We start from the raw sequence: 57,671 nt of genomic DNA on the forward strand, positions 1-57,671 counted from the left end.
GTGTTCAGAAAATCCATGACTTCCTTTTGTTTGGGTGTATATGCCACAGCGCTTTCGTGAAAATTGGCAACCGTCCATGAAATCGTTTGCCATGCGAAACTAATGATGCCACCTACAATAGCACCGATGATCCATTTTTTCATATTGCAGTTATTAATGATGAGAAGTTAACAAATTAACAGGTACGATAAATGAGATTTGATTATCAACTTCAAATCTTCTTATCATTGCGAAAATTTTTTTATGGCTTTAATTGCAGGAGTAAAGGATAAATTTCTGAGATACGTGCAGATCGATACGCAGTCTGATCCTCACAGCAGTTCCTATCCTTCCACTGAAAAACAAAAAGACCTCGGTCGCGTACTGGTTGATGAGTTACAGCAGATGGGTCTTTCCGATGCGCATATGGACAATTGGGGTTATGTATTCGCTACGATTCCTTCTACTACAAATAAATCTGTGCCGGTGATCTGTTTCTGTGCACATATGGATACATCTCCTGATTGCAGCGGGACTGATGTCCGGCCGATTGTGCATGAACGTTGGGACGGTTCTGATATCATTCTTCCTGACGATCGAAGACAAGTGGTATCCATAAAAGATCATCCTTACCTGCAGGAAAAAATCGGCGAGGACATTATCACTGCCAGCGGGACCACGCTGCTTGGCGCTGACGATAAAGCTGGTGTTGCTATCGTTATGCAGGCTGCGGAAATACTTGCCACGGACAATTCAATTGAACATGGAGCCATCAAAATTTTATTTACGCCTGACGAAGAAGTAGGTCGCGGAGTGGAGCACCTGGATCTTCAGAAACTGGGAGCGCAGTATGCGTACACACTGGATGGCAGTGAGCGCGGCTCTCTGGAAGATGAAACTTTTTCGGCAGATGCTTTGATACTGACGGTATACGGCATCAGTGCTCATCCGGGGTTTGCAAAGGGCAAACTGGTGAATGCAGTAAAAATAATCGGGGAGATCATTCATGAATTGCCAAAGACTGGCCTTTCTCCTGAGACTACGGAATTGCGTGAAGGATTTATACATCCCGTCCACATGGAAGGAACTGCTGAAGAAGCATCGCTTCATTTCATTATCCGTGATTTTTCCGCATCTCAACTGAAAGTATATGAGAATCTCATTGAGACGATTGCATCTCATGTGGTGGAAAAATATCCGGGCGCGAGTTTCAGAGTTGTGGTGAAAGAACAATACCGGAATATGAAGGATGTTATTGAACAGCATCCCAACGTTACTGCTTTCGCAATGGAAGCTATCGCCCGGGCAGGTATGCCTGTACGTAAGCTGAGCGTCCGTGGTGGTACTGACGGGTCAAGACTATCCTTTATGGGTCTTCCATGTCCGAATATCTTCACTGGTGAAATGGCGTTTCATTCCTTGCAGGAATACGTTTCCGTGCAGGACATGGAAAAAGCCGTGGAAACAGTAATTGAATTATCAAAAATCTGGGCAGAAAAAAGCTAGCATTCTCAGGCTGTGGCCATCGTAAGATTTTCATGTCTTTTCCAGATGCGAAGGTACCAGTACACCGGAAATGCAACGATATTGATCAGAACGAAAGCGACTACCCACATCAGCTTCTCATTCGTTTCCATTTCCATATTATTCAATGCATGGATGATGTAATACACCAGGAGACCCACGCTCAGCAGGCCCAATGCCAATGCCGTTATCACCACACTCAACACATCTCCGACGACAGGGAATTCGTCACCCCTGATATCGGAAATAATTGCATCTCTCACCATCAGTACCACACTCAGAAAATAAAAACAAATGAAGATGAACGGGAGAAATGTAAAGATCCCAAGGATGATTTTATTGCCTTTGGTCATAACATCAGATTTTGAGATGATAAAATGAAATTTCCCGAAAGGCTACAGATTGCGAAGATATTTTAAGATAAAACTTTTTTTCGGATTGATCAAATGGTTTCCCATATAAAAATAACGGAAACCCTATCTTGGGGAAAACTTGTGATATGGAATTTATCAATGTCCAATTGATTGTCATCATCCTTATTGTACTCACTGTTCTTTCAGGTCTCAGAACTGTAAAACAGGGCTATGTCGATGTCGTAACTATGTTTGGAAAATACCGCCGTATACTCCGGCCAGGTTTGAATTTCAAAATTCCTTTTCTGGAGAAAATTGCCAGAAGCGTAAGTATTCAGAATAAATCTGTGGAACTGGAATTTCAGGCTGTCACCCAGGACCAGGCCAATGTTTATTTTAAAAGTATGTTACTATTCTCCGTGCAGAATGAGGACGAAGAGACGATCAAAAAAGTGGCTTTTAAATTTTTCAGTGAGAAGGACCTGATGCAGGCGCTTGTCAGAACCATCGAAGGAACAATACGTGCGTACGTTGCTACAAAAAGGCAATCTGAAATCCTTAGTTTGCGGAGGGAGATTGTAAATTTCGTTAAGGACGAAATCGATGCTTCACTGGAGGGTTGGGGTTACCACCTGATTGATCTGCAGATCAACGATATTACTTTCGATAAAGTTATTCTGGATAGTATGAGTCGCGTGGTGGCTTCGCATAACTTAAAAGCGGCAGCAGAAAATGAAGGTCAGGCTTTGCTGATTACAAAAACAAAAGGAGCGGAAGCAGAAGGTAATGCGATAAAAATTTCTGCGGAAGCAGAACGCGAGGCTGCAAGACTTCGTGGGCAGGGTGTGGCATTGTTCCGCCAGGAAGTTGCGAAGGGTATGACCGAAGCAGCGGAACAATTGAAACAGGCAAATCTCGATACCAATGTGATCCTGTTTTCTATGTGGACAGAAGCGATTAAAAATTTTGCAGAAGTTGGAAAAGGCAATGTGATTTTTCTCGATGGTAGCAGCAGTGGAATGCAGCAAACAATGAAACAGATCATCGGATTGATGCGGGCGGAGCAGTTGAATGATAAATAGACAATAGTAAGGAGGCAACAGGAACAGCCAGTAAGTTGTAAGAAGTAAGTAGCTGTCTGCCGGCAGCCAGGTAAGCGGAACAGCCGGCTGTTGGTGGAACAGGAAGCTTTCTGTCATAACGAACAACGAACAACGAACAACGATCAACGAACAACGATCAACGAACAACGATCAACGATCAACTGACAATTCTTAACAACTTTTTTACATAATTACCGCCGTTGCTCAACTGTATGCTTAAAACGGAAAACCTTCCTACCCGCAAGCAGGCTGGCTGTTCAAACTATGAACTATCAACTATGAACTATCAACTATGAACTATGAACTATGAACTATGAACTCTATATAAATTGTTAATCCATACTGCTTCGCAAGTAATTTTGAATCATCTTTGCGCAACTTTAGCGTTAAGGACGAGTCAGTAGTTCATCAATTCATTGTATCCGGATAAAAATTTTTTATTATGCCAGGATGGTTCTTGCAGGTGATCAGTACAGCCAACAAGGCAACCGATAGTTTAGTCAATGCTGCGCAGGCGGTAACTCCTCCGAAAGAAATGCATTTGTGGGATATCCTGAAATCAGGTGGCCCTTTAATGATTCCTCTTGGGCTGATGCTGGTTGCGGTTATCTATTTCTTTTTCGAACGTAACATCGCGATCAGGAAAGCAGGTAAGATCGATCAGAATTTTATGATGATCATCAGGGATCATATCGTAAATGGAAATATATCTGCTGCGCGTGGGATAACACGAAATACCAATCACCCTGTTGCCAGGATTATTGATAAAGGTATTCAGCGTATCGGCAAACCGATAGATGCAATTGAACGCAGTATGGAAAACGTGGCCCAGCTGGAAATGTACAACCTGGAGCGCAACCTGAGTGTGCTCTCGGTGATCGCACGTGCCGCACCGATATTTGGTTTTATCGGTACTCTCGCGGGACTTATGCAACTTTTCTTCGATATCAATACTACAGGAGAATTTGTATTGAATACAATCGCGGGTGGTTTGTATGTAAAACTGGTGACTTCTATTTCCGGTCTGTTGATAGGTTTGCTGGCATTTCTTGCACACAGCTATCTCCATACGCAGATCGACAAGACAGCCAATAAAATGGAAGTAGCTGCAGCAGATTTTCTGGATATTTTACAGGAACCAACACGATAATTCACTATGAGGATAAGAAAAAAACATCGGGGAGAAACAGAGGTATTTACAGATGCGTTGAACGATATTCTGTTCATCCTCCTCATGTTTTTCCTGATCGTGTCCACCCTGGCCAATCCGAATGTGATTAAATTGTCACAACCTAAAAGTAAAAGCGATACCAAGGCCAAGCAGAACGTTGTTGTATCTGTTGCGCAGAACCAGCAGTATTTTGTTGGCACCACGCGCGTGTCACTTGACTCATTGAGATCTGCATTATTGCCTGCGATTCAAAAAGAAAAAACGGATATTCCTACGGTTGTTATCAATGCGGATAAAACTGTACCTCTTGATGATGTGGTAGCCGTCATGCGCGTCGCACGCGAGCTGGGAGCGAGGACGGTTTTGTCGGTAGATAACAATTAGGCAGGAGTAAGCGGTAAAGAGGCAGGAGAGAAAAGAGGATACTGAACACGGAATGCAGAATACAGGGATAGAAACAGACACGGGATAGTGAATTGAAAACTGAAAACCGCAAACTGGTTGTTCGTAACAACAGGAAGTTGAAATATGGCAACCTCTGTGAACTGTGAACAGTGAACTTCTTCGGCTGTTCAAACGAACAACGAACAACGAACAACGAACAACGAACAACGGGCTGTTCAACTGACAACTCACTCATGACGATCATCTCCGCTTCTCAACTGCTAAAAAAAAATCTTCAGACAATTTACGATCAAAGAGAAGCTTTCGCCATTTCATCATTGGTGATGGAGAAAATTACGGGTAAGAAAAAATCTGAACAGGTGCTGAATCCCTATATCGAATTTGATCCCCGGCAACAGCTGTTGTTTGATAAATACATTAATGAGCTTTTGCAGAAACGGCCTTTGCAGTATGTATTGAATGAAGCATGGTTTTGCGGAATGAAATTGTATGTGAACGAAAATGTATTGATCCCGAGGCCGGAGACGGAAGAGCTTGTCCAGTGGAGTGTGGACAGTTTGAAGTTGCAATCAAAGCAGCATCCCAGGGTACTCGATGTCGGTACCGGAAGCGGTTGCATTGCTCTCGGAATAAAAAAGAATTTTCCATCTGCTGAGGTTTTTGCCATTGATATCAGTGAATCAGCACTAAAGGTTGCCTCACGAAATGCAGAAGAAAATAATCTTTCAGTTCAGTTGCAGCAAATGGATATAACTGGTGCCAGCAGCATATATACAGGTGAAATTTTTGATCTTGTCGTTAGCAATCCTCCCTATATTCCGTTGTCAGATAAACCAGCGATGGAGGATCACGTCGTTGAGTACGAGCCGCATCTTGCTCTTTTTGTTGATGATGATAATCCGTTGAAATTTTATGATGCCATTGCGGGCTTTTTTCTTTTACATGCGGTACCCGGCTCCCTACTCTTTTTTGAAACACACTGGCAATACGCTCCTGAAATAAAAAAACTTCTTGAGAAGAAAGGACTGACTGACGTTGAGATCAGAAAAGATCTCCAGGGTCATGAACGAATGATCCGCGCGAAATACCCATAGCTTCTTTGCATTTAGCCGCCTAAGTCGTTCCTTTGCATCCCGTGAATGATGTTGAGAAATACATGAGCCGATGTCTGCAACTCGCCGTTGCAGGTGCAGGTTCCGTGGCACCAAACCCAATGGTAGGTGCTGTACTCGTGTATAATGACATTATCCTTGGGGAGGGTTATCATCAGAATTATGGCGGTCCGCATGCGGAGGTCAATTGTTTTGAATCTGTAGGTTCGGAAAACAGGAAATACATTCCGGATTCAACTTTATATGTATCGCTGGAACCCTGTTCGCATTATGGAAAAACGCCACCATGCGCAGATCTGATCATCAGGGAAGGAGTGAAAAGGGTAGTGATCGGCATGCGTGACCCTTTTGAGTCAGTTGATGGGCGCGGAATCGAAAAGCTAAAAAATGCGGGAATCGAAGTTGTATTTCCTGTGCTTGAATCTGAGGCGGGATTTCTGAATCGTCGCTTTGTTTCATTTCAGAAGAAACATCGTCCTTACATTATACTGAAATGGGCACAGACTGCGGACGGATTTATCGGAAGTGCTGAAAAGCGTTTGCATATTTCGGGAATGGCATCGAACAGGCTGGTGCACAAATGGCGTTCCGAAGAAGCGGCTATACTTGTTGGTGTTGAAACCGTTTTACATGATGATCCGCAACTGACAACGCGTTTGTGGCCGGGAAAAAATCCTGTGCGTATGATCATCGATCCGAAAAAAAGGCTTCCGGACCATCTTCGTGTATTCGATGGAGAATGTGATACGATCGTTTTTACAAATGGTTCATCAAATAAGAATTTTCGTGCGGAATGGATAGAAGTTGGTATTGGAGATTCTTTTGTTGATGCCGTGTGCAGAACAGCTTTTGAGAGAAAGCTGCAAAGTATTCTTGTGGAAGGCGGATCGAAAACTATTCAGCATTTTCTCGATACAGATCTTTGGGATGAGATCCGCATGATCACCAACACTGGTTTATTTATTGGAGAAGGAATAGCAGCACCTTTTGGTGCCAATGGGAAACATATACTTAGTGAACAATTCGGTGAAGACCGGGTTGACTATTTTCTGAATCCGGGTAATCCGTTGGCAGCAGCCGGATCTCTAAAACATTTTGAATTTTAGTGACGAATGAACATGGCCGTTCTTACCCATTATTTTACAATAGAATCCACCGGATCCGCTGTATTTGAAGATCGCGGGAGCAAGTTTATCGGTTATACGTTTCCGGTAAAAACGGTTATTGATTTCAAAGAGGCACTGGCAAGATTAAAAAAAGAGCATCCGAAGGCATCGCATTTCTGTTTTGCCTATCGACTTGGCCTCGATGGAAACAATTACCGGGTCAGCGATGATGGCGAACCTTCGGGTTCTGCAGGCCGACCGATTTTAGGCCAGATCGATAGCAAAGAATTAAAAGATACACTCGTGGTGGTTGTGCGTTATTTCGGAGGCACTTTGCTTGGCGTTCCTGGTCTCATCAATGCATACAAAACCGCAGCTTCTCTCGCCATCCAGGTAACCCCCTCGGTAAGGAAATCCGTTGAGATCAATTACACTCTTCAATTCGATTACACACGAATGAATGAAGTAATGATTATTTTAAAAAGATTTGGCTGCACTATTCATCAACAGGAAATGCAATTGTTCTGTTCATTCAAAGTCGGTATTGCCGTTCAAAGCGAAAAGGACTTTCTGAAGCAAATGAAGGAAATACCAGGATTAACGTTAAACGCGGAACGTTAAACGTTGAACCTCATTCCGCTCTCAGACTATCCACCGGCTTTGCTCTTGCTGCCCTGATTGTATTCAAGCTCACAACAACTAATGTCAGCAATAGTACCATCACACCAACCAGTCCAAAAAGCCATACGCTGATATTAATTCTGAAAGTATATTTCTGCAACCAGTTGCTCATCAGCCACCAGGTAAGCGGTACTGCAATTACAAAAGCAATCATCACCAGTTTCAGGAACTCTTTTGAAATTAACATCAGCAGCTGCGGAACAGTTGCGCCGATGACTTTGCGAATACCAATTTCACGAATGCGTTTTTCGATGGTGAATGACGCGAGGCCTGCGAGACCAAGGCAACAGATGAAAATGGCCAGGCCGGCAAAAATATTGATGAGCTTACTGATCAGTTCTTCTGAAGAAAATTTCTTAGCGAATTCCTCGTCTACGAATCGATATTCAAAGGGTTCTGCCGGGTTGAATTTTTTGAAGATGGCTTCTACGGCAGGTAATGCTTTCTGCAGTTGCGCATTATCTCTCAGACGAAGCGTAATTGTGTTTCCCCAGTTGGGATTGTAAAAAACCATCATCGGATCAACTGGTTCAAATGGTGAACCCATGACATAGTTTTCAGTTACTCCTATTACTGTATATACTCTGTCCCCACCGTAGCGTAACTGCGTACCCACGGGATTTTTTATACCCATTACGTCGACAGCGGCTTTGTTTAATAACATCGATGCTGAGTCCACAGGTGTTCCTGAAAAATCTTTTCCATCGATAATTTTTATTCCCATCGTCTTTGTGAAATCAACATCGCTGCTTTCCCCGGCGAAAATGATATTGGCATTCTCAGGTTTGCCGTCCCAATCGGGTGATGGACTGCGCATCCAGATATCTGTAATGGGGGATAATGATCTTGTCGCAGCTTCAACCATTCCAGTACCCAGCAATTCACGTTTGATTGCAGGGAAATTTCTGCTGATATCATCACTTGAAGGAATCATGATCAGGTTGTTCGGATTGTAACCAATATCACGATTGCGAATATGTTGTATCTGCTGGTAGATAACAATAGTTGCGGATATCAGTAGTATTGAAATTACAAACTGACCAACCACCAGAATTCTCCTGGGTAGTACAGCTGCTTTGCCAGGTAGAAATGTCCCTTTCAGCACTTTCACCGGGTTAAATGAGGAAAGATATAACGATGGATAACTTCCTGCAACCAGACCCGTAAATAATACAATTATCGTTGATGCCATCCAGAAGGAAGGCGCAGTAAAATCAAGTTGAAGTCTTTTATTCACGAGCGTATTGAAAGCCGGAAGAAGAAGATAAACAACAAGCACAGAAAAAACAAACGCTATTAAAGTAAGAATGAGTGATTCTGTAAAAAACTGAAGCACTAATTGTTTTCTCGGTGACCCCAGGGTCTTTCGAACACCCACTTCGCGGGCTCTTTTTTCAGAGCGGGAAGTGGAAAGGTTCATGAAATTGATACAGGCAATCAGTAAGATGATGCAGGCAATGATGGTGAACATGCGCACATATTCAATCATTCCCCCTGCATTCTTTCCATCTTTAAATTCATTTTCCAGACGCCACTGCCTTATCGGGAACGCGAAGTACTTGCTGACTTTTTCGTCATTCGGACTATGTTTGTATTTGATCTCATTGATCTTTTTTTCAAGCGCGGCTATGTTGGCGCCAGGTTCAGCCTGGATGAATACCGTCCAGGACGAACTTCCCCATTCGTTCATTGCTCCGCGCAGGTAATCTCCATCATAATTAAATGTGTTGATATAATCAAACTGGAAAGTTGAGTTGCCGGGAACATCGGCCACAACAGCAGTTACCCTGGCATCGTAATCGTTATCAATTCTTACAATCTTGTTTATAGGATCTGTATTCCCAAACAGCGATTTCGCAGTTGATTCAGTAAGTATCAATGAGTATGCATCCTGTATCGCTGTTTGCGGATTACCTGTAATAAACTTCCACGAAAACATATCAAAGAAGCCATCACTTACTGTATGGCCTTCTTTTTTTAGATGTTTGTCTCCATATGAAAGTAAATGCGATTGCCTGTGTGTGGTGACCACTGCATTTTTCAGCTGTGGGATTTCCTTTTTTATGGTTGACGCCAACGGCAACACCATATTTTCATCTGTAAAAATCTGGTTGTTGAAATTCCGATGCGCCATCACCTGGAAGATATCGTTGTAATTTTTATGAAATTTATTAAACGACAACTCATCTTTCACCCAAAGAAAAATCAGTATTGTACACGTGATACCCATGGTAAGACCAAGGATATTTGTTACAGAAAATCCTTTGTTGCGGAAGAGACTTCTCCAGGCAATCTTCAAATAGTTACTCAGCATATAGCATTTTTTTCATTGAACGTAAAACGTATACCGTTAAACGTAAGAGTTTGTTTAATATATCAGTATTATAAATTCGCCAGATACTTTTTCTAATGTTTTTTCTATAATCGCATAGGATAACTTTAAACGTTATGCGTTTTACGTTTAACCTGCAACGTTATTCTGACCGCAAACTTCTCACCGGATTGGCTAGTGCTGCTTTAACCGCCTGGAAACTTACAGTCAGCAACGCAATTACAATTGCCAGTACTCCTGCAAGTACAAAAACCCACCATTCAATACTGATGCGATAGGAATATCCCTGCAGCCATTTATTCATTGCGTACCAGGTAACAGGTGATGCAATAACAAAAGAAATCAGTACCAGTTTCAGAAAATCTTTCGACAATAAGTTGGTTACACTGAAAACCGATGCACCGAGTACTTTTCTTACGCCGACTTCTTTTGTTCTGCTTTCAGCCATGTATGCTGCGAGACCGAATAGTCCAAGACAAGAGATGAATATCGTAAGACCGGCAAACAGCGCAGCGAGTTTACTTGTTTGCTGCTGATCACGGAATTTACGTGCATAAGATTCGTCTGTGAATATTGCTTCAAACGGGTATTGCGGATTGTATTTGGTAAAAATGGCTTCCATACTTTTTAAATTCGTCGCAGTCCCTCGTGCAGGATTCAGTTTCGCATGTATCACCTGCCCGTAGTCCATTCCAGGTCCGAACACCATTACAGGATTAATTTTTTCCTGGAAAGGTGACTCAAGAACAAAATCTTTGATTACGCCAATCACATGGTAATAATTTGTGTCGCCTACATAATGAATGTTGGTACCAATGGGTTTTTTCAGACGCATAGCTTTCACTGCTGACTCATTAAGCAGTACAGCAGTACTGTCCGTTTTGAAATTGTATACATCAATGTCGCGTCCATCAAGCAATTGCACACCTGTTGTTTTTGTGAATTCAGCATCTGAGCCAAGCCGGATAAAATCAATTTTTTCATCAGCCTTTGTACTTCCTTCCCAGGCAAATCCCCAGCTATCGCTCCAACGCTGTGTAATGGGGTTTGAGGACCTGGTGACTGAAACGGCGGTGCCACTCGAAAGCAATTCATTCCTGATGGCCTGGTAGTGTTTGTCCACTTCACCTTGCGTAAACGTATACACGAGATTATTTCGATCATATCCGCTCTGCCGGTTTAATCCATATTGCAACTGGCGCACAACAATCATGGTAGAAATGATCAGGATAATGGCGAAAGTAAATTGTACTGCAACAAGTATTTTACGCGGAGCAATTAATGCGTTCGCTTTTTTGAATGTTCCTTTGAGTACAGCCACCGGTCTGAATGAAGAGAGATAGAACGCCGGATAGCTTCCTGCAACAATTCCGGTAAATACAATAAAACATACAACGGTAAACCAGAAAACCGGGTTTGTGAATGGAATGAAAAGTTGTTTATTGACAAGTTGATTGAAACCTTTTAAGCTTAACGTAACAATCAGCAGCGCCAACAGAAAGGAAATGAAACTCAGAATAATACTTTCGGTAAGGAATTGCAGAATCAGCGATTTCTTTCCTACCCCAACAACTTTCCTGATGCCTACTTCTTTCGCACGTTTTTCACTGCGCGCCGTACTCAGGTTCATAAAATTGATACAGGCGATCAATAATATAAATGCAGCTATTATTCCAAACAGGCGTACAGTTTCTATCTGCCCGCCAGTGAGTCTGCCGTCTTCAGATCGTCCATACAGATAATACCTATTCAAAGGTTGTGTGAATACTTCTGTTGTCACCTGGTCAGCTGAGCCTTTTGAATGATCAATAGTGATTGTCCTGATTTTCTTATCAAAATTAGCTTGCGAAGCACCTGGCTTGAGAAGTGTATAAGTTCTTACTGAATTATTTCCCCAATGCTTGTCATCCCAATCGAGTTTACGCATGTATGACCAGGGTAAAAGATATTCGAATTCAAATAATGTATTGTTGGGAAGATCTTTCAACACTGCCGTTACCGTACAGTTGTTTACACTATCAATGCGAATCGTTTTTCCCAGTGCCTTTTCATTCCCAAACAGTGCTTTAGCAAATTTTTCTGTCAGCACAATGCTGTAGCTGTTTTGCAAACTGGTAGCAACTGTACCTTCAAGTAAGGGGAAACTGAAAATGTTAAGAAAGCTGCTATCGGCGAAAGCTCCTCTTTTATTCATCCGTTTCTCACCTGAAGTGAGCAGAAATGTGATATTGTTGAAGCGCGTGAAATCTTCTACTTCCGGATAATCCGCTTTTAGTGTTGGTCCGAGAATTTTAGGCGTGCTGTTCCATGCCCACTTGTTTCCCTCCGGATCTGTGTCGCGATTGTACATTACATAAATCCTATCACCTTTTTCATGAAAACGTTCCATACTCAACTGGTTCTGGATCCATAAAAGGATGAGCATCGCTGCTGCCATTCCCACAGCCAGACCAGTGATGTTGAGAAATGAATAACCTTTGTTACGTGCAAGGTTTCTGAAGAGGGTTTTGAAATAGTTATTTATCATGTTAGTTGTCGGTTGTTAGTTAGTTCATAGTTCATAGTTCATAGTTCTTAGTTCTTAGGAGGGAACAGGCAGTCACACTATTGGCACGACGCTAATGTCGTTGTCCAAAATGACTTGAAAATTTACATGCACGATTTTCAACGGCAAATTTTCAAGTGTATAGTAACAGATAATTTTAGCCACGCTGTATTTTTTCGTTGAGTTTCTTAAAAATCAGAGGGTTTGGACGAACCCCGAGTACAAATGATGCTCCATTTAAACCCATTATACTTTATCGGAATTAAGATTTTTGTCAATTATAAAAGTGATTGTACTGATCTGTTGCATGCTGCCTCAATCAAGTGCCACGAAAACAAAAAGACTTTACCACTTTCAACAGTCGGCTGTTACGTTCTACGTTCAACGTTTTACGTTTAACGTTCAACGTTACTCACTTCTCAGGCTCTTCACCGGATTCGCCAATGCTGCTTTGATCGCCTGGAAACTCACTGTCGCTAATGTGATCATCAATGCTGCAATCCCTGCCATTACAAATACCTGCCAGCCAATAGAAATCCGGTAATCGTAATTTTTCAGCCAGCTGTTGAGATAATAAAATGCTACCGGTGTTGCTATAACACAAGAGATGATTACAAGGACGATAAATTCGGTGGAAAGCAATCGCCAGACGTTTCCAACACTGGCTCCAAGTACTTTTCGGATACCAATTTCTTTGGTTCTCTGTTCAGCAACAAAGCTTGCCATCCCAAATAAACCAAGGCATGAAATGAAAATGGCCAGTACTGCAAAATAGGATGAGAGTTTTCCGATCCTTTCTTCTGCAAGAAATTTTCCGCCAAATTCTTCATCAACAAATTTGTACACAAAGGGTACATCAGGAGTATACTTTTTCCATACCTGTTCAATCGCTTTTAAAGATTGACCTGCGTTGCGTTGCGGGTTTAACTTCAGAACGACGTGGTACAGGTTGTCATAATCCCCGATATGGTACAAGGTAGGTCGAACAGGAAAGAATGGAGATTCCTGCATGATGTCTTTCACAATACCGATGATGGTAAACGATTGGTCGTTCCATTTCAATGTTTTGCCTACGGGATTCCCGAATCCTAAAAATTTTGCAGCAGATTCATTAATAACAAACGCTGCCGAATCAGTCGCGAAATCTCTTGAAAAATCACGACCATCTTTAATCTGCCATTCGACAGTTTTTCCAAAATCATATGATATCCTGTTATTCGGAAAATCAACAGCGAGATTAGGATCTTTTCCCTCCCAGTCGAATCCTCCATTGGTGTTCCAGACCTGTGTGAGCGGACTATTTGAGCCTGCCATTTCTTCTATTGCGCCTGCAGTTTTCAATTCAGTTTTTATTGCGTCAAAATGTTTCCTGATCTCCGGTTCTAATCCCATTGCAACCAGCCCATTGCGCGAGTAACCGATAGGTCTTTCTTTCGCATACTGTATCTGCTGATAAATGATGATTGTTCCGATGATCAGCATTACCGATACCGTGAACTGCGCGACGACCAGTATTTTTCTTGGAACTGAGGCCATTTTACCTACACGGAAAGTTCCTTTCAGCACTTTCAATGGCTGGAATGAAGAAAGGTATAAAGCCGGATAACTGCCTGCCAGTAATCCTGTAAAGATGATGAATGCCAGGCTGAAAATCCAGAACCATGGATTCTGCCACGGCACTTCGATTTTTTTACCTGCGATATCGTTGAAGACGGGAATGAAAAGCAAAACGAGAATAAAAGAAAAGATAAATGCAATAAAAACGACCAGAAAAGATTCTGCAAAAAATTGTTTGATCAGTTGCCAGCGCATCGAACCTATTGCTTTTCGTATGCCCACTTCTTTGGCTCTTTTCTCACTTCTCGCTGTAGCGAGGTTCATAAAATTGATACATGCCAATAGTAAAACAAAAATGCCAATGATGCCAAACAGCCAAACATATTGAATGTTCCCACCGGTATTGATGCCTTCTTTAAACTCATTGTACAGGTTCCACCTGCTCATCGGCTGGAGAAAAGCTTCCCACTTATATCTCTTTTCTTCGTCGCTGATATTATTGAGTTTTACGTTTTTGATTTTTGCGGAAACTTTCTGCATCTCGGCATTGTCCGCAATCTGAACAAATGTCTGGGAGAAATTGCTTCCCCACGGATTTTCCATATCCTTCGCCCATGGGTTTTTAATCATCCACAGTTCCCATGGCAACATCATTTTTATTTCACGGAAAGATGTATTGTCCGGAAGATCTTCATATACGCCGGTTACTTTTACATCATTTTGCCTGTCCAGTTTTAAGATCTTGTTGATAGGATCATCTGTTCCGAAAAGAGATTTTGCGGCAGAGGCTGACAACAAAACAGAGTAGGGATCTTTCAAACCGCTACGCGATCCGCTGATCATTTTTAATGAAAACATTTCAGGAGCATCAGCATCAAAAAAGTTACCTGTTATCGGCAGGTGCTTGTTGCCGATAGAAAATAATTGTGATCCTGTCCAGGAAGATTGCACCACGTACTTGAAATCACTTCCGTACTTCGCACGCAACTCCGGACCCATTACCGCCGGGTTTGCGGTTTGTGTTCCGATCCTGCCATTGAAATTGGCATGCTGCATCACCTGCGCAATGCGATCATAGTTCTGGTGATATTTATTAAAGCTCAGCTCATCATGTACCCAAAGGCCGATAAGAATGGCTACCGCCATTCCGACGGCAAGTCCACCAATATTTATAGTACTGTAACCTTTGCTTTTTACCAGGTTTCGCCAGGCGATCTTGAAATAACTTTTTATCATTAGTTGTCAGTTGTCAGGTTATAGTTTACAGGAGGCAACAGGCAGCGGATATAATTTATACCAACTACAGGAACAGTCGGCTGTTCCCCTACTTACTATCTACTACTCACTGGCTGTTACGTTCAACGTTTAACGTTAAACGTTACTCCGTCCTTAAGCTCTTTACCGGGTTCGCCATTGCAGCTTTGATCGCTTGTATACTGATTGTAATCACAGCGACAGCAACCGAAGCCAAACCTGCAATTATAAAAACCCACCAGCTGATGTTGATGCGATATGCAAAATCCTGCAGCCAGTTATACATCAGCCACCAGGTGACAGGTACTGCAATTACAAATGCAATTATTACCAGCTTCAAAAAATCTTTTGACAGAATGAATAAGAGATTTTGGATCGATGCACCCATCACTTTTCTTATGCCAATCTCTTTTGTGCGTTGTAAAATATTATAAGCTGAAAGTCCCAACAATCCGAAGCATGCAATCAGTATCGCCAACGAGGCGAAAAGTCCGAAAGCAGTTCCAAACCTTTTATCTTCCTTGTATTGCTGATCAAATGATTCATCCAGAAAATAAAAATTAAAAGGGTCGTTAGGGAAATATTTAACCCAGGTTTTTTCAATTGCCGCAATCGACGAACCCATTCCGGCAGTTTCCATTTTCAATGCATATGAATTTCTTGAATTTGGCCTCAGGCGGAAGATCATGGGATCGATTGCTTTTTGCAATCCCTCGTGATGATAATCCGCCAGCACACCAACCACCTGTACAGTATCACCAGCAGAAAATATTTTTTCAGTGAGTACTTGTTTCATATCGTTGAAGCCAAGTTGCCTCACTGCTTCTTCATTGAGAATGATCGCATGTTCATCAGTACCAAATTCTTTGGAAAAATTTCTACCGGCTTTTAACTCAAGTCCGAAGGAGGGTATGAAATCGTAATCGACACCCATATTGTAAAGTGTCATTGCGCCCTTATTGGCAGTGCCAAGGCGGTGTGCACCATTTGTCCAGTAAATTTCTTTACCCATGATGCCGGAAGAAGCACTTACAGTTTTTACCCCTTTTATTTTCAGCAGATCGTTTCGGAATGGTTGGAAGATATTCTGGTAAATAGAATCTGTAATTGATCCGGCTCCACTCAGAACCAATGTCTGGTTGATATCAGCGCCAATTTTTTGTTTGCGCATAAAACTAACCTGCTGGTAAACGATCATCGTTCCTGCTATGAGTACAACTGAAGTCGCGAACTGAGTAATGATAAGCCCCTTGCGAAGCACAAGTCCGCCGGTACTGTTTTTAAATAGTCCTTTCAAAACTTGTACAGGGCGGAATGCAGATAAAACGAAAGCGGGATAAATTCCGGCAAGAAGACTTCCACCAATAAACATTGCAGCAAAGCCAAGCCAGTAATTTGCAGGCAGAGAGAATCCGATCAATTCTTCTTTTCCGGTCAGCCTGTTAAACCATGGAGTCAGCAGGTATGCGGCAACGATAGCCAATGTCAGCGCAATCAGGTTTAGGATAATACTTTCGATCAGGAATTGAATCACCAGGTTTTTTCTTGCAGCACCCATAACTTTTCGAACACCCACTTCTTTTGCTCTTTCGAGTGAGCGTGCCGTTGCAAGATTGATGTAATTGATCCAGGCAATACAGATGATAAAAAAAGCGATAAGAAACAAAAATGAAACTGATTGACCGTTTCCGTTTACTTCCGCTTCCTGGTTATAATTTGAATAGAGATGAATGTCTTTTAATGGCAATGCAGAAATAACCGTCTTGATATTATTCTTCTTTGCCCATTCCAGTCCGTCTATATATTTCGCACAAAAAGCTGGAAATTTTGCTTCGAATTTTCGAAGATCAGTTCCGGGACGAAGTTGCAGATAGGTGTAGAAGTCGTACCATCCCCATGCTGTTTCAGTTGCGTTGGATGTATCGCCGTAAAATCGAAGCTGTTTTCCAAGACTCGAATATGATGCAAGATGATTGATGATGAGGTGAGAGTTCTTTGGAAAATCTTTGAAAACACCTGTTACTTCAAAGGTTGGAGTATAGTTCCCGTCGCGATTGACCAGTCGTTTGCCAATGGGATCTTCATTACCAAAATATTTCCTGGCCATTGTTTCAGAGAGTATCAGTTTGTCAGGATCGGAGAGAGCGGTGCCAGGATTTCCTTTGATCAGTTGTATACCAAACATTGACAAAGCCGATGTGTCTGCATAATATCCTTTTTCTTCAAAGAATTTTACATTTTTTTCTTCATTGGAAAGCAGAAGGTTAGCATCGATCAGGCGACAAAAATTTTCCACTTCCGGAAAATCTTTTTTCATCGTGGGCCCGAAAGCGGGATAAGATGTTGCCGATTTCCATGCCAGCTGACCTTGCCGATAAGAGTCAAGACGTAATCTCACAATCTGTCGCGATTTCTTCGAAAAAGAATCGTAGCTCCTTTCAAATGCGACATATTGAAAAATCAACAGGCAACAGGTGATGCCAATGGACAAACCGAGAATATTCAGGAAAGAATACCCTTTTCGCTTCAGCAGGTTACGAAAAGCGAGTTTGAAATAATTAGCTATCATGGAATGGTTGTTTACATCTGTCTTTGCCGCAAACCTATTTTTCCGGTAATCGGATTCTGATACAGGCCGGATTGATTTACCACTGGCCATCCGGTTCTTATCTTACTAAGGATATCTTTTATTGGAAAATGTTGCGGATGCGCCGGGAACCCTTACACCGGACAGAAAATGTACCATCCGTATCAGGTGTTGAATATCAATGTTTTAGGAATACAAGAATGGGGGGAAATGTACGGTTTCGGTACAATTTATGTCCGTAAATAAATTTTGTTCAGCTATAATTTCATACCAGATACCCTAACCATTCAGAAAGAAGGTAAGTCCTGTTATAAACGTTCGCATCCGGTACGGGTCAATTCAGCGTCGTTATGTTCAGCGGATCCTTCCTCCCATTCTGATTTCAGTCCCCGTCTTTCGAATCCTTCTTTTCCGAGGAAAAGGTAGCTTGAATACCACCATCTTCAAATAAGTCTTCGCCGTCATAGAAATACAAACGATGGTCTTTGTATTGCGGAAGTTTTGCATCAAATTCAGTATCCAATATCCGGTGTTTTTTAAAACTCTCCGTTAGTTCGGTTGCTGGTTTTTCAACATCAGGTTCATCGGCATAACGGAAATAGCCCAGGGCTTCAAGTTCACTGACGAAATCTGGAAGTGAGGGATCTTTTTTCTTTCCAAAAAATAATGAAAAGAATGACATAGAAATTACCTGGAAAAAGTTGATGAAGGGACTGCGTCTTTTGACCCCGGCGTATAAAAATAAAAGCCTTCTCCGGATTTTACGCCCAGTTTGCCCGCAGTCACCATATTCACGAGCAATGGACAGGGGGCGTATTTCGGTTGTGCGAATCCGTCATGCAAAACCCGCATGATGGCCAGGCACACATCGAGACCGATAAAATCCGCGAGTTGCAACGGGCCCATGGGATGAGCCATTCCGAGTTTCATAACTGTATCAATCTCTGAAACACCCGCAACACTTTCATACAAACTATAAATGGCTTCATTGATCATCGGCATCAGAATCCTGTTGGCGATAAAGCCGGGATAGTCATTAACAGCGCAGGGAGTTTTACCGAGTGATTGCGTGTAGTCAATTATTTTTTCAGTTACCCATTTTTCCGTACCATAACCATTAATGATCTCTACCAGTTTCATCACAGGTACCGGATTCATGAAATGCATGCCGATCACTTTACCCGGCTTTTTTGTAACTGCTGCAATTTTTGTTATCGAAATGGAAGAAGTATTTGTTGCGAGTATGCAGTCAGAGGAAGTATGGGCATCCAGCTGTCTGAAAATGTCCAGCTTGAGTTGAGTGTTTTCTGTAGCGGCTTCGACAACTAACTCAGCATCAGCGACCCCTTTTGTAAGGTCCGTTTCCGTTTTGATACGGGAAAGGGATTCGGTTTTTACTGCGTCCGTTATAGTCCCTTTACCCACCTGGCGTTCAAGATTTTTACTGATTACCTCGATTGCTTTTTCCAATTGCGATGCAGAAACATCTACCAGCGTTACCGGATAACCGTTTTGAGCAAAGACATGAGCGATGCCGTTGCCCATGGTTCCCGCTCCAATCACTGCAATTTTTTCCATGGCCAAATATATGACGTTTGTCATTCAACGTTTAACGTTCAACGTTGAACGTTGGAAAATACAAACTGAATACAGCGCCTGCGTCCGCAGATCCTTCAGCCGTAATAAAACCCTGATGTGTATTCATGATTTTACGACAAAGCGCAAGACCGATTCCGGAACCTTCGTATTCTGAATGTGAATGCAGCCTCGAGAAGACTTTAAATATGGATTCACCGTATTCAGAATCGAAACCAATACCGTTATCGGAAACGAGTATCAGGTGATAAAGTTCCTTGTTTGGACTCAGTGGAAATTCGGTTAGTCCTTTATATGTAATATTAATTTTCAATGCTCTTGTACCTGCAGCAAACTTGATTGAATTATTCAGAAGATTGACAAAAACCTGCTTTACCAGGAATGGAATTCCTGGAATTTCGGGCATAGCCGAAATCGTGATATCAAATAATTTCCCATCCTGGGAGTCCTGTATTTCCTTTTTGATTTCAAACAGTAATTTTTCCAGATCTATTCTCTCAGGCGGCGTATCTGAATATTTAACGCGAGTATATTTCAGTATATCCTTTAGTTGATTCTGCATTCGTGCTGCAGCAGAACTGATCTTTTCTATCACAGGTGTTGACTCATTCAAGTCCTTGTTCTTGTACAGAAGATGAGAAGCAAAAAGTTGTATTTTTCTCAAAGGTTCCTGCAAATCATGGGCACTGATCCAGTTGATATTTTCCAGTTCAGCATTTGTCTGTAACAGCAACTCGGAAAGCTCACGATACTTTTTTTCTTCTTCAGTAATAATTAAAAGATTCACCTGTTTCTGCAAGCTTTGTGCATAGCGTGCAGCAGCATTCCGTTCCGGTTGCAACCAGGGTTTCGACTTGCAACGCACCACTTCTTTCCAGAGTTTAAAAGAATTGCGTGGTGACAATCCTTTTTCATCTTTTATAATTGCTTTTGCAGGATCGCCAGCCCAATGTACTTCACTGAGCGTTTGAGGACGGAACCAGATGATACAATTGGAATAATCCGCTGATAATGCATGGAAAATTATTCCGGCAGAATGCTCGCAGATATGTTCAAATTCGGGATAGAATTTATTCAGTTCTGAGCTGAAAAATTCAGCATACTTGGCTTCATCTGAAAATCTGCGGAATATTTTTCTTATCTGCGATTCATCGGGTGTTTTACCCCCCATGTATAAAAAACCGTTGACCAGCAACGCAACGCCGGTGGCGTTGCAAAGTTTCAGCAGTTCAGGATTTGCTGCTATACTTCTGAAAGAATCATATGCAGAAATATTGGTTGCTGCTATTGATTTCTCCAGCGCTTCATTGCATTTTCTTGCCAGTTCATATTCCTCGTTTTGTTTGCGTGTGTCAATTTGCGAAGTGATAAAATGCCCCTGCAACTGTGCTGCGATCTTTACTTCAAAACTGATATTTTTCGGTGAATAATGATGGCATGCAATCAATCCCCAAAGTTTTTGGTTGTGTACCAGCGAAATGGTAAGCGTAGCGCCGACACCCATATTTTGCAGGTATTGCACATGGATAGGAGATACACTACGAAGTATAGAGTAACTGAGATCGAGATTTTTGTCAGGTGAATCGTCAATCGTATAGATCGGTACCGGTGAATAATTCATATCCGTGATGATGCGAACCAGGTTTTTAAGATACAACTCCCTGGCCTGAGCCGGTATATCCGTATGCGGATAATGCAATCCAAGGAAGGGTTCGAGATCATCGCGACGGCTTTCAGCGTATACTTCCCCGTTATATTCAGCATCAAAGCGATAGATCATCACTCTGTCATAGCCAGTGATGTTCCTGATATTGGCTGCCACTTTTGCGCAGAGTTCCTGCAAAGTATTGGACGCTTCCATATACGACAGGAAGAGGCGTGTTTGTGAATATACGTCCGAAAACTGCTTTGATGGTTCATTGACGGGTTGCGCCTCAAGAAATATATATCCGTTAAATTGATGAATATTGCAACTGAAAAACTGTTCATTATAATAGAGTTCCCATAGTTCAGCCGATTTCAAATGTTTTGTAAGAAAATCAGACAATGAAACAGACGATGGCTCTCCAAATAATTCAGAGAATCTTTTACCCAATGCCTGGGAGTAAGTGATACCTGTAAATTTTTCGAGATTGCCGCTGCAAAATTCTACAATCTGTTCATCGGTTTTCAAAGCTAACAGGAATCCATGCTCCTGGATGGTACCAGGGATATGTATGGGTTCCTGTTCGCAGTTGGTAAGGTTAACAATGCTACGATTAACTATATCTTTTATCTGCATCTTCAGGAGTAATTGCCAGGGTTTGAAAAATGTTCCTGGGTTTTGTTGAATGCAAACACTGCACCCGAAATAATTTCGTCTTCACAGTTCTGATCAACAGCATAGGCTGAAAGTTGTTCCATGAATTTTTTCCATTGTGGGCCAGTCTGTTCACCGTATCCGCAGAAATATGCGGTGTAATCTTTATTTAACCGAAGTGCGTTCTGAATATTTTTCAGAATGTATCTTCCGCCTAACGTGGAGCCCTCAGTTACATACAATATACCGAGCGCGAGCGGTTTCGTGATGATCTTTCCATCAGAAGTAAAAGGTCTTACAGAAGGTACAATATCAGATTCACCAAGCATTTCAAGATCAGTGATAATGGTTTTTGATTTTACTCTTTTATCCAGATCCGGAATAATATCGGACACCAATGGGAAAATATTTTCTTCCACATCCCAATTCACATCCAGCATTAACTTCAGGTAGGTCTTATAGGTGGAAAGATTGAGATCAGACGCAACCAGCGCTTTGGAGATCGAAGTATCTTCCAGTGCCTGGTGAGCATCTGCAGTAGTTTCTTTCAGCCGTTCATGAAAAAGCTTCCGCAATATATCGGAACGGCTTTCATCAATGTGAGCGTCCATATCAGTTGTACCTGTAAATAAAGTTTTCGTTACCGGGAATAAAGTTCTGCCAATCAATATCCAAAACGTATTCGATGGATTTCCGAAGCGCAGAATAATCGCCGGATTTTGGCAGGTAAAAATTTGCTCCCAGGTTTTTGCTTTTTCTTATGCTTTCAGGGTCAGTCGCAGTAGAAAAAACAACAATAGGAAGATCCTTGTGTTGTTCTGATTTTCGCAGGTCTTCCACCAGTTCAAAACCGTTGGTCCCCGGCATATTCAAATCCACGAAAACCACATGCGGTTTCGGAGGCGGATTATGCAACGCATGCATCAGATCGTTTGCGGAGTTGTGTGTAAATAATTCCACACCCTTATTGATATCATTGATAACAATGGAAAGATAATCCAGGTCATCCTGGTCATCATCGACGTAAAAAATTGTAATTCCTTTATTCATCAACAGATTAAATATACATTAAAAGATTTCTCTCTGCACCTGGTCCAAACGCATGCGTAAATAAATACCAGAATCACGCCAAAGAGAGAAACAGAATACAGAATACTGGATACAGGAAGAAAACTGAAAACCGGAAAATACAGGATATAAAATTACAAAAAACAGAGGTATTGCAGAGGCAGCGCATGCGTTGTCCGGCAAGAAAATCCGGCAACTAAAAAGGGACAACGGAAATCCGGAAATTTGAAAAGAGGAAATAAAACCAGAGACAGCCGGACAGTTGTTTCGCGATCAAAGAAATTTAAAGAAAGCAAAAACCAATCTGAAAAATGGAATTGAAACAGGTGACGTCGAAAAGAAAAAATGACCATTCAATCCAGCATCCGGCGAACGCCGAGCTGATAAATCAACGCATCTCTTAAGTCTTAAAACTGGCAACAGACAACGGGCAGCTCAACTGGTATCAAGGAGAGGTACAATAGTATGTCTGATACTAACAACTATTCACTAATTCTTCTGCCTCCTTACTTCTGCTATATAACTACCTTTTGCCGGGAAGTCTCCATGACTCGAAGGTTGCTCAAAGATTTGCTTTGAACTGCCTTACAGTCTTTGAGTCTTAGAGGCTATAACCCAGACGATCTATGTTATTTTTTAAAGTAACATCAGCGTCGCGCTAATAGTGAGACTGCCTTAATTTTTCTTTTTAAAATCTCCCCGTTTCCAGGCCTTGATAAACTCCGACCAGGCCACGGGGTTGAAGATATTCATTGGCGGGGTCTGACCTGCGTAGTAATATTTCTGCGCATTTTGTACCAGGGCAAAATTGGAAGCTTCTCGTCCGTCGCGAGGCATGGTAGAACCGATCGCCCGGAGTTTTTCCGGATCGGTATTTTGTCGCGCAACTTCGATATCGTCAGTGGGTACATCCGTTCGCACAAAATCTCTTTCAAACTGTTCCCGCGTCGGTCGTGCTTTGATGATCGTCGCAGGCATGAACACGGTATCGGTAACCATCAGTTGAATCAGGCTATACTGATTGCCCTGGATTTCGCGCGGAATGGAATAAAGTTTCGTTTTAAAACCGATGGAAGAAAATTCTATTTCATCACCTTTCAGAACGACTATGGAGAACACGCCTTCAGGATTGGTTACGGTTCCGCGACCAGTACCTTTCACTACCACGCTCACAAATGGCAATCCACGTAAACTGTCGGCAGTCATTACTACTCCATACAGCTGTACAACAGAATCCTTGAACGTCTCAAATTGTGCTTTTGCTGCAAACGGCAGAAAAGAAAATAGTACAAGCAGGTATCGTAAAGATTTCTTCATCAAGGTTTTGATAATGACCACAAATTAACTCCATCTGCGGAAAAAACAAAGTAAGGGTCTTAATAGTTAAATTTGCACTTTGGCCCTTTTTTTAACAATACATGAACATGCAGCAGCAGGAAATAATAAAAGCATTAGGAACAGTACAGGAACCGGATCTGGGTAAAGACCTGGTGACACTGAACATGATTAAGGATGTGATGATCACTGGGAACCGCGTCAACTTCACAATTGTATTAACCACACCAGCCTGTCCTTTAAAAGAAATGATGCGAAGGGATTGTGAAAAAGCGATCCATGATCTCGTGGACAAAACTGCAATCGTTGATATAAAATTTACTGCCAATACGACAAGCAGCAGGCTGGATGGCAAACAACTGCTTCCCGGTGTAAAAAATATTATTGCTGTGGTCAGTGGTAAAGGTGGTGTTGGCAAGTCCACAGTAGCTGCTAATCTCGCCTTGGCACTCGCTGAAAATGGCGCGAAGGTGGGTCTGATGGATGCTGATATTTATGGCCCAAGTGTACCTATTATGTTTGGTGTTCGTGGAGAGCGGCCACTCATGATGCAGGTGGAAGGAAAAGATAAAATAGTTCCGCTGGAACAGTATGGTATTAAACTGATCAGTATCGGGCTATTGGTGGATGAAAAGAGTGCTGTGGTATGGCGCGGGCCGATGGTCAGCAGTGCAATCCGACAGTTTGTGAGTGATGTTTATTGGGGGGAACTCGATTATCTTATTATTGATATGCCGCCGGGCACAGGTGATATCCACCTGACACTGGTGCAGACGGTACCGGTAACCGGTGCAGTTATAGTGACTACTCCGCAGGATGTTGCACTTGCTGATGCCCGGAAAGCTATTGCAATGTTCAGCCAGACACAGATCCGCGTGCCTATCATCGGATTGGTGGAAAATATGTCGTGGTTTACGCCTGCAGAATTACCCGGCAACCGGTATTATATCTTCGGGAAAGATGGTGGAAAAAAACTTGCAGATCAGCTGGATATTCCATTGCTTGGTCAGGTACCGCTGGTTCAGTCGATTCGTGAAGGCGGTGATACCGGCGTTCCGATTATGCGGAGCCAGGATGAAATTACACGCGATGCATTTATCCATTTTGCAGACAATACAGTTCGAAGTATAGCCATGCGCAACGCGCATGTAGATCCTACAAAAGTTGTTGAGATTGTAGTGTAATAATTAACTGGACCGACCTGACAGGTCTTTCTGAAAATCTTCTCATCGTATGTATTCACTTCCTTATTTCAAAGAGCAGGATGCAGAAAAGGTACTTGCTTTTATGCGGGCGAACCCTTTTGCGATGCTGATTGGTGTTGGCGAGAATAATGTTCCTGCAGCTACACAGGTGCCATTGTTCATTGAAGAAAAAGATGGTAAGCTGTGGCTCTCAGGACATATCATGAAGCAGACGGATCATCATAAAGTTTTACTCAAAAATCCTCAAGCATTAGTGGTGTTCACGGGTGCACATACCTATGTGAGTGCCAGCTGGTATACTAATCCACAGCAGGCATCCACCTGGAACTATATCTCTGTTCATGTGCGCGGAAAACTTTATTTCCGTGATCATGATTTTTTATTAACGATGCTGAAGAAGACGACGGATCATTTTGAAAATAATCCGCATTCGCCTGCAGGATTTGATCAACTTCCGAAGGAATATGTTGAGAGACTAAGTAAAGCGATAGAGGCATTTGAAATTGAAGTGGAATCTATTGAAAATATATTCAAGCTGAGCCAGAACAGGGATGAGAAATCATATCATAATATTATCAATAAACTGGAAGATCAAGGCGGAGAAGCCGCTGTTGTTGCGGAAGAGATGAAGAAGAGGTCGGTGGCGGGAAATACATTATAGGCTGTGGGCAGAGGAAATAAAGTCAGTAAAATTTAATTAAAAATGTCCTGTAAAGCAGTTTTCAATAACATTCAAAACACAGAGTTCACCGAGGAACTTCACACAGAGAGGAAAGACAGAGCGTTCGATAACTACTATACATTTAATCAGGCTTGTTACTACTCATTCTACTGTCTTTTCCTAAAATGATTCCCTGAAACTGTTATCCGGCGCCGTCAACCTGTTACTCTTTCTGTTCCCGTTCACAATCACATGAAAAAGATTGATCTGTTCTTTTTTGACTTCATATAAAAGATCTGCGGTTACATCAACGATTTTTACTTCAGGTATTTTTTCAGCAGCGTAATAACACCAGGTAGCTTCCTGGTCGATCTCATAGCCGAGGAATTGAAAATCGATTGTATTATTATTTATTTTGATCTGCAGATGTTTTTTGAGGTAGGATTCAATCCATTTTTTATTGGTATTTACATCGCCATTCTTCAGATCAACCTTTGAATTTGAAAATTTTTTCAATGTTTCTTCCAGGTCATCAGTGAAGAATTTTGTAGATACCCCGAGTTCGGTTGAGTTCGATTTATATTCTATTTCAGTAACACTTACATAAAAAGGGTGCATTAATAAAAGCATAACCCTGCACAAAATCATAACCATCGCAACAGTATTTTTTGACAAGACAAAACTCTGTTTTATTTTTCAACCTTATTGTTAAGGCATGAAGGATTTTTCCCTGTTTTTTAAGCTGGGCTGGGATCATATCATCAGTTTTGATGCGCTCGATCATATTCTTTTTATTGCTGCTTTGAGTGTTGTATACGTCCTGAACCAATGGAAACAGGTACTTTGGCTGGTAACGGCTTTTACGATCGGTCATGCGATCACGCTGGTCTTATCGGTGTTTAATATCATCCGGTTCGAATCGGGATGGGTTGAGTTTGCTATACCATGTACCATTGTAGCTACATCAGTTTTTAACCTGATCCGATCGGGTCAGCAAAGCGGTTCCATCCGACTCAATTATATTCTCGCATTAGGTTTTGGATTAATACATGGTATGGGTTATGCCAATGCAATCCGCTTTATGCTGGCTGATCAGCAGCAGATCGGATGGCCTCTTTTCAGTTTCAACCTGGGTCTTGAAATTGGGCAGATTGTTGTAGTTTTACTGATCCTGTTGCTGACTTATGTATTAACCAATTGGTTTGCCATTAAGCGAAGAGACTGGGTGATTTTTCTATCTTCGGCAATCTTCGCACTTGCACTGGAAATGGCAATTACGAGATTCCCACATTCAGAATAGAATTTTAAAACATGAGAAAACAGATTTTTCTTCTTGCCTTGCTTAGCATTATTGGTGCGGCATCACATGCGCAAATGGATCACAATCCTGGCTCCAATCATGGCAATCGTTTTGAACAATTGGATTTTTTGCTTCCCGGCCCTAATGAGTATAGAACAGCCAGCGGTGCCCCAGGCCCAAAGTACTGGCAGCAGCGTGCTGACTATGATATCAAAGTGAGCATCGACGAAGAAAAAAATATTCTCACCGGTTCTGAGACGGTGACTTACTACAACAACTCTCCGGATATCCTTACCTATCTATGGATACAGCTGGATGAAAATTTTCACAGCGCAAAAGCGAACAGCAATTGGGATCGTCCGGGAAAAATGCCAGCGGAAATGACTGATCGCCAGCTGAAACAAATGGATATCGATAAATACCTCGAAGGTTACGGCGTCAATATTCGTTTACTCACAGATGCTGCCGGAAAAAATCTGACCTATACCATCAACCAGACCATGATGCGTATTGATCTGCCTGTACCGTTGAAACCAGGGCAGAAATTTGTTTTCAAAGCCAACTGGGATTATAAGATCAATGAAAAATCTGTTGTTCCCGGAAGAGGTGGATATGAAAATTTCCCGGAAGACGATAACAACCTGTACTCCATCGCACAGTGGTTTCCACGCATGGCGGTATATAGCGATTTTACAGGATGGCAGAACTTGCAGTTCACCGGAGGATCAGAGTTTGCACTCACTTTCGGAAATTATAAAGTAGCGATCGATGTTCCTTCCGATCATATTGTTGCAGCGACCGGAGTTTGCCAGAATTACAAATCATTACTTACTCCTGCGCAGTTTCAACGCTGGCAGCAAGCACAGAATGCCAAAGAGCCGCTGGAAGTTGTAACGCTTGATGAGGCAATTGAAGCATCAAAACAAAAATCAAAAACAAGAGAAACCTGGATTTTTGAAGCAGAGAATGTTCGTGATTTCGCTTTCAATAGCAGCCGACGATTTGTGTGGGATGCGATGCCTGTATACATTGAAGGAAAGAAAGTGATGTGTATGAGCTATTATGGAAAAGAAGCGTATCCTATCTATAAGAAATATTCAACAAAGGCTACAGCACATACGCTGAAGGTTTATTCCAAACACACGATCCCATATCCTTATCCGGTGGCACAATCAGTGGAAGCCGCCAACGGGATGGAGTATCCGATGATTGCGATGAACTATGGACGTGCGGAAGCTGATGGAACTTACAGTGAAGCGATCAAATATGGCGCAATTGGTGTGATCATTCACGAAGTTGGTCATAACTTTTTCCCGATGATCGTAAATAGTGATGAGCGCCAGTGGTGGTGGATGGATGAAGGGCTGAATACGTTCTGCCAGTTTCTTGCGGAACAGGAATTTGATAACAAATACCCATCACGTCGCGGGCCGGCACACCTGATTACGGATTATATGAAACTTCCGAAAGAACAACTGGAGCCAATCATGACCAAAGGTGATAATGTTGCTCAGGTTGGTTCAAATGCATATGCAAAAGCAGCAACTGGGTTGAATATCCTCCGCGAGACTGTAATGGGTCGTGAGCTGTTTGATTTTTCATTCAGGGAATACGCGCGTCGCTGGGCTTTCAAGCATCCGACGCCGGCTGATCTTTTCCGAACCATGGAAGATGCGAGTGCAGTTGACCTTGACTGGTATTGGCGCGGATGGTATTTCGGAACTGATGCTGTTGATATCGCTCTTGATAGTGTGAAATGGTTCAAGCCATCAGCAGATGTCAACGCTGGCAAAACAGAAGATTTCGAAACGCTGGGAATGAAGCGCAACAAAGAAGATAAGACCATTCAATTTTATACAGACACGGATACCACTCTTCGCGATTTCTACTATCACAACAGAAATGCTGATGCGCAGATGGTGGAAGGGTTGAAACAGAAAGCAACAGAACCAAGGATTGATAAAGAAGGTACAGCCGCAATTTCAAGTAAAAATTTGTATGAACTCACTTTCTCTAACCGGGGCGGAATGCTGATGCCGGTAATTGTTGAGTTTACTTTCAAAGATGGTTCAAAAGAAGTTAGTCGTGTTCCCGTTACTGCATGGCGTTTCAATGAAAACAAGTTTGTAAAGGTGTTTGCATTCGATAAAGAAGTAGCGGCTATTAAACTCGATCCTTATCGCGAAACTGCTGACATCAATCCTGAAAATGGAATGTGGCCGGTGAAAGAAATGCCTACGCGTTTTCAGTTATATAAGTCTGGACAAGGTGCTGCACGTGGCGCTGGTGGAGGAAGGAATGCAATGCAAGGCAGTCGGTAGTCGGGAGGTGACAGCGAGGCACCAGGCAGGAAGCAAGAAGCAATATAAACAGCCAGTGAATAGTAAGTAGCGAGTATAAACAACCGGCTTTCGACAGGGTGTGACTGCAGATTGTCTGACTCAACGAAGAACGAAGAACGAACAACGAATAACGAACAACGAAGAACGAACAACTGGTTCTTCAAAACAAAAAAGCCACTTTTTACAAAGTGGCTTGTTCGAAAAGGGCTAGGGTGGGTTGGAATCAATTCAGAATATGTTTTCAGCCTTTATCAGGCATTTTACCAGGAGTACCCGCTAAAGCTAAGGATTAATCGATTATAAAAATTAATTCAACTAATAAGAACGGCATTATAATGTGCCGTTTTTTTATTTTCGTTGATGCCTGGGCTATAAGACATGGTTGGCTGTTTACATTATTTACTCTTCAAAATATTTCGAAGCTTTGAATCACCTGAAATACCTGGCTCTTGGTGACTCATACACGATTGGTGAGTCAGTTGATTATGATCTTAATTTTCCATCGCAGACGACAGCTTTGCTCAGAAGATCCGGTTTTAGTATTGATGATCCGACGATTATTGCACAAACAGGTTGGACCACGGATGAACTAATGAATGCGATTACTTCTGCGAATACTCCGTCTCGGTTTGATGTGGTTTCATTATTAATTGGAGTTAACAATCAGTACCGCGCCTATCCGATCGATAAATACAAACAGGAATTTGAATCCTTGCTGAAGACTGCGATCTTATTTGCAGGAGGTCAGCATTCGTGTGTATTTGTTTTGAGTATTCCGGATTGGGGCGTTACACCTTATGCTGCTGGTCGCGATAAAAATAAAATTTCGGCAGAAATAGATGCTTACAATGCGATCAATAGATCGATAGCTGAAAATTACAAAGTGAGATATATCGATATAACGCCGGAAACCCGCAACGCCTCTTCAAATATTTTTCTCCTCGCTTCCGATGGCTTGCATCCAAGCGCCATTGCTTATACCGAATGGGCAATTAAATTATCGCAGGAAATAATGCCAGTGTTACTACAGCGTCAGAAAGGTTGATGAAAGTCGACCAGCTTTTTGTCGATAAACTGCGACATCTGGTGCTGATAACTTTTTGCAACTTCTGTGGCTTTTTCTGCAAAGTCTCTTCCGCTCGAAGCATAAATCACTGCGCGACTAAGATTAACCAGTATTCCGCATTCGTTATTCATCGCTTTTGAAGATATCTCATCAAGACTTCCACCCTGGGCTCCAACACCAGGTACAAGAAAGAAATGGCCGGGAAGTATTTTACGGATGCTTATGAATTCGTCCGGTTGTGTTGCTCCAACGACAAACATCAGGTTTTCGGTTGTGCCCCACTGTGAAACCTTCGATAACACTTCTTCATATAATTTCTTTCCATCGGCGAGCTGCTGAAGTTCAAAATCAGCAGCACCGGTATTTGATGTCAGGCCAAGAACGATCGCCCATTTACCTGCATAGGCAAGGAATGGTTTAATACTATCTGAGCCCATATACGGCGCCACCGTAATCGAATCGAATGGAAGTGTTTCGAAAAATGCTTTTGCATACTGATCTGCGGTATTGCCAATATCTCCGCGTTTGGCATCAGCAATTTTAAAATGATCTGAACCGATATACTCGACAGTTTTCGCCATCGATTCCCAACCTTTTACTCCATTGGCCTCGTAAAATGCGGTGTTGATTTTATAACCTACGCAATGATCTGCGGTTGCATCGATGATCGCCTTATTGAAACTAAAAACAGGATCTGGCTCAGCAAGTAAATGGGCAGGAATTTTTGAAAGGTCGGTATCGAGACCAGTGATGAGATATGATTTTTTCCTGAAGATTTCTGAGACGAGTTTTTTCCTGTCCATAGCGGAGGCAAAGGTAGCGAAGTTCATAGTTCATTGTTCATAGCCTGCCTGCCCTGCCTACCGGACAGGCAGGCGGCAGGCAGGTTTGGGACAGCCAGTTTTCTCTTCCAGTGAGGAGGCAGGTGGGGAGGCAGGAGATTTAGTAGGAAGATATTAGATTCAAACCTTATAAAACAAGTTTCGTCCAGTTTTCTAATGCAGTTATCTGTATTCAGGCTTCAGTATCAGTTTTTCTGTTTCTTCCTGTATTCCATATTCTGTATTCTGATCTTACTTCATCATCGATCTGAAAACCTCATAAAAATGCCAGACATCTTCAAATGAATTATACAACGGTACGGGTGCGATACGTATGACATCGGGTTCGCGCCAGTCGCTCATGATACCGTGTGCGCCCAGTGATTCGAAAATTGATTTTCCATTCCGTTTGACTAATATGGATACCTGTGATCCTTCGCCGCGTGGAGTAGTAAGGAATTCGATGTTGTCGCCCGGAGATTCTTCTATTAAGTGTTCAAGAAGAAACCAGCACCAATCATTCAGTAACTTTTTTTTCTCCTGGATTTTATGCCAACCTGCTTCATCAAAAATATCCAGAGACGCGCGAAGACAGGCATGCAGGATAGGAGAAGGGGTACTCAGCTGCCAACCTTCAGCTGATTTAACAGGTACGAATTCTTTTTCCATGAGGAAACGTGTCGATTTTTCATAACCCCACCAACCTGCGAAGCGCGATATCGAAGAATCATTATGATAACGCTGATGAATAAACGCGCCACCAACAGTGCCCGGCCCTCCGTTTAAATATTTGTAATTGCACCAGCAGGCAAAGTCTACATTCCAATCGTGCAGATTCAAAGAAATATTTCCTGCTGCATGTGCGAGATCAAATCCGGCTTTTGCCCCGGCGTCGTGTGCAGCTTTTGCGATGGCTTTAATATTAAAAACCTGTCCCGTGTAATAATTCACACCACCCCATAATACCAGGGCAAGTTCATCACGGTGTTTGTCAATTGCAGCAAGGATATCTTCTTCCTCAATTAAATATTGTCCTGATTTCGGTTGTACTTCAATGATAGTGCTGCCAGGATCGAAACCGTAGTGTTTTACATGAGTCTCCAGCATATATTGATCACTTGGGAAAGCCTTTGCTTCACAAATGATTTTTGTTCTTTTGCCTTGTGGCCTGTAAAAACTGATCAGCATTAAATGAAGATTAACTGTCAGCTGATTCATTACCGTAATCTCTTCAGGTAATGCACCCAATATTCCGGCAAGTGGCCGGGTGAGATGATCGTGATAGTCCATCCAGGGATCATTACCGCGGAAAAATGATTCAACTCCTTCCGCCTGCCACTGATCGAGTACTTTATTGATATAGCCAGCTGTTGTTACTGGCTGAAGTCCGAGAGAATTGCCAAGAAAGTAAATCTGCTTTTTCCCATTGTGTTCCGGAAATCTGAATTTGCTTCTGAACTCTTTCAGATCATCCTGCATGTCCAGTTTATGTACATATCCGAGCGACGCTTCGTGCATAGTCAAAATTAAATGGTACCTGTCCGGCCGCCATCAACCGGAATAGAAATGCCATTGACATAGGATGCGGCAGGTGTTGCGAGGAATGCAACCATCGTTGCAATTTCAGAAGGTTCTCCAAATCTGCGAAGCGGAACATCAGCTTCCATTTCAGATCTTAATTGTTCTACATCCCGATTGGCTTGTTTCGCATTGTTTTCAATCATCGAATTCAGTCTTTCGGTTTTTGTAAATCCTGGCAATACACTATTCACGGTTATCCCAAACTGCCCGATCTCATTGCTCAGCGTTTTTGCCCATGACGCAACCGCCGCACGGATGGTGTTCGATACACCCAGGTTTTTTAATGGTACCCGGACTGATGTGGAAATGATATTGATGATTCTGCCATATCCTGATTCCTTCATGCCGGGTATTACCGCGAGTGCGAGATTTTGATTATTCACGACGTGTTGACGGAAGGCGTTTTCAAATTCTGTTGTTGCGGCCGTGGAAATTAATCCGGGTTTTGGTCCACCTGAATTGTTAATCAGTATATCAATTTTTCTGTTGTTCAGAAATTCATAAACTACCGACCTGACTTTTTCGGGATCTGCAAAATCTGCAATGAGGTATTGATGCTCCTGGTTTTCTTTTTTGGATAAAGACTGAACCGCTGTCCGAAGAACCTCTTCATTTCTTGCCAGCAAAACGCAATTTGCTCCCAGACCTGCCAACTCCTGCGCAACTGCCAAGCCGATTCCCTGGCTGCTTCCACAGATCAGGGCAGTTTTATTATTAAGGGAAAGATTCATTACAGTAACGCTTTACGTTTTACGTTTAACATTGCATCTGCCTAAGCCGGCATGCAGGCGTTAAACGTCTTCCAGATCCTGCTTCAGGGATTCTGAAATCTTCACCAGTACTTTGTCAATGCGATGACCGTCCATGTCCAGTATCTCGAAGTGAAATCCACTCCATTCCATACTGTCTCCGGTATTTGGAATTCGCTGAAGACGATGCAGGATAAATCCGGCAAGTGTATCGAATTCCTGTTCACCTTCATTCATCCATTCTGTCTTCTCAAATTTTGAAAGAAAATCATAGAATGGAATTTGTCCGTCAACCAGAAAGCTTCCATCCTCTCTTTCTTTTACTTCATAATCTTCGACATCCTGCTGCGGTAATTCACCAACGATGGCTTCAAGAATATCATTTATTGTGATCAGTCCAAGTAAGGTCCCGTACTCATCAACTATAAAACAGGTATGAATTTTTGAAACCTTGAAGTGTTCCAGCAACTGGTAAGGAGAATTGTTTTCAGGAACAAACAAGGCAGGCTTCATCACATTTTTGAAAGGTGTGTTATCAGGCGTGACGTACATGTCTTTTATGGATACAATGCCTTTGATATTGTCGATACTTCCTTTACAGATGGGATATACTGAATGTGGTTCCTGCAGAATTTTTTCCTTGATGGTGATCTCGCTATCATTTTCTTCGAACCAGATGATGTCACTGCGATGTGTCATCAGAGATGTAATGTTGCGATCTCCGAGGTGAAATACGCGTTCAATGATTTCCTGTTCTGTTGCTTCGATCGCCCCGGTTTCTGTTCCTTCACTGATAATAGCTTTGATTTCCTCTTCAGTAACCTGGTTGTCGGTACTCTTTATATTGAAAAGCTTTACCAGGAGGTTGGTGGTTATATTCAGTAACCATACGAAGGGCCAGGTAATAATGTTGATCAGTTTCATCGGACCGGCAACCAGTTTGGCTATCGCTTCCGGCGCTATCAGTCCCAATCTTTTCGGTACCAGTTCACCAAGGATCAATGAAAGAAAAGTAACGAGAATTACAACGATAGCGGTTGCAATCCCGTTCGCATAGTTTTTCAGCATTGGAAGTTTTTCCAGCTGAACAACCACATCGTCCACGATTTTTTCACCGGAATAGATACCTGTCAATATGCCGATGAGAGTAATACCGATCTGTACGGTGGATAAAAATGTTTCAGGTTTGTTGGCCAGATCGAGTGCAGCTTTTGCGCGTGCATCGCCCTTGTTGGCCTGAGCTTCCAGTCTTGCTTTGCGGGCAGATACCAAAGCAATTTCAGCCATCGAAAACAGACCATTAAGGAGGATCAATCCGATCAGGATAAATATTTCTGTCATCTGGCTGTGTTAACTAAGGAAATTTTTTTGTTGTATAAACTGGCAGCTGCAAATCCGATACCTAAACCGAATATTGCGCCGCAAAAAACATCAAAAGGGTAGTGGACTCCGACGTAGACCTGTGCATAACAAACGCATGCCGCCCAAAGAAAGGCAAGCCCAAACCATTTGGTTATCGATCGAAGCGTGAAAAAAATAAACGTGGCCACGGCAAAATGACTGCTTGCATGAGATGAAATAAAACTTCCATTCATTCCGCAATACTTTGCAATGAATCTTATCTGATGTGCAAGGGTTTCATCCCTGCATGGTCGCGGCCGGTCGAAAAATTCTTTAATCAACTGACTACTTAAAATATCATTCACACCAGCCATGGCTAATGCTGTGATCAGCCACCAGAATCCTGATTTTCCAAAGTTGATGATCAGAAAGAGCGCGAGGAAAAGATAGAGCGGTACGTGAACCAATGGCTCGCGCATGAACAGGGAAAAGTTATCAAGAAAGGGATGCGACCAGTCCCGATTTATTTTCAACATCAACCATTGATCGGCCCTGATCAGTTTATCCGGAAAAGTCAGTGTAAAGCGATTCTGAAGCCAAATCATGCATGCAAAAATAGGGCTCGGGCGTCAACCTTGGGTATCCCCAGGTTAAAATAATGGAAATTAGTCGTTTATGTCTGCGGATTGTTTAATCAACTTTAAATAATGAGCAAATACAACCGAATGAAATCTTGTATTTTGATATAACTGACTACTTCCACACCGATTCAGGTGTTTTGAAAAAGAAGCCACTACAGAAGCGAAGGCTCCCGTAATTTTACGTATGTTTGCAGCCGCTAAACCCAAGACTTGTGGCATTGATAAAAAGCATATCGGGTATAAGGGGCACCATCGGTGGAAAGCCTGGTGATAACCTGACTCCGCTGGATGTAGTGAAATTTACGGCTGCCTTTGGATCATGGACGCTGAATAAAACAGGCATCAGGAAGATCGTTGTTGGTCGCGATGGTCGCATCAGCGGAGCCATGGTGAATCAGCTGGTTTGTAATACACTTAATGCACTCGGCATTGATGTAATTGATCTGGGTCTCAGCACGACACCTACTGTTGAAATGGCGGTTGTTTTTGAAAAAGCAGCTGGTGGTATCATCATTACGGCAAGTCATAATCCGAAAGAGTGGAATGCTTTAAAACTGTTGAATTCCAAAGGTGAATTTATCAGTGGAGAAGATGGAAAAGAAGTGCTCGCAAAAGCAGAGAAAGAAGATTTTAATTTTGCCGCTGTAGATAAATTAGGAACTTATACAGCGGATAATAGTTATGGTGATAAACATATAGCTGCAATTCTTGCGCATGATCTTGTCAATGTCGACAATATCAAAAAGAAGAAATTTAAGGTTGTTGTTGATGCAGTTAACAGTACAGGTGCCATTTTCGTTCCTGCATTACTGAAAGCTCTGGGAGTAAAGGAATCCGATATTATTTTGTTGAATGGCGAAGTAACAGGCAAGTTTGCACATAATCCTGAGCCATTACCTCAGAATCTCTCACAACTTTCCAATGAGGTAAATAAACGTGGTGCCCATATGGGTATCGCAGTGGATCCCGATGTAGACAGGCTGGTGATTGTTTGCGAAGACGGAAGTATGTTCGGAGAAGAGTACACGTTGGTTGCTGTTGCGGATTATGTTCTCAGCAAACGCAAAGGCAACACGGTAAGTAATCTCTCTTCTTCAAAAGCATTAAAGGATATAACGGTAAGGCATGGTGGCGAGTATTTTCCAAGCTCTGTTGGCGAGGTGAATGTGGTTACCAAAATGAAAGAAGTCAATGCTGTTATCGGCGGCGAAGGAAATGGTGGAATAATCGTTCCCGAGTTGCATTATGGAAGGGATGCGTTGATTGGTATTGCTCTTTTCCTCAGTTTCCTTGCAGAGACAAACAAGACTGTAAAGCAGGTCCGGGGAACTTATCCTGATTATTTTATCAGCAAAAATAAAATTGAACTCGAGAATGGTGTCGATCTGAATATCATTTTTGATCAGCTTAAAACAAAGTATAAGAGCCAACCTCTGAACACCGAAGATGGTCTGCGTATTGAATTCGATAATGACTGGGTTCACCTGAGATCAAGCAATACCGAGCCGATCATCAGGATCATCGCTGAGAGCAATTTTGAGACCACTGCTAAGAATATCGCCACGCGTTTAATTCATGATATCCGTGAATTTCTGTGATAGAAATATTTCGCGATAGCGGTGTATTCCTGAAATGAAAACCACATGACAGCAAGAATTTATTTTGACAATGCAGCGACTACAGCTCTTGATCCGGCTGTACTTGAGGCGATGTTGCCGTACATGACGGAAAAATTCGGTAACCCTTCATCTATCTACTCTTACGGCCGTGAAACGCGGCTTGCCATCGAGATGGCCCGTAAGTCAGTTGCAAAAATTCTGAATGCACATCCTGCGGAAATTTTCTTTACCAGTGGCGGAACAGAGAGCACCAATACGGCGATATCTTCTGCAGTAAGAGATCTGGGGTGTGTGAATATTATCACTTCTGCAATTGAACATCACGCAACTCTTCATACTGTTGAATATTTTCAGAAGCGTGGAGAGGCGGGTCTTCATTTTGTGAAATTACTTCCGTCAGGTCAGGTTGATCTGAACGATCTTGAACGATTGCTTTCAACTCTGCCGGGAAAGACTTTGGTAACGCTTATGCATGCGAACAATGAAATTGGTATCATCACAGATATCAATGCGGTTGGTTTGCTTTGTAAAAAGTACAATGCCATTTTTCATTCTGATACTGTTCAGACAGTAGGTCATTTCCCGATCAATTTGAGAGATACTCCGGTTCATTTTATCACGGGTGCTGCGCATAAATTTCACGGTCCGAAGGGTGTTGGGCTTTTGTACATCAATGAGAATGTAAAAATCCACCCGTTTATTCATGGCGGCGGACAGGAAAGAAATATGCGTGCAGGTACAGAAAACCTGTATGGTATTGTCGGCTTTGCCAAAGCACTCGAGCTGTCAACTGCTAACCAGGAAAAAGATGCTGAGCATATCCGTTCTATCAGAAATTATATGATGGAACAGGTTCGCAAAAATGTGAAGGGTACCTCTTTCAATGGCGATCCTGAAGGAAATAGTTTGTATACAGTACTTAGTATCAGTTTTCCCAAAACTGAGAAATCGGAGATGATGCTTTTCAATCTTGACATCAACAACATCTGTGCTTCAGGTGGAAGTGCATGTACCAGCGGCACCGACCAGGGTTCGCATGTTATCCGTGCGATTAATAATGATCCGAATAAGGTGACAGTTCGTTTTTCTTTCTCAAAATATAATACCAAAGAAGAAGTGGATCTGGTGGTGGCGAAGTTGCAGGAGTTGGTGTGATTCAAGCGTTCATAGTTCATAGTTCAGCTTTGGGAAGGGAAAATTCACAGCCTTGCTGTTCCTCGTCTCCTGGAGGAAATGGTTACTCCAGGAAATTTAAGGCAGTTCGATTTTGTGAGAGTAATTCAAGTTGAAACTGCAATGTCAACCATTCACCTGCAGAACGGCTGCTGCTCCTGCCCACTGCTCCGATAGATAACTACTTTAATTACTCCGCAAAACTAAGTTTCCGTATCAGTTCCACGGGAAGCTTTGGTAATTTTTTTCTTTCGATGAGAAAGGTTGAAAGTCCAGCGATATCGCGGAAAATATAATTTTTTGCTGCGGCACCTTCGAGATAACCTGCGCCGGAGGTGTTTCCTGTGCCTACGCGCATACCGATCATCCGGCGCACCATGCGGTAATGCGCATGACGCCAGCCTGCGAGTCGATTGTCTATTTCAACGAGTGTGTCGAGGATCCGGAACGAATTCTGGAAGAACGGAAAGTCACGATAGAGCATAATAAACAAAGCTGCTCTGAGTGCACCTGGACTTAGTGAACCGCGAAGTTGCTGAAGTTTATTCAGATCATCGGCTGAAATACCGGGGACGACTTCATCAAAGAACAGAAAATTGAAATCTGCTAACTTTGATTTTTCATATTCGTTTAGTCCTTCACGATAGATCTGCGAATAATCGCTCCAGAAAGGCTGGGATTTTTCTTTTGGATATGTAGGTTGATACGAGGCCCAGTATTCGTCTTCAAAAAATGGAAGTCGCTCCAGCCACTGGTTGATCAGTTTCAATAGCGAAAGATCTTTCTCTGCCTGTTGAATGGTTTCAAAATCGCCGGGATTAAAACCTCCGGCGTTTGTTCTTTTATAATAGGAAGATTGATGCCGATGATCCAAATCCAAACCCAGTCGTGCTTCAATCAAGCGGAACTGTACACTTTGAAATCCTGATGCAGGCGTCAGCAGATTTCGGAATTCGAGAAAATCGAGGGGCGTCATCGTATCGAGTATGCCTACCTGTTGGTTAAGCAGGTCCATAATTTTTGAAATCCTCTGCAAGCGGTGGAGCACGAGGTTCATTTCCTCTGTATTGTCATTTATTTTTTGCTGGCCGAAAACAGACTGTACATACTGCAATTCAAAAAGAATTTGTTTGAACCAGAGTTCAAACGCCTGGTGTATGACAATGAAAAGCATTTCGTCATGCGCGGGACTATTTCCATCTTCAAAACTCCGTGGGTGCTGGCTGCTCAGGATATTGTTCAAGCCGAGGTAATCCTTATAATAAATAGATTCAGACTCCATATATTTGAAAAAGTATATGCGGTGGCAAGTTAATATTTAATTACAGTATAGGATTTAATAGTATGGATAGTAGCAATTTGTTAGGGATTGGGTCAAGGGTTGACCATGCCAGTTTTGGAAGGGGAGTGGTGGTGGATCTTGCATCTGAATCATATGTCATATGGTTTAAATCGCAGAACGGAACGAGATCAATTGGCAGGGATTATGACGGCTTAAAAGTGGTAGAGCGTGCAGAGGGAGGCGATTCGGGGCCGTCAATTACTTTGGCGGATATTGAGCGTGCTTTGGAAAATGTTTTAGATCAGCGTTTACATGAAATTGAAATGGTGCCGATGGGTGGCAAGTGGAAAAATGGTGTGTTAATATTAAAGCCTGGTGATGCCGGATTGCAAACAAAAGAAATTCCTATTGATACGTTTTTTCATAAGATCGTGATGGTAAGGGATAAGCTGAGGTTGATTGAACAGAAGATCAATTCGAATAAGATTTTGAGTTCGGAGGATAAGGTGGAGTTGCAACAGTATGTTACCGGCGTTTATGGGAGTCTGACGACATTTAATGTATTGTTTAAGGAGGCGCATCATCAGTTTAAGGGGACTGGTGGGTAGAGGTTGCTGGGCTCCCGATTATCCATTTAGGCCTCGCCGGCTTGTAGAAGTAAGGTTATCCACCCATAAGCCTTCTGATCAGATCATCGCAAATCAGTTTCAAACTATTTCGCATATTAAATCGGTAGAAAAATTCATCCAGATATCCCTGTGCGAACCTGCCTGAGCAATGATGATGAATTCCCCTGATCCAGCCTTTGAGATTTAATATTACAACTGATTTTCGTTTTTCATTTTCCTGTCTCACTTTTGCAGGCTGGCTTCCATTTTCATTTTGCTTTTCTAATATTTTTGTAACGGATTTTTTTCGGTTACCCGTAACTGTGTCTTCGGGGTTAGGCTGTTGTGAACTAATAATTGTTCCGAAGCCGCGCATATAATCTTTATCATTTGACAGAACGATTTCGGCCGTTTGCGACTCACCCGCAAAACGGCTATTCGTTTCCAATTCAGGTCCACCGAAATTAATGTGGAAAGTTTCCGAAATATCATTATTTGCCCTGGTAAAAGACGATTTAACCGCTTCCTGAATTTTTCTTTTAAATAACCATGCTGTTTTTTGATTGATTGTAAATGTTGTGGACAACTCAAGTGTCGACATCCCTTTTTTTCTCACGGATATTATAAATGCGATGCCGAATGCTTTTATCAATGGGAATTTTATTTTATGAAACACCGTCTGTGCAGTCACTGATTCATCGTATTCACAGGCTTGGCATCGGCAATGGAATTTCGTTTCCCCTGGATAGAATTTATTGTATCCGCAACGGCGGCATATAAACCCATCCTTCCATTTAATATCAAATAGGTATTGCCGGCAATCGTCATCTGAAGCGAACTTGTTATTAAACTCTTTCAATGCCATCCCACGAAACATAATAAACAGGTTGAAACAGCAAAACTCCCAAAGAGATAAAAACTGGCCATGTAGATTTCATCCTTTTCCTTGCGTTTTTTCCCGGCAGGAGGCCTAAATGGATAGTCGGACCCCTGCCATCTCAAGCCTTTTCCCTAAATTTCACCCACAATCTTCCACACCAAAACTTCTGTATGAAACTCTTCTACGCTCTTGTCGCCTTACTCTTTCTCTCCCCGGCATTCTCCCAGCCATCCATCACATACGCCGAGAAACTCGGCTACCCGAAAGGTACCCGCGTCGTTATCATGCATGTCGACGACGTAGGCATGAGTCTCGAATCCAACCAGGGCGCTATCGAAACGATGACGAAAGGCTCTTCCACTTCCTGTAGCATCATGATGCCCTGCTCCTGGGTGCCTGGTTATTTTCATTTTCTCAAAGAACACCCGGATACCGATGCCGGGCTTCACCTGACGCTTACATCAGAATGGAAGGATTATCGGTGGGGACCCGTTAGCGGAAAAAGCCAGGTGCCTGGTTTGGTTGATAGTGAAGGCGCACTTTGGCCTTCGGTACAACAGGTGGCACAACATGCGAGTCCCGATGAAGTAGATAAAGAGATCAGGGCGCAGGTGGAAAAATGCCTGGCATTTGGTTTTAAGCCGACTCATTTTGATTCTCACATGGGAACACTTTTCGCAACGCCCGCATTTCTTGAAAAATACATCAGGCTCGGTATTGATTATAAAACACCTATTATGTTTCCTGGCGGGCACAATACACTGATCATTCAGCAATTGAAAGCCATGGGCGTCGATCTTAAACAAACTACTGCCTTTGGTGAACAGTTATGGAATGCGGGCTTACCTGTAATTGATGATCTGCAAAACGAAAGTTATGCACCACATTTACCCGCAGGCGTTGCCGTTAGTACTGAAAATCTGAAAAGGTATAAAACTGAATTTTATATCAATGCGCTGAAAAACCTCAGGCCGGGCATCACTTATTTCATCATGCATTGTACAAAGGTATCTCCGCAGTTTGACGCTATCTCGAATTCAGGTCCGATTCGCGAAGGCGACTACCTGGCCATGATGAGTGATGAGGTTAAAGCATATATTAAAAAAGAAGGCATCATTCTGACTACCATGCGTGAACTCATGGAAAGAAGATCGAAGGTTAAATAGTATTCGAAGCAGTAGGAAACTATTGTTTCTTGTATCAAGGTTTTCCAAAATCGTTGCGACGTACATGCCTGGCATCTCTATGATTTTTGGACAAGGCAGTACCTCTGTTATCAACGGCTGTTTCACTGTCAGGTAACAACCTGCCTGCCGCCGGGCTTACAATCCACAACTATTCTATGAACCATGAACTATCAACTTCCTTTCACATAATTTGCAAAAAATACCACACTGAAATAAAGCCAGATTATCGAAAATGCGACATGTACAAAAGTTTCAAAACGCTTTCCTTTCCATAGCTTTTCTGAGTAACCGAAAAACTGAATAAATAAACGAATCGCCCAAAAGATCCCAAACCCCAATGAGATTGTTTTGCCAAGGCTGGTTTGAACTAATTCATCAGGAGATGTTAAACATAAAAGCGCCATCATTAATAACACGATGGCTATAAAAAATGTGTGTACAGCCATCATCTGGCGATTGACCAGGCTGAGACGTTTCAACTCTTCTTTCCAACGAAAATATTTGGGAAACCAGACATGCATAAACGTCAGCAAAATCATTAATATCCCTGCAATCTTAATATGGAGAACCATTCTTTTTTAATCTGAAATAAGTAATAAAAGGATTTGGTTTGCCTTCATCTGCAATAAAAAAACCGGACTTATTAAACTGGTTCAACCATAATTTCCTGGGAAGAAAATGGAAAAAACCAATATTGTATGCGATGAAATTCAACTTGTCACGCATATGTTCTACTATAACAATATCTCCATCAGCCTTCAAAATTCTGCTTAGCTCTTTGAAGAAAGTATTCCGCTCTTCATCGTTTCTTATTTCATGTGCTGCAAAAATCAGATAGATCCTGTCTGCGGAATGATTTTCACAGGGGATAAAATCAGTGCTTATGGATCGAGTTCCCGGAAATGATGGGTAAGCTTTTCTTGCACGCCTGATAGATATTTCTGTGTGTTTAACAGGATCATAAAAATCAAAAACCAGGAATTGTGCGCAATTGTTTTTTTCCTTTAGCATACGACTCGTTTCATCAAAACCGGAATGAATGTTTATACAAACCTGTGAACCTGGTTTCCCAGGTTTGACGAATTGAAATTTATACAAGGGTGAAAAATCATAGATATACCAGGAAATGAGCAGTGAGATCGCTACCGGTAAAATGACTACAATTGACATTAAAATCATATAGTATTTCCAGTCTGGCGTTAATACGAATGTCAGTATGAGTGTAGCAATTAAGCATGTGACTGCAAAGGCATAAAAATGCCAGTTAAACCTGATGATATTTACTGTTCCCTGGAATGGCTTTCTTAGATTTTCCATTTTTCTTTTCTTCCTTTCTTCCAGGAGTATGGAATGTTTCTCACGATAAATGCATTTGCCTGGCGTGCATCTTTAAATTCTGGTTGTTGTAAAAAAGGAATATTAAAATCCAGCACTTTTACGGGTGACGGTGTCCAATGTTCACGAACTCCTTCCACAATCAACATTTCAGATTGCGATTTATTGTAGGTGAAAGTAAAGGGGAGTGGACCCGCAAATTTCCTGGCTTCCTTCCAATCGATAAAAGGCGAGCCTGTCGGTAGTGATATATCTGCATCAGCACAGTTTACCGTGATGGAAAGCCCTGACAATTTTGATTCGACACTGATTTTCTCCTTCGAATCGCGGACGTGGATATCAATTGTCGTATAACCATAATGTGTAAAAGCATTACCCAACCATTCCATTTGTTTTTTATCGGTTTCTGATTTCAGGATATACAAACCCCGTAATCTGCGACCCTGCTGATTTGTATACCGTACAAAAATCCGGTACCCGATCAGGAAAAAATCCTGGCCTGAAAATCTGGGAAATCCCTTTGGTCGAAGATCTTTTGTCTGTACCAAAGCAACGGCCATAAAGGCCCACTGATCATGAAGGCAATCTGCTGTCAGGTGTTCCGGAACCAGGTGAGCGATTGCTTTCTTTGGAACTGCAAATGTGAGTACCAGTGAAAAATCAAACCACGCTTCAACTGCAAAAGGGTGATTCTTTAAACCGGAAAACATCGGGCTTGTTGGGATTTTTTTTTCAGATAAAACTCGTTTACAAAAATGACCAGAATGAGCATCAATGCAAAAAAGAAGTTCCACTTTCCCCATAATAATAGTTCAGGTAGAAGAATGAATTCGAGAATATTCATCGTCCCAATCACTATCATCTGTAGTATCGAATTCAAGCGGGAAAGTTTACCGCTGAAAATCCATATAGCCATGGCCGTTTCTGCAAGACCGATGGCAATCGTATGTTCACGACTGGATTGTTTTCCGAGTATGGTTGCAACGATTTGTTCGTGTCTCGGAACAAGATTGAATACTTTGCAAAACAGTCCATTAATCAGCCAGATGGAGCCAATCAGCATTTGCAGAAAACGGTATAGGAAAATTTTATTCAACAAAGATCTTTGCTCCCTGTGGAGAATTTATATATTCATTTTCTTATGGAAAATAGGTATGATGTAAAACAGTGTCATTTTCCATTCGATATTACACACCGCTACCTCCAGTGACAACAACTAACAACTAACAACTAACAACTTGTCCTACTGACTACTTACCTCTTACTACTCACTACTTAATCATCTCCTTAACCTCATTCAGCTTCATCAACGCCTCCACTGGCGTCAGCCTGTTGATATCGATATCTTCAAGGAGCTTACGGATATGCGTAAATGTTTCCGAATGGGAATCGAATATTGAGAGTTGTACCTGCGGCGCAGCAATCTTCTCTATCGCGCCCCCTTTATTTTCTTCCACATGCTTTGTCTCTAATTGTGACAGAATTTCATTCGCGCGTTTGATTAGTGCAGGCGGCATTCCTGCCATCCTCGCCACATGAATTCCAAAACTGTGTGTACTTCCTCCCGGGGCCAGCTTTCTCAGGAAAATTATCCGGTTGCCGATTTCTTTATTGGTGATGTAAAAATTCTTCACTCGCGGCAGCTTATTCTCCAACTCATTCAACTCGTGATAATGCGTCGCGAAAAGTGTTTTGGGTTTTTGCTCAGCCGCGTGTAAATATTCCACAATACTCCAGGCGATAGAGATACCATCATAAGTCGATGTGCCTCGACCAATCTCATCCAGCAAAATCAGACTTCTGGCCGACATATTATTAACGATACTCGCGGTTTCATTCATCTCCACCATGAAAGTGGATTCACCTCCACTTAAATTATCCGAAGCGCCAACGCGGGTAAAAATTTTATCTGTGATGGGCACTTCTGCAGCATCTGCAGAAACATAACTCCCCATATGCGCCATTAGTGTAATTACGGCCGTTTGTCGCAGCAATGCACTTTTACCACTCATGTTTGGACCGGTCAACACAATGATCTGTTGTTGTTCGCGATCCAGCATGATATCATTGGAAATATATTCTTCACCCGGAGGCAGCCTCGCTTCAATTACCGGATGCCGTGATGCCTTCAATTGCAGACGATCGCCTGTATGTATAGTTGGGCGATGGTAATTTCTCTGAAGCGCGAGTGTCGCAAAGCCTGCGAGGCAATCTAACGTCGCAATCACATTGGCATTAACCTGCAGGGCCGCAATATAATCCTGCAATTCAGTAAGCAGCTGATCATACAGCTCCGCTTCTATCTGTGCAATTTTTTCATCTGCTCCAGTGATCTTTTCTTCATACTCACGAAGCTCAGCCGTAATATATCTTTCACCGTTCGCCAGCGTTTGTTTGCGTGTCCATTCTGCCGGCACTTTACTTTTCTGACCATTGCTTACTTCGAGATAGTAACCGAAAACATTGTTGAAGCCGATCTTCAATGAATTGATTCCGGTTCTTTCCGCTTCCGATTGTTGCAGTGTCGCGAGATACTGTCTTCCGCCACTCGCAATTTCTCTTATTTCATCGAGGCCGCTGTGAATGCCACTCGCAAATACAGAGCCTTTTGATAACAGTGCCGGCGGATTTTCCACCAATCCGTTTAATATTTTTTCTCTTATCGTTTTGCATGGATTCAGATTTTCGGACAGCCTTAGCAGGTATTCGTTCTGTTGTTGCGCCGCCTCCGTTTTTATCTGATCGATCTGCTGAAGTCCTTTCGCTACCTGCAGCAGTTCGCGCGGATTGATTTTCTTCGATGGAATTTTTGCAGCAAGCCTTTCGACATCTCCGCACTGGCGAATATGTGTGATGAGTTGAGTACGATACTGAGTATTTTTGATCAGATCTGTGACAAGATTAAGTCTCTCATTGATCTTTGCCGGATCGAGCAGGGGCATGAGCATCCATCGCCTGAGTAAACGTGCACCCATAGGCGAAACCGTATGATCCATCGTTTTCAGCAGGTTATGCCCTTGCTCGGAAGAACTGCTGATCAGTTCCAGATTACGGATAGTAAACCTATCCATCCAGACATAATCGTCCCGGTTGATACGCTGTACGGAACTGATATGTCCCAGATTCGGATGCTCTGTATCTTTCAGGTAATGCAGTACTGCTCCTGCTGCAATAATTCCGAACGACATTTCTTCAATACCAAAACCCTTTAATGAATGCGTGCCGAAATGTTTGAGTAAAGTCTCTCTGGAAAAATCTTCATCGAAAATCCAGCTCTCCAGACTGTAGGTATAAAATTTCTTCCCGTACGTTTCTCTGAAAGTCTTTTGATAACTTCTCTGGAAAATGACTTCCGCCGGTTGCAGTGTTTGCAGAAGATTATCAATGTATTCAGCATTGCCTTCTGCAATAAAAAATTCACCGGTGGAAATGTCCGCAAATGCGATACCGTTTTTTTCTTCGGTAATATGTATAGCTGCAAGAAAATTATTGCTGTTATGCTCAAGCAGTTTGTCGTGTGTTGCCACCCCCGGTGTCACCAGTTCCGTCACACCTCGTTTCACTATTCCCTTAGCCTGCTTAGGATCTTCCAGTTGATCACAAATGGCGACACGATAACCAGCTTTTACCAGTTTGTGGAGATAGGTGTCAAGCGAATGATGGGGGAAACCGGCCAGTTCTGAACTGGAAGCAGAACCATTGTTTCTTTTGGTTAGCGTAATACCCAGAACCTGCGAAGCCCTGATGGCATCTTCTCCGAAAGTCTCGTAAAAATCACCCACCCTGAAAAGCAGTATGGCATCCGGATATCGTTGCTTGATTGCGTTATGCTGCTGCATTAATGGGGTATCGGCACCGTTTTTCGCCATAGCTCCTCGTTGTTGAAGTGCTGCAAAAATAACAAAGCGTCCCTGTTCTATCCGGTAATTACCAGGTTGTGAAGAATTTGCAGATTATCGTGCATAAATAGTTTTGATTCCAGCACGGAACTGCTATTTTTATAGGCTTAACCCCTGATGATGCGTTCTTTGCTTTGCCTGTTCCTTACCCTTGTGACGGTGTTTTCAGTAGCCCAGGCTCAACAGTCCGTCAACTTAACTTCCTCCAATCTTCCCATTATAGTTATCAATACCAATGATCAGCCCATTCCGGACGATCCAAAGATCATGGCGGATATGGGAATAATCTATAATGGCGAAGGAAATCGAAATCAGATTACCGATGCTTTTAATCATTACAATGGAAAAATAGGTATTGAAATCCGTGGCCAGTCTTCCCAGATGTTTCCGATGAAATCCTATAGTATCGAACTCTGGGATGAATCGGGTGAGGGCGTTGATAGATCACTTTTGGGATTACCAAAAGAAAGCGACTGGGTTTTATATGCGCCATATACTGACAAAACCCTGATGCGGAATTTTATCGCTTATACCTTGTCGAGGAATCTGGGACACTGGGCTGCCAATTGTCGTTTTGTTGAAGTTGTGTTGAATGGGAAATACGTTGGTGTTTACGTATTCATGGAAAGGATCAAGAGGAATAAAGGAAGAGTGAATGTACCTAAAATGGAAAAGACTGATGAAACCGGTGATGCGGTGACAGGTGGATATATTTTCAGTCTTGATAAGGAACCGAACGGCTGGTTTTCACAATACCTTCCTCCCCATGCAGCAGCGAATCAACGGCCGCAGTTTTCATATGTTTATCCCAAACCCGGTGATATCAATAACGCGCAGAAAACGTATATCAGAAGTTTTGTCGACAGTTTTGAAAACGCCCTTCACGGAAATAATTTTCAGGATCCGGTGAATGGCGTTAGGAAATTTGCTGAGCTCAATTCATTCATCGATTATTTTATCGTAAATGAAGTAAGTCGTAACGTTGACGGCTACCGGCTGAGTTCTTATTTCTACAAAAACAGGAACAGTACAGATCGCAGGATTTATGCAGGTCCGGTCTGGGACTATGACCTGGCATTCCGCAACGCAGATTACTGTAACGGGTCGCTCACTAGTGGATGGGCGTATGAATTCAATAAGATCTGTCCGGGTGATGGTGCAGGATTGATTCCATTCTGGTGGAACCGATTGATGGAAGACACTGCCTGGGTGGGAAATCTTCGGTGTCGCTGGACAGAATTAAGATCAGGGATGCTGAGCGATGCAGGTATAAATCACATGATCGACTCAGTGACTCAATTGCTCGGCGAGGCTCAGCAACGCCATTTCACGGCATGGCCGGTATTAGGGCAGTATGTCTGGCCAAATCCGCAGCCGATTCCTTCGAGCTATGCAGGCGAGATTACGGCATTAAAAGATTGGTTGAAATTGCGATTGCTTTGGATCGATAAAAATCTTCCCGATAAAGGTCGCTGCGGCGACAATACCCCCGACCCGGTTGGGAGTTTCGGACTCTGGACGCTTGCGAATCCTTTCATTGGCAATGCAGATATCAGGATCAAATCAAAAATTGAACAAGCCGCGCATATGCAGGTAATTGATATGACAGGTCGTAAACTTTCGGCAAAAAAACTACAACTCAATCCAGGAAGTCAATGGGTTTCTCTCGATGCACAAAGCTGGCCTGCGGGAATATATCTTATTCATGTCTTCAATGATATGGGAGAGAAACAGACGTTGAAGATGATGAAATCTTATTAGGAGCTGAATGTGAAATACCTGCCTGCCGGCAAAGGCAGACGGAAAAATTGAAACTAATCGCCTTGATTTACTTTTGAATTTTCACATTGAACTTTAAACTTTCTCATGCGCAAAAAATCCATGGACGAACTGCAACGCAAAACCGTTGCTGAATTTCAGAATGCAGAAAAAGTGCCGATCGTGATTGTGCTGGATAATGTCCGCAGCATGCATAACGTCGGCAGTGTATTTCGCATCGCAGACGCTTTCCTTATTTCTTCGATATATCTCTGCGGCTATACACCTGTTCCTCCTCACCGCGAAATCAATAAAACAGCACTAGGCGCAACCGAAACAGTGGCATGGAAATATTTTGCCACTACTGCGGAAGCGATTGATGATCTTCAATACCAGGGTTTTGAAATCTGGGCAGTGGAACAAACCCATGACAGCCTGATGCTGAATGAAATCGACTGGCCCGGCGATGAAAAAATCGCGCTCATTTTTGGAAATGAAGTTTCTGGAGTAGAAGACTCAATTCTTTCACGTTGCAAAGGCTCCATCGAAATTCCACAAGCCGGAATGAAGCACTCACTCAATATTTCTGTAGCCGCCGGAATTGTTTGCTGGGAATTCTTACGTTCAACGATCAACGTTAAACGTTGAACGCTGGTCCTTGCGGTTCAAAAAGCACTACGGCTGGAGCAATTATGTAAAATTCATAAAACATACTGTTTATCAGTACGACCTGGTTAAAAAGGCTTGTCTCAAAAACTGCGAAAAGCTACCTCTCGCATAGGCTTACGTTCAACGTTTCAAGTTCAACCTTAAACCTTGTACATTTGCCTCAATGAGCTCCCTAAAAAACTACCTCTCCCTGATCAAATTTTCGCATACCATCTTCGCAATGCCTTTTGCGATGATTGGCTTTTTTATAGGCGTGATTCAGCAATTTCAGATTCAGCATGGCGAATTTATCGGTGTTACCCGGAACTTGCAGACTCCACAAGGCCAGGTACTCACACAGGAGGATAGCATTTTCACCTACCTGGTGATACGATTGTTGGTTTTGGTGATCCTTTGCATGATCTTCGCCCGTAGCGCGGCGATGGCGTTTAATCGTTACCTGGATCGTCATTTCGATTCAAAAAACCCGCGGACGGCCGGTCGGGAAATTCCTGCCGGAGTCATTCCACCTGGAAAAGCGTTGTTGTTTACAATAATCAATTGCGTTCTTTTTATAGCTGCCACATGGCTGATCAATCCGCTCTGTTTTTTCCTGTCACCCGTGGCTCTTGCGGTGGTGCTTGGCTACAGCTATACAAAAAGATTTACTCCGCTTTGTCACCTGATCCTGGGCGTTGGTTTATCTCTTGCCCCGATTGGTGCATACCTCGCAGTTACAGGAGAATTTGCTTTACTGCCGATCCTGTTTTCTCTGGCGGTAGTTTGCTGGGTAAGCGGTTTCGATATTATTTATGCATTGCAGGATGAAGAATTTGATCAGAAAAATAAACTCTACTCCATACCGGCCTGGCTGGGAAAGAAAAATGCGTTGCGCGTTTCTGAATTGCTTCACCTGGTCTCCGCAAGTTTTGTTATATACGCAGGATTCAACGGCGGTTTCGGATGGTGGTATTGGGCAGGAGTATTGGTTTTTGTAGTGATGCTGATCTATCAGCATTCATTAGTCAAACCTACTGATCTCAGCCGTGTTAACCTGGCCTTCATGACCGCCAATGGTATCGCGAGCGTTGTATTTGCCATCTTCACCATCACCGATCTTTTTTTACGGTGACCATTGCCGTTAGGTACCAGAACTATGGCACGGATAATTTCAATCGATTACGGAAAAAAAAGAACAGGTCTTGCTGTTACGGACCCGATGCAGATCATTGCAACAGGTCTTACTACTGTTGACACACAGCTGCTGATGAAATTCCTGAAAGATTATATCAGCAAAGAGCCAGTTGAAAAAATCATCATTGGCGATCCCCGCAACCTCGATGATTCGGAAACGCATATCACTGCCGATGTACAGGCTTTTATCAAAAGATTGAATAAGGAATTTCCAAAGATACCCGTGACTACTGTTGACGAAAGATACACTTCAAAAATGGCCACCCGGGCGATGCTGGATATGGGGATGAAGAAGAAAGATCGACGTAACAAGGCATTGGTGGACGAGATTGCCGCGACTTTGATGTTGCAGGAGTATTTGGAGAAGTAGGGCGGCAGGCGAAAGGAGGCAGGAGACTTGGTTTGTAGAGAAAAGGCATGCCTTATCTCTACAGATAACAAAACCCTTAAAATCGCCGGAAATGATATATTATCCTTTAGAATATTTCCGGCTTGTAACTATATTCTTTACGCTAATTCTCCTGCCTCCATACTCCTGCCTCCCCACTTTTCCTTATCTTCGCCGTTATGATTTTACCCATTGTTGCCTATGGTAGCCCTGTATTAAGGGCTGTGGCTCAGGAGATTGGGCCAGATTATTCCGATCTTCCGAAGTTGATTGAAGATATGTGGGAAACCATGTATGCTTCAAATGGTGTGGGTCTCGCCGCTCCGCAGATCAACCGTTCCATAAGGCTTTTCGTGATCGATAGCTCCCAGATTTTCGCCAACCAGGATGAAGATGAAAAGGGAATGTACCCCGACGAACCTGGTATGAAAGGAGTTTTTATCAATCCGCAGGTGGTCGGACTGAATGGCGAAAAATGGTCATATAATGAAGGCTGTCTCAGCATTCCTAAAATCAGGGAAGATATTTACCGTAATGCCGAAGTAAGACTGAAATACCAGGATGAAACTTTCACCGAACATGAACACAGTTTCATCGGCATCACTGCCAGGATTATATTGCACGAATATGATCATCTCGAAGGCAAGCTTTTTATCGATCATATCTCTTTGCTTAAGAAAAAGCTTATTAAGAAAAAACTGGATGATATTTCCAAAGGCAAAGTGAAAGTGGATTACAAAATGGCTTTTCAGAAATAGCCTTCTTCTACTTGACCAGCATCCAAAATAATATCTCTCCGCGTAAAATCATTTCTATTTTCGCTACCGGTGGATTAGTAATAGTTTCTCTATTGATTCTTTCGCTGTCTGTTTCAGCGCAACAAAAAGATTCTACAGTTATTGTAGATGGTCGCACGGTTACACTCACTGAAGTTTTCGTTCGCAGCAATACGGATGTAAAAGGGTTTATTGAGCGTGTAAGAAAGGATACTACTTTTCACAAATCCTTCCGAAACCTCAGAATCATCAATTATTCTGCAATGAACAATGTGCAGATGATGAACAAAAAGGGCGGAATTGAAGCTACTTATTTCAGCAAAACAAAACAGAAAATATTCAACGGTTGTCGTATTACAGAAGTCCTGGAGGAGAATTCCACTGGTGATTTTTTCGATAAAAAACACAACTACAATTACTATACTGCTGAAATGTATGATGGTCTCTTCTTCGCATTTGATACTGTGTGCGGTGAAACCAATATTGTGAAAGATGCCACACTCAGTATCAAAGGAAAATCGGGAATTGAAAAACATAAAGAGCAATTGAAGATGCTTTTCTTCAATCCCGGCGAAGATGTACCAGGCATTCCACTGATGGGAGATAAAGTCCGGATTTTTGATGAAGAACACGCGAAACTTTATGATTTCAATGTCGATATTGCAGACAGGGCAGGAAGTCAGTGCTATGTGTTTTCAATAAAGATCCGCGATGAACTATCGGGAATGAAAAAAGATAAAGTGGTCATAGATGAAATGATCACCTGGTTTGATTACAAAACATTCGAGGTACTTGCCCGTACCTATCATATGAGCTACAAAGCCGGTGTTTATAATTTCGATGTCAATATGGAGGTAGAAATGGCCCGCGCCACAGGTCTTGTTTATCCTGCATTGATCCGATACAACGGCCACTGGGGCGTTATGTTCAAAGGAAAGGAAAGAGGAGTGTTTACGGCAACGATTTTTGACGTAGAACGTTAAACGTTGAACGTTTAACGCCGGCCTGGGCTGTGACAAAGAGATTGCTGTTTTTCAAAAAAGCAGGATTTTGTTCATTTAATTAAATACCGAACCAGCGATAAGAGTTATAGGTTCCAATATTTTAAAAATTGAAATTGTAAAGTTTATTTCAACCGCATAGGCTTACGTTCAACGTTCAACGTTCAACGTTTTAACGTACCCCCTCCACTTCTCAATTACTCCAGCCATATCCGCCGGTAAATCGCTTTCAAAAAACATCTCCTTTCTCGTGCGTGGATGAATAAAACCAAGCGTCTTTGCATGTAGGGCCTGGCGCGGACAAATGGTAAAACAATTATCGACAAACTGTTTGTACTTACTGAAAATTGTTCCCTTTACGATTTTATCACCGCCATAGGTTTCATCATTAAAAAGCGGATGACCGATATGCTGCATATGTACGCGGATCTGGTGAGTTCTTCCCGTTTCAAGGCGGCATTCAACCAGTGTCACATACCTGAATCTCTCGAGTACTGTATAATGAGTGGTAGCTTCCTTTCCATAATCGCCATCAGGAAATACATCCATGATTTTTCTGAAACGCTGATGACGGCCGACATGTCCGGTGATGGTTCCTTCTTCTTCTTCAAAATCTCCCCAAACCAATGCATGGTACCTGCGGATCACCGTATGTTCGAAAAACTGGTTCGCAAGATCACGGGATGCTTTATCCGTTTTTGCCAATAAGAGCAAGCCACTGGTATTTTTGTCGATGCGGTGCACCATTCCAAAGCGCGGAAGTGTTTCTTCGTTTACCCCTGGCTGTTGCTGCTTCAGGTGCCATGCGATGCCGTTCAGTAAAGTACCGCTGTAATTGCCATTGCCCGGATGCACTACCATCCCGGCTGTTTTGTTCACAACGATGATGTCATCATCTTCATAGATAATAGGCAGATCCATTTTCTCCGCAACAATCACGAATTCCTCAGGTGTCGTTTCAGAAAAATAAATGATCTGATCCCCCGGCTTGATTTTATAGTTCGATTTGATATTCTTAGAATTAACCTGCACCATTCCGCGCTCAATCGCATGCTGGATCTTATTGCGACTCCCGGCTTCCCCGATCCGCGCGATCAGAAATTTGTCGATACGCAAAGGCTCCTGCCCTTTGTCGACTTTCAGCGACAAACGCTCGTACCATTCCTCACCGGATTCTTCATTTTCTACGGGGGAGGCATTTTCTTCGCTGATATTCATCTGAAAAGTTTCCGCAAAGTTAAGATCAATGAAAGATTTTACCTTTGCCTGATGAAAGAACAGGTTCTGTTTTCTGATCTGGGGGTGATTGAATATGGCGCTGCCTGGGATATGCAGGAAAAAATGCTGAAAGAGAAAGTGCAGCGGAAGTCCGCACTGATCACTGCTGAAGGCGAATCAGAATCAGATGAAGGCGATTTCATTCATCATCACCTTCTTTTTTGTGAACATCCCCCTGTATATACCCTCGGCAAAAGCGGAAAAGCTTCGCATATATTGATCAACGATAAAGAACGAGAGGAACGCGGTATCGCTTTTTACAATACCAATCGCGGAGGAGATATCACTTTTCACGGCCCCGGACAGATCGTCGGCTATCCAATCCTCGACCTCGAACGATTTTTCACCGATATCGGCAAATATCTGAGAGGACTTGAAGAAATGGTCATTCTCACACTCGCCGAATATGGTCTCAAAGGCGAAAGAAGTGCCGGTGAAACAGGCGTATGGCTAGATACAAATGATCCATCCAAAGCCCGGAAAATCTGTGCTATGGGTGTTCGTTGCAGTCGCTGGGTAACAATGCACGGATTTGCGCTCAACGTAAACACCGATCTGAACTATTTTAATTACATCATTCCCTGCGGAATCCAGGATAAAAAAGTAGCGTCACTTGATGTTGAACTTAGCTACCGTGTTCCACTAGCCGAAGTTTCAGGAAAACTCAGGAAAAACTTTGAGAAAGTATTTGATTGTGAAATCGTTGTACGTTAAATGTAGAACGTTAAACGTACAACCTTACCGGTCTTTTGGTATATAAAACTTATTCTTCTCCTTCAAAGTTCCATTCTCATACAGTTCAAATTTGAACCATCCTGCATGATGGAAATTGGATTTGTCGAGCGTTAATACGGGTTCGGCGATCTTTTCCATTTCAAAAAGCTGCGTGCCGTTTTCCCTGAGGAATTTGATATTGTATTGCTTGCTTTTCGATTCGGGTAAAGCAATTACCACATTGCCGTCATTGTTGGTGAAGATGAATACCGAGGGCGTAAATAAATTACGCGTATCGAGAGATTTTATTTTTGATGAATCTTTAACTCCAGGTGTTGGCCTGCCATTATAATCATTCCCGACCGGTGTGTAATTAGCTATTGTGCCATTATCCAGAACCGGCCTTTTAATGCCGGTAAAAAAATATTGCCCACGTGCCATCTGCACATAAATACGATAGTAATGATTGGCGTTTGGAGCCCGGCTGTCGAGATATCCATTTGTGATCGAAGTCGCGTCCGGGATCGTCATAATCGTTTTGAATCCACGAAGACTGTCGGTTGAACGTTGAATACTGATTTGTACCAGGCTGTCAAAAGGGTTAACCCAACTGAGAATAACTTTCCCGCCCCTGTTGACGATAGAAAAATTGGGCAATGTGTCCTGGGCCTCAACGGATAAGGCAGATACGATCAGAATCAAAAAAATGCCCAGTCTGCAGAATCTTATCATGGTGGAGAGGAAACGTGAAAATGTTTACAAAGGTATCTGGCAAATATAATAAGCTGATTTCGTCAAAACGATAGAAGACCTCTTTTTAGCGATCTGTTTCCCTGCAACCCGCCCGAGTGCAGGGCCAGGATTTTTGATCCTTCCGGAAAAAAATTATTGATTACCAGGTCATTTATAGCATACATTAATTTGCCGGTATATACGAAATCAGTAGGGATTCCATGGTGCTCGTAAAATTCATTCATAAAACTGATCAGCATTTCATTTCTCCGGGCATAGCCCCCGAAATGATAATCTTCAATGAGTTCCCATCTTTTTCCGATAGCATGATCCGGAAGGATTGCCTGGATTTCATTTTTAAGACTATACGCATTCTTAAGTACCGGAATACCAATGCATTGTTGACCTGGTGAAGCTCTGCTGATAAGTCCAGCGAGTGTGGTGCCGGTACCACAGGCACAAAAGATCAGGTTATAATGACTGATCCCCTTGAAATTCATGATTTCGGCTGCACCGGAAACCCCCGCTGCTCCGTGACCTCCTTCTGGTACTGTAAGGTAACCTGTCTCATAGATGGGCAGACCAAAATGTTCTGTTTTTGAATTTTCCCTGTACGCTGACCGATCGACAAAGCGAAGGTCCATTCCCAACGACGCCGCATCCATTAACGTTGAAGAAGGCTCTTCCGGCATTTCTCCCCTGATGATCCCAATACTTTTCAGTCCTTCTCCGGCAGCTGCAGCTGCGGTGGCAAGAATATGATTCGACCAGGCGCCTCCAAAGGTCAGCAGACCTTTCTTACCCAGTTTTTTTGCGTTTTCTATATAGAATTTAAGCTTGAAATATTTATTTCCGGAGATCACTGGGTGGACCTGATCAAGGCGCAAAACGTCCCATCTCAGGCCGGCATCTGAATTTTCTTTAATAACCGATTGAATTGTACAATTTTGTAGATTAATTCCGTTATTCATAATAGTTTAAAACGGCGCTGTAACATAATTACACCTTAATTTTAAACCCAAAGATCAAAAAATCGAACCTGATGAAACCAACTTTGATGATTTTAGCGGCTGGTATGGCTTCCCGGTATGGGGGAATGAAGCAGATTGAAGCATTTGGACCTGGCGGAGAGACCATCATGGACTATTCTATTTATGATGCTATCCGCGCTGGCTTTGGAAAAATTGTATTTATTATCAGAAAGGAATTCGCTGATGATTTTAAAGCGATTTTCGAACCCAAGCTGGAAGGGAAAGTTGAAACAGCTTATGTTTTCCAGGATCTCCGCAGCGAACTGGGCAATTTCCAGGTGCCTGCAGACAGAACAAAACCCTGGGGAACAGCACACGCTGTATTGTGTGCAGCTGATGCTATCAATGAACCTTTCGCTGTAATTAATGCAGATGATTTCTACGGCTATGATGCTTTTCAGAAAGCTTACCAGTTTTTAACGAAAGAGTGCGACGACAAAACCTTCTCGATCAT

The 57,671-nt window shown here is 42.5% G+C and carries 52 protein-coding genes and 1 pseudogene (2 of these 53 running past the window's edge); 24 read left to right on the forward strand and 29 right to left on the reverse strand.

The window, feature by feature from the left end:
• On the reverse strand, nt 1-143 hold the start of the coding sequence (locus tag P2W82_RS20865; protein WP_336517881.1) for a hypothetical protein. 403 nt of this gene lie to the left of the window's left edge; only the first 143 of its 546 coding nucleotides appear in the window; its start codon is at nt 141-143; its stop codon lies beyond the left edge, outside the window.
• 100 nt (nt 144-243) lie between these two features.
• Here P2W82_RS20865 and pepT point away from each other — a divergent pair, with 100 nt between their 5' ends.
• A complete protein-coding gene (gene pepT / locus P2W82_RS20870) occupies nt 244-1,485 on the forward strand; it encodes a peptidase T (RefSeq protein ID WP_336517882.1) in 1,242 nt (413 codons plus the stop codon).
• 5 nt (nt 1,486-1,490) lie between these two features.
• Here the strand turns inward: pepT and P2W82_RS20875 are convergent, their stop codons facing one another.
• Nucleotides 1,491-1,856 (reverse strand): hypothetical protein, encoded by a 366-nt coding sequence (locus P2W82_RS20875; protein ID WP_336517883.1) that lies wholly within the window; start codon nt 1,854-1,856, stop codon nt 1,491-1,493.
• Nucleotides 1,857-2,002: 146 nt separating this feature from the next.
• On the opposite strand from P2W82_RS20875, the gene P2W82_RS20880 reads away from it, so the two are divergent.
• The 6 genes from P2W82_RS20880 (at nt 2,003) to P2W82_RS20905 (ending at nt 7,374) form a co-directional block, all read left to right on the forward strand.
• Complete coding sequence (locus tag P2W82_RS20880) at nt 2,003-2,938, forward strand: SPFH domain-containing protein (protein ID WP_336517884.1); 936 nt, start codon at nt 2,003-2,005, stop codon at nt 2,936-2,938.
• Between the two features lie 463 nt (nt 2,939-3,401).
• Nucleotides 3,402-4,109 carry a MotA/TolQ/ExbB proton channel family protein gene (locus P2W82_RS20885; protein ID WP_336517885.1) on the forward strand — a complete coding sequence of 236 codons (708 nt, stop codon included), beginning with the start codon at nt 3,402-3,404 and terminating at the stop codon, nt 4,107-4,109.
• A 6-nt stretch (nt 4,110-4,115) separates the two neighbouring features.
• Nucleotides 4,116-4,514, forward strand: coding sequence for an ExbD/TolR family protein (locus tag P2W82_RS20890; RefSeq protein WP_336517886.1), 399 nt, complete (start codon nt 4,116-4,118; stop codon nt 4,512-4,514).
• 254 nt (nt 4,515-4,768) lie between these two features.
• Complete coding sequence (prmC, locus tag P2W82_RS20895; RefSeq protein ID WP_336517887.1) at nt 4,769-5,629, forward strand: peptide chain release factor N(5)-glutamine methyltransferase; 861 nt, start codon at nt 4,769-4,771, stop codon at nt 5,627-5,629.
• 62 nt (nt 5,630-5,691) lie between these two features.
• Nucleotides 5,692-6,753 (forward strand): bifunctional diaminohydroxyphosphoribosylaminopyrimidine deaminase/5-amino-6-(5-phosphoribosylamino)uracil reductase RibD, encoded by a 1,062-nt coding sequence (gene ribD, locus P2W82_RS20900; RefSeq protein WP_336517888.1) that lies wholly within the window; start codon nt 5,692-5,694, stop codon nt 6,751-6,753.
• Between the two features lie 6 nt (nt 6,754-6,759).
• A complete protein-coding gene (locus P2W82_RS20905) occupies nt 6,760-7,374 on the forward strand; it encodes an IMPACT family protein (RefSeq protein ID WP_336517889.1) in 615 nt (204 codons plus the stop codon).
• Nucleotides 7,375-7,384: 10 nt separating this feature from the next.
• Here the strand turns inward: P2W82_RS20905 and P2W82_RS20910 are convergent, their stop codons facing one another.
• From P2W82_RS20910 to P2W82_RS20955, 10 genes are all read right to left on the reverse strand, one after another.
• The gene (locus P2W82_RS20910; protein ID WP_336517890.1) at nt 7,385-9,748 is read right to left on the reverse strand and encodes an ABC transporter permease; all 2,364 of its coding nucleotides are present in this window, start codon (nt 9,746-9,748) and stop codon (nt 7,385-7,387) included.
• 160 nt (nt 9,749-9,908) lie between these two features.
• Nucleotides 9,909-12,293, reverse strand: coding sequence for an ABC transporter permease (locus P2W82_RS20915; RefSeq protein WP_336517891.1), 2,385 nt, complete (start codon nt 12,291-12,293; stop codon nt 9,909-9,911).
• A 426-nt stretch (nt 12,294-12,719) separates the two neighbouring features.
• A complete protein-coding gene (locus P2W82_RS20920; protein WP_336517892.1) occupies nt 12,720-15,104 on the reverse strand; it encodes an ABC transporter permease in 2,385 nt (794 codons plus the stop codon).
• 142 nt (nt 15,105-15,246) lie between these two features.
• Nucleotides 15,247-17,691: an ABC transporter permease gene (locus tag P2W82_RS20925; RefSeq protein ID WP_336517893.1), complete on the reverse strand. Its 2,445-nt coding sequence runs from the start codon at nt 17,689-17,691 to the stop codon at nt 15,247-15,249.
• 400 nt (nt 17,692-18,091) lie between these two features.
• Nucleotides 18,092-18,391, reverse strand: coding sequence for a hypothetical protein (locus P2W82_RS20930; RefSeq protein ID WP_336517894.1), 300 nt, complete (start codon nt 18,389-18,391; stop codon nt 18,092-18,094).
• Between the two features lie 5 nt (nt 18,392-18,396).
• Nucleotides 18,397-19,287 carry a 3-hydroxyacyl-CoA dehydrogenase family protein gene (locus tag P2W82_RS20935; protein WP_336517895.1) on the reverse strand — a complete coding sequence of 297 codons (891 nt, stop codon included), beginning with the start codon at nt 19,285-19,287 and terminating at the stop codon, nt 18,397-18,399.
• A gap of 31 nt (nt 19,288-19,318) precedes the next feature.
• Nucleotides 19,319-21,586 (reverse strand): ATP-binding protein, encoded by a 2,268-nt coding sequence (locus P2W82_RS20940; protein WP_336517896.1) that lies wholly within the window; start codon nt 21,584-21,586, stop codon nt 19,319-19,321.
• A gap of 2 nt (nt 21,587-21,588) precedes the next feature.
• Entirely contained in the window at nt 21,589-22,215 is a 627-nt protein-coding gene (locus P2W82_RS20945) for a biliverdin-producing heme oxygenase (RefSeq protein ID WP_336517897.1), read from the reverse strand.
• 1 nt (nt 22,216) lies between these two features.
• Nucleotides 22,217-22,654 (reverse strand): response regulator, encoded by a 438-nt coding sequence (locus tag P2W82_RS20950; protein WP_336517898.1) that lies wholly within the window; start codon nt 22,652-22,654, stop codon nt 22,217-22,219.
• Nucleotides 22,655-23,347: 693 nt separating this feature from the next.
• Nucleotides 23,348-23,989 carry a carboxypeptidase-like regulatory domain-containing protein gene (locus tag P2W82_RS20955; protein ID WP_336517899.1) on the reverse strand — a complete coding sequence of 214 codons (642 nt, stop codon included), beginning with the start codon at nt 23,987-23,989 and terminating at the stop codon, nt 23,348-23,350.
• 107 nt (nt 23,990-24,096) lie between these two features.
• Between P2W82_RS20955 and P2W82_RS20960 the strand changes: the two genes are divergently transcribed.
• Nucleotides 24,097-25,191: an Mrp/NBP35 family ATP-binding protein gene (locus P2W82_RS20960; protein WP_336517900.1), complete on the forward strand. Its 1,095-nt coding sequence runs from the start codon at nt 24,097-24,099 to the stop codon at nt 25,189-25,191.
• Nucleotides 25,192-25,240: 49 nt separating this feature from the next.
• Nucleotides 25,241-25,873 carry an FMN-binding negative transcriptional regulator gene (locus P2W82_RS20965; protein ID WP_336517901.1) on the forward strand — a complete coding sequence of 211 codons (633 nt, stop codon included), beginning with the start codon at nt 25,241-25,243 and terminating at the stop codon, nt 25,871-25,873.
• A 180-nt stretch (nt 25,874-26,053) separates the two neighbouring features.
• On the opposite strand, the gene P2W82_RS20970 is transcribed toward P2W82_RS20965, so the two are convergent.
• Nucleotides 26,054-26,548 (reverse strand): DUF6702 family protein, encoded by a 495-nt coding sequence (locus P2W82_RS20970; RefSeq protein ID WP_336517902.1) that lies wholly within the window; start codon nt 26,546-26,548, stop codon nt 26,054-26,056.
• A gap of 40 nt (nt 26,549-26,588) precedes the next feature.
• Between P2W82_RS20970 and P2W82_RS20975 the strand changes: the two genes are divergently transcribed.
• The 3 genes from P2W82_RS20975 (at nt 26,589) to P2W82_RS20985 (ending at nt 30,560) form a co-directional block, all read left to right on the forward strand.
• Complete coding sequence (locus P2W82_RS20975) at nt 26,589-27,173, forward strand: HupE/UreJ family protein (RefSeq protein WP_336517903.1); 585 nt, start codon at nt 26,589-26,591, stop codon at nt 27,171-27,173.
• A gap of 11 nt (nt 27,174-27,184) precedes the next feature.
• Nucleotides 27,185-29,494 carry a M1 family metallopeptidase gene (locus P2W82_RS20980; RefSeq protein ID WP_336517904.1) on the forward strand — a complete coding sequence of 770 codons (2,310 nt, stop codon included), beginning with the start codon at nt 27,185-27,187 and terminating at the stop codon, nt 29,492-29,494.
• A gap of 403 nt (nt 29,495-29,897) precedes the next feature.
• Complete coding sequence (locus P2W82_RS20985) at nt 29,898-30,560, forward strand: SGNH/GDSL hydrolase family protein (protein WP_336517905.1); 663 nt, start codon at nt 29,898-29,900, stop codon at nt 30,558-30,560.
• Here P2W82_RS20985 and pyrF read toward each other — a convergent pair.
• From pyrF to P2W82_RS21010, 5 genes are all read right to left on the reverse strand, one after another.
• On the reverse strand, nt 30,548-31,411 hold the full coding sequence (pyrF, locus tag P2W82_RS20990) for an orotidine-5'-phosphate decarboxylase (RefSeq protein WP_336517906.1): 864 nt from the start codon (nt 31,409-31,411) through the stop codon (nt 30,548-30,550). The genes P2W82_RS20985 and pyrF overlap by 13 nt on opposite strands.
• Nucleotides 31,412-31,654: 243 nt before the next feature.
• Complete coding sequence (gene kynU / locus P2W82_RS20995; protein WP_336517907.1) at nt 31,655-32,920, reverse strand: kynureninase; 1,266 nt, start codon at nt 32,918-32,920, stop codon at nt 31,655-31,657.
• An 8-nt stretch (nt 32,921-32,928) separates the two neighbouring features.
• On the reverse strand, nt 32,929-33,714 hold the full coding sequence (locus P2W82_RS21000; protein WP_336517908.1) for an SDR family oxidoreductase: 786 nt from the start codon (nt 33,712-33,714) through the stop codon (nt 32,929-32,931).
• A 60-nt stretch (nt 33,715-33,774) separates the two neighbouring features.
• Nucleotides 33,775-35,073, reverse strand: a complete 1,299-nt coding sequence (locus tag P2W82_RS21005; protein ID WP_336517909.1) for a hemolysin family protein — start codon at nt 35,071-35,073, stop codon at nt 33,775-33,777.
• Complete coding sequence (locus P2W82_RS21010) at nt 35,070-35,678, reverse strand: phosphatase PAP2 family protein (protein ID WP_336517910.1); 609 nt, start codon at nt 35,676-35,678, stop codon at nt 35,070-35,072. Before P2W82_RS21010 ends, P2W82_RS21005 begins: the two co-directional genes overlap by 4 nt.
• Before the next feature lie 248 nt (nt 35,679-35,926).
• On the opposite strand from P2W82_RS21010, the gene glmM reads away from it, so the two are divergent.
• Nucleotides 35,927-37,312 carry a phosphoglucosamine mutase gene (glmM, locus tag P2W82_RS21015; protein WP_336517911.1) on the forward strand — a complete coding sequence of 462 codons (1,386 nt, stop codon included), beginning with the start codon at nt 35,927-35,929 and terminating at the stop codon, nt 37,310-37,312.
• Between the two features lie 45 nt (nt 37,313-37,357).
• Nucleotides 37,358-38,488 carry a cysteine desulfurase family protein gene (locus P2W82_RS21020; protein WP_336517912.1) on the forward strand — a complete coding sequence of 377 codons (1,131 nt, stop codon included), beginning with the start codon at nt 37,358-37,360 and terminating at the stop codon, nt 38,486-38,488.
• Nucleotides 38,489-38,696: 208 nt separating this feature from the next.
• Here P2W82_RS21020 and P2W82_RS21025 read toward each other — a convergent pair whose 3' ends face one another.
• The gene (locus P2W82_RS21025; protein WP_336517913.1) at nt 38,697-39,788 is read right to left on the reverse strand and encodes a tryptophan 2,3-dioxygenase family protein; all 1,092 of its coding nucleotides are present in this window, start codon (nt 39,786-39,788) and stop codon (nt 38,697-38,699) included.
• A 62-nt stretch (nt 39,789-39,850) separates the two neighbouring features.
• Between P2W82_RS21025 and P2W82_RS21030 the strand changes: the two genes are divergently transcribed.
• Nucleotides 39,851-40,396, forward strand: coding sequence for a hypothetical protein (locus P2W82_RS21030; protein WP_336517914.1), 546 nt, complete (start codon nt 39,851-39,853; stop codon nt 40,394-40,396).
• A 55-nt stretch (nt 40,397-40,451) separates the two neighbouring features.
• On the opposite strand, the gene P2W82_RS21035 is transcribed toward P2W82_RS21030, so the two are convergent.
• Together P2W82_RS21035 and P2W82_RS24840 are read right to left on the reverse strand one after the other, a co-directional pair.
• On the reverse strand, nt 40,452-41,048 hold the full coding sequence (locus P2W82_RS21035; protein ID WP_336517915.1) for a transposase: 597 nt from the start codon (nt 41,046-41,048) through the stop codon (nt 40,452-40,454).
• 60 nt (nt 41,049-41,108) lie between these two features.
• Nucleotides 41,109-41,273 (reverse strand): annotated as a pseudogene (locus P2W82_RS24840) (transposase); the annotation flags it as partial.
• Between the two features lie 173 nt (nt 41,274-41,446).
• Here P2W82_RS24840 and P2W82_RS21040 point away from each other — a divergent pair.
• Nucleotides 41,447-42,442 carry a polysaccharide deacetylase family protein gene (locus P2W82_RS21040; RefSeq protein ID WP_336517916.1) on the forward strand — a complete coding sequence of 332 codons (996 nt, stop codon included), beginning with the start codon at nt 41,447-41,449 and terminating at the stop codon, nt 42,440-42,442.
• Between the two features lie 191 nt (nt 42,443-42,633).
• On the opposite strand, the gene P2W82_RS21045 is transcribed toward P2W82_RS21040, so the two are convergent.
• The 5 genes from P2W82_RS21045 to mutS form a co-directional block, all read right to left on the reverse strand.
• A complete protein-coding gene (locus P2W82_RS21045; protein WP_336517917.1) occupies nt 42,634-43,035 on the reverse strand; it encodes a hypothetical protein in 402 nt (133 codons plus the stop codon).
• The gene (locus P2W82_RS21050; protein WP_336517918.1) at nt 43,019-43,780 is read right to left on the reverse strand and encodes a class I SAM-dependent methyltransferase; all 762 of its coding nucleotides are present in this window, start codon (nt 43,778-43,780) and stop codon (nt 43,019-43,021) included. The genes P2W82_RS21045 and P2W82_RS21050 overlap by 17 nt, the downstream gene beginning before the upstream one ends.
• Entirely contained in the window at nt 43,768-44,508 is a 741-nt protein-coding gene (locus tag P2W82_RS21055; protein ID WP_336517919.1) for a DUF2071 domain-containing protein, read from the reverse strand. The genes P2W82_RS21050 and P2W82_RS21055 overlap by 13 nt, the downstream gene beginning before the upstream one ends.
• A complete protein-coding gene (locus tag P2W82_RS21060) occupies nt 44,493-44,894 on the reverse strand; it encodes a DoxX-like family protein (protein WP_336517920.1) in 402 nt (133 codons plus the stop codon). The genes P2W82_RS21055 and P2W82_RS21060 overlap by 16 nt, the downstream gene beginning before the upstream one ends.
• Nucleotides 44,895-45,069: 175 nt before the next feature.
• The gene (mutS, locus tag P2W82_RS21065) at nt 45,070-47,667 is read right to left on the reverse strand and encodes a DNA mismatch repair protein MutS (RefSeq protein ID WP_336517921.1); all 2,598 of its coding nucleotides are present in this window, start codon (nt 47,665-47,667) and stop codon (nt 45,070-45,072) included.
• A gap of 150 nt (nt 47,668-47,817) precedes the next feature.
• Between mutS and P2W82_RS21070 the strand changes: the two genes are divergently transcribed.
• From P2W82_RS21070 to P2W82_RS21095, 6 genes are all read left to right on the forward strand, one after another.
• A complete protein-coding gene (locus tag P2W82_RS21070; RefSeq protein WP_336517922.1) occupies nt 47,818-49,458 on the forward strand; it encodes a CotH kinase family protein in 1,641 nt (546 codons plus the stop codon).
• Between the two features lie 105 nt (nt 49,459-49,563).
• Entirely contained in the window at nt 49,564-50,103 is a 540-nt protein-coding gene (locus P2W82_RS21075; RefSeq protein ID WP_336517923.1) for an RNA methyltransferase, read from the forward strand.
• Nucleotides 50,104-50,287: 184 nt separating this feature from the next.
• Entirely contained in the window at nt 50,288-51,235 is a 948-nt protein-coding gene (locus P2W82_RS21080; protein WP_336517924.1) for a UbiA-like polyprenyltransferase, read from the forward strand.
• 24 nt (nt 51,236-51,259) lie between these two features.
• Nucleotides 51,260-51,667 (forward strand): Holliday junction resolvase RuvX, encoded by a 408-nt coding sequence (ruvX, locus tag P2W82_RS21085; RefSeq protein WP_336517925.1) that lies wholly within the window; start codon nt 51,260-51,262, stop codon nt 51,665-51,667.
• Between the two features lie 197 nt (nt 51,668-51,864).
• The gene (gene def, locus P2W82_RS21090; protein WP_336517926.1) at nt 51,865-52,443 is read left to right on the forward strand and encodes a peptide deformylase; all 579 of its coding nucleotides are present in this window, start codon (nt 51,865-51,867) and stop codon (nt 52,441-52,443) included.
• A gap of 11 nt (nt 52,444-52,454) precedes the next feature.
• Entirely contained in the window at nt 52,455-53,444 is a 990-nt protein-coding gene (locus P2W82_RS21095) for a hypothetical protein (RefSeq protein WP_336517927.1), read from the forward strand.
• A 168-nt stretch (nt 53,445-53,612) separates the two neighbouring features.
• On the opposite strand, the gene P2W82_RS21100 is transcribed toward P2W82_RS21095, so the two are convergent.
• The gene (locus P2W82_RS21100; RefSeq protein WP_336517928.1) at nt 53,613-54,680 is read right to left on the reverse strand and encodes an RluA family pseudouridine synthase; all 1,068 of its coding nucleotides are present in this window, start codon (nt 54,678-54,680) and stop codon (nt 53,613-53,615) included.
• 51 nt (nt 54,681-54,731) lie between these two features.
• Here P2W82_RS21100 and lipB point away from each other — a divergent pair, with 51 nt between their 5' ends.
• Nucleotides 54,732-55,454, forward strand: coding sequence for a lipoyl(octanoyl) transferase LipB (gene lipB, locus P2W82_RS21105; protein ID WP_336517929.1), 723 nt, complete (start codon nt 54,732-54,734; stop codon nt 55,452-55,454).
• Between the two features lie 24 nt (nt 55,455-55,478).
• On the opposite strand, the gene P2W82_RS21110 is transcribed toward lipB, so the two are convergent.
• Both P2W82_RS21110 and P2W82_RS21115 read right to left on the reverse strand, forming a co-directional pair.
• A complete protein-coding gene (locus P2W82_RS21110) occupies nt 55,479-56,186 on the reverse strand; it encodes a hypothetical protein (protein WP_336517930.1) in 708 nt (235 codons plus the stop codon).
• A gap of 62 nt (nt 56,187-56,248) precedes the next feature.
• Nucleotides 56,249-57,157, reverse strand: a complete 909-nt coding sequence (locus tag P2W82_RS21115) for a 1-aminocyclopropane-1-carboxylate deaminase/D-cysteine desulfhydrase (RefSeq protein ID WP_336517931.1) — start codon at nt 57,155-57,157, stop codon at nt 56,249-56,251.
• A 71-nt stretch (nt 57,158-57,228) separates the two neighbouring features.
• Between P2W82_RS21115 and P2W82_RS21120 the strand changes: the two genes are divergently transcribed.
• Nucleotides 57,229-57,671 carry the beginning of a nucleotidyltransferase family protein gene (locus P2W82_RS21120; protein WP_336517932.1) on the forward strand. Its footprint extends 478 nt past the window's final position, so the window shows 443 of its 921 coding nt (coding positions 1-443); the start codon lies at nt 57,229-57,231; its stop codon lies off the right edge, out of view.

Source organism: Pollutibacter soli (assembly GCA_029269725.1).
Taxonomy (GTDB): domain Bacteria; phylum Bacteroidota; class Bacteroidia; order Chitinophagales; family Chitinophagaceae; genus Pollutibacter; species Pollutibacter soli.

Bases quoted from the DNA above. Each gene is read 5' to 3' on its own strand.
- P2W82_RS20925 (WP_336517893.1), bottom strand. From the start codon at position 17,691: ATGATAGCTAATTATTTCAAACTCGCTTTTCGTAACCTGCTGAAGCGA.
- P2W82_RS21005 (WP_336517909.1), bottom strand. From the start codon at position 35,073: ATGACAGAAATATTTATCCTGATCGGATTGATCCTCCTTAATGGTCTG.
- P2W82_RS21000 (WP_336517908.1), bottom strand. From the start codon at position 33,714: ATGAATCTTTCCCTTAATAATAAAACTGCCCTGATCTGTGGAAGCAGC.
- P2W82_RS20935 (WP_336517895.1), bottom strand. From the start codon at position 19,287: ATGGAAAAAATTGCAGTGATTGGAGCGGGAACCATGGGCAACGGCATC.
- P2W82_RS21045 (WP_336517917.1), bottom strand. From the start codon at position 43,035: ATGGTTCTCCATATTAAGATTGCAGGGATATTAATGATTTTGCTGACG.
- P2W82_RS21055 (WP_336517919.1), bottom strand. From the start codon at position 44,508: ATGTTTTCCGGTTTAAAGAATCACCCTTTTGCAGTTGAAGCGTGGTTT.
- kynU (WP_336517907.1), bottom strand. From the start codon at position 32,920: ATGCACGAAGCGTCGCTCGGATATGTACATAAACTGGACATGCAGGAT.
- def (WP_336517926.1), top strand. From the start codon at position 51,865: ATGATTTTACCCATTGTTGCCTATGGTAGCCCTGTATTAAGGGCTGTG.
- P2W82_RS21080 (WP_336517924.1), top strand. From the start codon at position 50,288: ATGAGCTCCCTAAAAAACTACCTCTCCCTGATCAAATTTTCGCATACC.
- P2W82_RS20875 (WP_336517883.1), bottom strand. From the start codon at position 1,856: ATGACCAAAGGCAATAAAATCATCCTTGGGATCTTTACATTTCTCCCG.
- P2W82_RS21020 (WP_336517912.1), top strand. From the start codon at position 37,358: ATGACAGCAAGAATTTATTTTGACAATGCAGCGACTACAGCTCTTGAT.
- P2W82_RS20940 (WP_336517896.1), bottom strand. From the start codon at position 21,586: ATGCAGATAAAAGATATAGTTAATCGTAGCATTGTTAACCTTACCAAC.
- P2W82_RS20910 (WP_336517890.1), bottom strand. From the start codon at position 9,748: ATGCTGAGTAACTATTTGAAGATTGCCTGGAGAAGTCTCTTCCGCAAC.
- P2W82_RS20905 (WP_336517889.1), top strand. From the start codon at position 6,760: ATGAACATGGCCGTTCTTACCCATTATTTTACAATAGAATCCACCGGA.
- P2W82_RS21040 (WP_336517916.1), top strand. From the start codon at position 41,447: ATGAAACTCTTCTACGCTCTTGTCGCCTTACTCTTTCTCTCCCCGGCA.
- ribD (WP_336517888.1), top strand. From the start codon at position 5,692: ATGAGCCGATGTCTGCAACTCGCCGTTGCAGGTGCAGGTTCCGTGGCA.
- P2W82_RS21115 (WP_336517931.1), bottom strand. From the start codon at position 57,157: ATGAATAACGGAATTAATCTACAAAATTGTACAATTCAATCGGTTATT.
- P2W82_RS20965 (WP_336517901.1), top strand. From the start codon at position 25,241: ATGTATTCACTTCCTTATTTCAAAGAGCAGGATGCAGAAAAGGTACTT.
- P2W82_RS20880 (WP_336517884.1), top strand. From the start codon at position 2,003: ATGGAATTTATCAATGTCCAATTGATTGTCATCATCCTTATTGTACTC.
- prmC (WP_336517887.1), top strand. From the start codon at position 4,769: ATGACGATCATCTCCGCTTCTCAACTGCTAAAAAAAAATCTTCAGACA.
- P2W82_RS21100 (WP_336517928.1), bottom strand. From the start codon at position 54,680: ATGAATATCAGCGAAGAAAATGCCTCCCCCGTAGAAAATGAAGAATCC.
- P2W82_RS21075 (WP_336517923.1), top strand. From the start codon at position 49,564: ATGCGCAAAAAATCCATGGACGAACTGCAACGCAAAACCGTTGCTGAA.
- P2W82_RS21030 (WP_336517914.1), top strand. From the start codon at position 39,851: ATGGATAGTAGCAATTTGTTAGGGATTGGGTCAAGGGTTGACCATGCC.
- P2W82_RS21070 (WP_336517922.1), top strand. From the start codon at position 47,818: ATGCGTTCTTTGCTTTGCCTGTTCCTTACCCTTGTGACGGTGTTTTCA.
- P2W82_RS20950 (WP_336517898.1), bottom strand. From the start codon at position 22,654: ATGAATAAAGGAATTACAATTTTTTACGTCGATGATGACCAGGATGAC.
- P2W82_RS20920 (WP_336517892.1), bottom strand. From the start codon at position 15,104: ATGATAAAAAGTTATTTCAAGATCGCCTGGCGAAACCTGGTAAAAAGC.
- P2W82_RS20890 (WP_336517886.1), top strand. From the start codon at position 4,116: ATGAGGATAAGAAAAAAACATCGGGGAGAAACAGAGGTATTTACAGAT.
- P2W82_RS21110 (WP_336517930.1), bottom strand. From the start codon at position 56,186: ATGATAAGATTCTGCAGACTGGGCATTTTTTTGATTCTGATCGTATCT.
- P2W82_RS21025 (WP_336517913.1), bottom strand. From the start codon at position 39,788: ATGGAGTCTGAATCTATTTATTATAAGGATTACCTCGGCTTGAACAAT.
- mutS (WP_336517921.1), bottom strand. From the start codon at position 47,667: ATGGCGAAAAACGGTGCCGATACCCCATTAATGCAGCAGCATAACGCA.
- P2W82_RS20930 (WP_336517894.1), bottom strand. From the start codon at position 18,391: ATGTCATTCTTTTCATTATTTTTTGGAAAGAAAAAAGATCCCTCACTT.
- P2W82_RS20915 (WP_336517891.1), bottom strand. From the start codon at position 12,293: ATGATAAATAACTATTTCAAAACCCTCTTCAGAAACCTTGCACGTAAC.
- ruvX (WP_336517925.1), top strand. From the start codon at position 51,260: ATGGCACGGATAATTTCAATCGATTACGGAAAAAAAAGAACAGGTCTT.
- P2W82_RS20960 (WP_336517900.1), top strand. From the start codon at position 24,097: ATGCAGCAGCAGGAAATAATAAAAGCATTAGGAACAGTACAGGAACCG.
- pyrF (WP_336517906.1), bottom strand. From the start codon at position 31,411: ATGAACTTCGCTACCTTTGCCTCCGCTATGGACAGGAAAAAACTCGTC.
- P2W82_RS20975 (WP_336517903.1), top strand. From the start codon at position 26,589: ATGAAGGATTTTTCCCTGTTTTTTAAGCTGGGCTGGGATCATATCATC.
- P2W82_RS21010 (WP_336517910.1), bottom strand. From the start codon at position 35,678: ATGATTTGGCTTCAGAATCGCTTTACACTGACTTTTCCGGATAAACTG.
- pepT (WP_336517882.1), top strand. From the start codon at position 244: ATGGCTTTAATTGCAGGAGTAAAGGATAAATTTCTGAGATACGTGCAG.
- P2W82_RS21050 (WP_336517918.1), bottom strand. From the start codon at position 43,780: ATGGAAAATCTAAGAAAGCCATTCCAGGGAACAGTAAATATCATCAGG.
- lipB (WP_336517929.1), top strand. From the start codon at position 54,732: ATGAAAGAACAGGTTCTGTTTTCTGATCTGGGGGTGATTGAATATGGC.
- P2W82_RS20955 (WP_336517899.1), bottom strand. From the start codon at position 23,989: ATGAAGAAATCTTTACGATACCTGCTTGTACTATTTTCTTTTCTGCCG.
- P2W82_RS20885 (WP_336517885.1), top strand. From the start codon at position 3,402: ATGCCAGGATGGTTCTTGCAGGTGATCAGTACAGCCAACAAGGCAACC.
- P2W82_RS20980 (WP_336517904.1), top strand. From the start codon at position 27,185: ATGAGAAAACAGATTTTTCTTCTTGCCTTGCTTAGCATTATTGGTGCG.
- P2W82_RS20945 (WP_336517897.1), bottom strand. From the start codon at position 22,215: ATGGACGCTCACATTGATGAAAGCCGTTCCGATATATTGCGGAAGCTT.